This is a genomic window from Actinophytocola sp., assembly GCF_009379765.1.
Lineage (GTDB): Bacteria > Actinomycetota > Actinomycetes > Mycobacteriales > Pseudonocardiaceae > Actinophytocola.
This window is the reverse complement of the sequence record NZ_WHTD01000003.1, coordinates 1-55,464: the sequence shown is the minus strand read 5'-3', so window position 1 is coordinate 55,464 and position 55,464 is coordinate 1. Positions and strand designations below refer to the sequence as shown.

Annotated in this window: 55 protein-coding genes and 4 pseudogenes (1 of these 59 only partly in view); 21 read left to right on the top strand and 38 right to left on the bottom strand. The window is 71.3% G+C overall.

What is annotated here, in order from left to right; genetic code table 11:
- Positions 1–312 carry the 3' portion of a dTDP-4-dehydrorhamnose 3,5-epimerase family protein gene (locus GEV28_RS01460; RefSeq protein WP_291407728.1) on the top strand. Its footprint begins 291 nt before the window's first position, so the window shows 312 of its 603 coding nt (coding positions 292–603); its start codon lies off the left edge, out of view; its stop codon occupies positions 310–312.
- Here the strand turns inward: GEV28_RS01460 and GEV28_RS01455 are convergent.
- Positions 298–579, bottom strand: a complete 282-nt coding sequence (locus GEV28_RS01455) for a S24/S26 family peptidase (protein ID WP_367115010.1) — start codon at positions 577–579, stop codon at positions 298–300. The genes GEV28_RS01460 and GEV28_RS01455 overlap by 15 nt on opposite strands.
- A gap of 121 nt (positions 580–700) precedes the next feature.
- Between GEV28_RS01455 and sodN the strand changes: the two genes are divergently transcribed.
- Complete coding sequence (gene sodN / locus GEV28_RS01450; RefSeq protein WP_291407726.1) at positions 701–1,108, top strand: superoxide dismutase, Ni; 408 nt, start codon at positions 701–703, stop codon at positions 1,106–1,108.
- 160 nt (positions 1,109–1,268) lie between these two features.
- Here sodN and GEV28_RS01445 read toward each other — a convergent pair whose 3' ends face one another.
- Together GEV28_RS01445 and GEV28_RS01440 are read right to left on the bottom strand one after the other, a co-directional pair.
- Complete coding sequence (locus tag GEV28_RS01445; RefSeq protein WP_291407724.1) at positions 1,269–1,871, bottom strand: hypothetical protein; 603 nt, start codon at positions 1,869–1,871, stop codon at positions 1,269–1,271.
- A gap of 99 nt (positions 1,872–1,970) precedes the next feature.
- Positions 1,971–2,231 carry a hypothetical protein gene (locus tag GEV28_RS01440; RefSeq protein ID WP_291407722.1) on the bottom strand — a complete coding sequence of 87 codons (261 nt, stop codon included), beginning with the start codon at positions 2,229–2,231 and terminating at the stop codon, positions 1,971–1,973.
- Positions 2,232–2,306: 75 nt separating this feature from the next.
- Here GEV28_RS01440 and GEV28_RS01435 point away from each other — a divergent pair, with 75 nt between their 5' ends.
- Positions 2,307–2,639 (top strand): helix-turn-helix domain-containing protein, encoded by a 333-nt coding sequence (locus GEV28_RS01435; RefSeq protein ID WP_291407720.1) that lies wholly within the window; start codon positions 2,307–2,309, stop codon positions 2,637–2,639.
- A 64-nt stretch (positions 2,640–2,703) separates the two neighbouring features.
- Here the strand turns inward: GEV28_RS01435 and GEV28_RS01430 are convergent, their stop codons facing one another.
- Together GEV28_RS01430 and GEV28_RS42085 are read right to left on the bottom strand one after the other, a co-directional pair.
- On the bottom strand, positions 2,704–2,973 hold the full coding sequence (locus tag GEV28_RS01430; RefSeq protein ID WP_291407718.1) for a hypothetical protein: 270 nt from the start codon (positions 2,971–2,973) through the stop codon (positions 2,704–2,706).
- A gap of 280 nt (positions 2,974–3,253) precedes the next feature.
- Positions 3,254–3,721, bottom strand: a pseudogene (locus GEV28_RS42085) (molybdopterin cofactor-binding domain-containing protein); the annotation flags it as partial.
- 112 nt (positions 3,722–3,833) lie between these two features.
- Between GEV28_RS42085 and GEV28_RS01420 the strand changes: the two are divergent.
- From GEV28_RS01420 to GEV28_RS01410, 3 genes and pseudogenes are all read left to right on the top strand, one after another.
- On the top strand, positions 3,834–4,424 hold the full coding sequence (locus GEV28_RS01420) for an acid phosphatase (protein WP_291407713.1): 591 nt from the start codon (positions 3,834–3,836) through the stop codon (positions 4,422–4,424).
- A 9-nt stretch (positions 4,425–4,433) separates the two neighbouring features.
- Positions 4,434–4,535 (top strand): annotated as a pseudogene (locus tag GEV28_RS01415) (GNAT family N-acetyltransferase); the annotation flags it as partial.
- 400 nt (positions 4,536–4,935) lie between these two features.
- On the top strand, positions 4,936–5,454 hold the full coding sequence (locus tag GEV28_RS01410; RefSeq protein WP_291407711.1) for a pyridoxamine 5'-phosphate oxidase family protein: 519 nt from the start codon (positions 4,936–4,938) through the stop codon (positions 5,452–5,454).
- Between the two features lie 112 nt (positions 5,455–5,566).
- Here GEV28_RS01410 and GEV28_RS01405 read toward each other — a convergent pair whose 3' ends face one another.
- Entirely contained in the window at positions 5,567–6,466 is a 900-nt protein-coding gene (locus GEV28_RS01405; protein WP_291407709.1) for an SDR family oxidoreductase, read from the bottom strand.
- 88 nt (positions 6,467–6,554) lie between these two features.
- On the opposite strand from GEV28_RS01405, the gene GEV28_RS01400 reads away from it, so the two are divergent.
- Together GEV28_RS01400 and GEV28_RS01395 are read left to right on the top strand one after the other, a co-directional pair.
- Complete coding sequence (locus tag GEV28_RS01400) at positions 6,555–7,112, top strand: TetR/AcrR family transcriptional regulator (protein WP_291407707.1); 558 nt, start codon at positions 6,555–6,557, stop codon at positions 7,110–7,112.
- Between the two features lie 121 nt (positions 7,113–7,233).
- On the top strand, positions 7,234–7,737 hold the full coding sequence (locus GEV28_RS01395; protein WP_291407705.1) for a GNAT family N-acetyltransferase: 504 nt from the start codon (positions 7,234–7,236) through the stop codon (positions 7,735–7,737).
- 205 nt (positions 7,738–7,942) lie between these two features.
- On the opposite strand, the gene GEV28_RS01390 is transcribed toward GEV28_RS01395, so the two are convergent.
- Positions 7,943–8,374 (bottom strand): VOC family protein, encoded by a 432-nt coding sequence (locus GEV28_RS01390; protein ID WP_291407703.1) that lies wholly within the window; start codon positions 8,372–8,374, stop codon positions 7,943–7,945.
- An 89-nt stretch (positions 8,375–8,463) separates the two neighbouring features.
- Positions 8,464–9,162: a helix-turn-helix transcriptional regulator gene (locus GEV28_RS01385; RefSeq protein ID WP_291407702.1), complete on the bottom strand. Its 699-nt coding sequence runs from the start codon at positions 9,160–9,162 to the stop codon at positions 8,464–8,466.
- A gap of 464 nt (positions 9,163–9,626) precedes the next feature.
- Here GEV28_RS01385 and GEV28_RS01380 point away from each other — a divergent pair, with 464 nt between their 5' ends.
- A complete protein-coding gene (locus GEV28_RS01380) occupies positions 9,627–9,881 on the top strand; it encodes a hypothetical protein (RefSeq protein WP_291407699.1) in 255 nt (84 codons plus the stop codon).
- Positions 9,882–10,141: 260 nt separating this feature from the next.
- On the opposite strand, the gene GEV28_RS01375 is transcribed toward GEV28_RS01380, so the two are convergent.
- Positions 10,142–10,879, bottom strand: a complete 738-nt coding sequence (locus tag GEV28_RS01375; RefSeq protein WP_291407697.1) for a trypsin-like serine protease — start codon at positions 10,877–10,879, stop codon at positions 10,142–10,144.
- Between the two features lie 118 nt (positions 10,880–10,997).
- Entirely contained in the window at positions 10,998–11,429 is a 432-nt protein-coding gene (locus tag GEV28_RS01370; RefSeq protein ID WP_291407695.1) for a hypothetical protein, read from the bottom strand.
- A gap of 71 nt (positions 11,430–11,500) precedes the next feature.
- On the opposite strand from GEV28_RS01370, the gene GEV28_RS01365 reads away from it, so the two are divergent.
- Both GEV28_RS01365 and GEV28_RS01360 read left to right on the top strand, forming a co-directional pair.
- A complete protein-coding gene (locus GEV28_RS01365) occupies positions 11,501–12,436 on the top strand; it encodes a diacylglycerol kinase family protein (RefSeq protein WP_291407693.1) in 936 nt (311 codons plus the stop codon).
- A gap of 240 nt (positions 12,437–12,676) precedes the next feature.
- Positions 12,677–12,931, top strand: coding sequence for a WhiB family transcriptional regulator (locus GEV28_RS01360; RefSeq protein WP_291407691.1), 255 nt, complete (start codon positions 12,677–12,679; stop codon positions 12,929–12,931).
- 140 nt (positions 12,932–13,071) lie between these two features.
- Here the strand turns inward: GEV28_RS01360 and GEV28_RS01355 are convergent, their stop codons facing one another.
- From GEV28_RS01355 to GEV28_RS01330, 6 genes are all read right to left on the bottom strand, one after another.
- Complete coding sequence (locus tag GEV28_RS01355) at positions 13,072–14,574, bottom strand: sensor histidine kinase (RefSeq protein WP_291407689.1); 1,503 nt, start codon at positions 14,572–14,574, stop codon at positions 13,072–13,074.
- A 164-nt stretch (positions 14,575–14,738) separates the two neighbouring features.
- On the bottom strand, positions 14,739–14,954 hold the full coding sequence (locus GEV28_RS01350) for a biotin/lipoyl-binding carrier protein (protein WP_291407688.1): 216 nt from the start codon (positions 14,952–14,954) through the stop codon (positions 14,739–14,741).
- A 44-nt stretch (positions 14,955–14,998) separates the two neighbouring features.
- Positions 14,999–15,295 (bottom strand): mycothiol system anti-sigma-R factor, encoded by a 297-nt coding sequence (gene rsrA / locus GEV28_RS01345; RefSeq protein WP_291407686.1) that lies wholly within the window; start codon positions 15,293–15,295, stop codon positions 14,999–15,001.
- Positions 15,292–15,918 carry a sigma-70 family RNA polymerase sigma factor gene (locus GEV28_RS01340; protein ID WP_291407683.1) on the bottom strand — a complete coding sequence of 209 codons (627 nt, stop codon included), beginning with the start codon at positions 15,916–15,918 and terminating at the stop codon, positions 15,292–15,294. Before GEV28_RS01340 ends, rsrA begins: the two co-directional genes overlap by 4 nt.
- Positions 15,919–16,038: 120 nt before the next feature.
- Positions 16,039–16,650 carry an alpha/beta family hydrolase gene (locus GEV28_RS01335; RefSeq protein ID WP_291407681.1) on the bottom strand — a complete coding sequence of 204 codons (612 nt, stop codon included), beginning with the start codon at positions 16,648–16,650 and terminating at the stop codon, positions 16,039–16,041.
- A 10-nt stretch (positions 16,651–16,660) separates the two neighbouring features.
- On the bottom strand, positions 16,661–17,419 hold the full coding sequence (locus GEV28_RS01330; RefSeq protein WP_291407679.1) for an SOS response-associated peptidase: 759 nt from the start codon (positions 17,417–17,419) through the stop codon (positions 16,661–16,663).
- Between the two features lie 81 nt (positions 17,420–17,500).
- Here GEV28_RS01330 and aroA point away from each other — a divergent pair.
- The 3 genes and pseudogenes from aroA to GEV28_RS01315 all read left to right on the top strand — a co-directional run bounded on the left by aroA (position 17,501) and on the right by GEV28_RS01315 (position 20,819).
- Positions 17,501–18,780: pseudogene (aroA, locus tag GEV28_RS01325) on the top strand (3-phosphoshikimate 1-carboxyvinyltransferase).
- Between the two features lie 130 nt (positions 18,781–18,910).
- Positions 18,911–19,936, top strand: a complete 1,026-nt coding sequence (rsgA, locus tag GEV28_RS01320; RefSeq protein WP_291407678.1) for a ribosome small subunit-dependent GTPase A — start codon at positions 18,911–18,913, stop codon at positions 19,934–19,936.
- Positions 19,937–19,997: 61 nt separating this feature from the next.
- Positions 19,998–20,819 carry a hypothetical protein gene (locus tag GEV28_RS01315; protein WP_291407676.1) on the top strand — a complete coding sequence of 274 codons (822 nt, stop codon included), beginning with the start codon at positions 19,998–20,000 and terminating at the stop codon, positions 20,817–20,819.
- Between the two features lie 406 nt (positions 20,820–21,225).
- On the opposite strand, the gene pruA is transcribed toward GEV28_RS01315, so the two are convergent.
- The gene (gene pruA / locus GEV28_RS01310) at positions 21,226–22,854 is read right to left on the bottom strand and encodes an L-glutamate gamma-semialdehyde dehydrogenase (protein WP_291407674.1); all 1,629 of its coding nucleotides are present in this window, start codon (positions 22,852–22,854) and stop codon (positions 21,226–21,228) included.
- Positions 22,855–22,930: 76 nt separating this feature from the next.
- Positions 22,931–23,587: a TetR/AcrR family transcriptional regulator gene (locus GEV28_RS01305; RefSeq protein WP_291407672.1), complete on the bottom strand. Its 657-nt coding sequence runs from the start codon at positions 23,585–23,587 to the stop codon at positions 22,931–22,933.
- An 87-nt stretch (positions 23,588–23,674) separates the two neighbouring features.
- On the opposite strand from GEV28_RS01305, the gene GEV28_RS01300 reads away from it, so the two are divergent.
- A complete protein-coding gene (locus GEV28_RS01300; protein WP_291407670.1) occupies positions 23,675–24,676 on the top strand; it encodes a medium chain dehydrogenase/reductase family protein in 1,002 nt (333 codons plus the stop codon).
- Positions 24,677–24,864: 188 nt separating this feature from the next.
- Here GEV28_RS01300 and GEV28_RS01295 read toward each other — a convergent pair whose 3' ends face one another.
- Both GEV28_RS01295 and GEV28_RS01290 read right to left on the bottom strand, forming a co-directional pair.
- Complete coding sequence (locus GEV28_RS01295; protein WP_291407668.1) at positions 24,865–25,320, bottom strand: Rv3235 family protein; 456 nt, start codon at positions 25,318–25,320, stop codon at positions 24,865–24,867.
- A gap of 116 nt (positions 25,321–25,436) precedes the next feature.
- Positions 25,437–26,201, bottom strand: a complete 765-nt coding sequence (locus GEV28_RS01290; RefSeq protein ID WP_291407666.1) for an RNA methyltransferase — start codon at positions 26,199–26,201, stop codon at positions 25,437–25,439.
- A 58-nt stretch (positions 26,202–26,259) separates the two neighbouring features.
- On the opposite strand from GEV28_RS01290, the gene GEV28_RS01285 reads away from it, so the two are divergent.
- Complete coding sequence (locus GEV28_RS01285) at positions 26,260–26,766, top strand: hypothetical protein (protein ID WP_291407664.1); 507 nt, start codon at positions 26,260–26,262, stop codon at positions 26,764–26,766.
- Positions 26,767–27,011: 245 nt separating this feature from the next.
- On the opposite strand, the gene secA is transcribed toward GEV28_RS01285, so the two are convergent.
- The 6 genes from secA to mtrA form a co-directional block, all read right to left on the bottom strand.
- A complete protein-coding gene (secA, locus tag GEV28_RS01280) occupies positions 27,012–29,975 on the bottom strand; it encodes a preprotein translocase subunit SecA (protein WP_291407662.1) in 2,964 nt (987 codons plus the stop codon).
- Between the two features lie 268 nt (positions 29,976–30,243).
- Complete coding sequence (gene raiA / locus GEV28_RS01275) at positions 30,244–30,906, bottom strand: ribosome-associated translation inhibitor RaiA (RefSeq protein ID WP_291407661.1); 663 nt, start codon at positions 30,904–30,906, stop codon at positions 30,244–30,246.
- 670 nt (positions 30,907–31,576) lie between these two features.
- Positions 31,577–32,215: a ComF family protein gene (locus GEV28_RS01270; RefSeq protein WP_291407659.1), complete on the bottom strand. Its 639-nt coding sequence runs from the start codon at positions 32,213–32,215 to the stop codon at positions 31,577–31,579.
- A gap of 77 nt (positions 32,216–32,292) precedes the next feature.
- Positions 32,293–34,029: an LpqB family beta-propeller domain-containing protein gene (locus GEV28_RS01265; protein WP_291407657.1), complete on the bottom strand. Its 1,737-nt coding sequence runs from the start codon at positions 34,027–34,029 to the stop codon at positions 32,293–32,295.
- A complete protein-coding gene (mtrB, locus tag GEV28_RS01260) occupies positions 34,026–35,780 on the bottom strand; it encodes an MtrAB system histidine kinase MtrB (RefSeq protein WP_291407656.1) in 1,755 nt (584 codons plus the stop codon). The genes GEV28_RS01265 and mtrB overlap by 4 nt, the downstream gene beginning before the upstream one ends.
- A gap of 84 nt (positions 35,781–35,864) precedes the next feature.
- Positions 35,865–36,542, bottom strand: a complete 678-nt coding sequence (gene mtrA, locus GEV28_RS01255) for an MtrAB system response regulator MtrA (RefSeq protein ID WP_291407654.1) — start codon at positions 36,540–36,542, stop codon at positions 35,865–35,867.
- Positions 36,543–36,689: 147 nt separating this feature from the next.
- On the opposite strand from mtrA, the gene GEV28_RS01250 reads away from it, so the two are divergent.
- A complete protein-coding gene (locus GEV28_RS01250; RefSeq protein ID WP_291407652.1) occupies positions 36,690–37,172 on the top strand; it encodes a VOC family protein in 483 nt (160 codons plus the stop codon).
- Positions 37,173–37,534: 362 nt separating this feature from the next.
- On the opposite strand, the gene GEV28_RS01245 is transcribed toward GEV28_RS01250, so the two are convergent.
- Entirely contained in the window at positions 37,535–38,167 is a 633-nt protein-coding gene (locus GEV28_RS01245; RefSeq protein WP_291407650.1) for a dTMP kinase, read from the bottom strand.
- A gap of 10 nt (positions 38,168–38,177) precedes the next feature.
- Positions 38,178–38,924, bottom strand: a complete 747-nt coding sequence (locus GEV28_RS01240; RefSeq protein ID WP_291407648.1) for a DUF1266 domain-containing protein — start codon at positions 38,922–38,924, stop codon at positions 38,178–38,180.
- A 61-nt stretch (positions 38,925–38,985) separates the two neighbouring features.
- Here GEV28_RS01240 and GEV28_RS01235 point away from each other — a divergent pair, with 61 nt between their 5' ends.
- A complete protein-coding gene (locus tag GEV28_RS01235; protein WP_291407646.1) occupies positions 38,986–39,774 on the top strand; it encodes an META domain-containing protein in 789 nt (262 codons plus the stop codon).
- A complete protein-coding gene (locus GEV28_RS01230; RefSeq protein ID WP_291407644.1) occupies positions 39,764–40,351 on the top strand; it encodes a YdeI family protein in 588 nt (195 codons plus the stop codon). The genes GEV28_RS01235 and GEV28_RS01230 overlap by 11 nt, the downstream gene beginning before the upstream one ends.
- Positions 40,352–40,590: 239 nt before the next feature.
- Here the strand turns inward: GEV28_RS01230 and ahcY are convergent, their stop codons facing one another.
- Positions 40,591–42,099, bottom strand: coding sequence for an adenosylhomocysteinase (gene ahcY / locus GEV28_RS01225; RefSeq protein ID WP_291407642.1), 1,509 nt, complete (start codon positions 42,097–42,099; stop codon positions 40,591–40,593).
- Positions 42,100–42,196: 97 nt separating this feature from the next.
- Between ahcY and GEV28_RS01220 the strand changes: the two genes are divergently transcribed.
- Positions 42,197–44,557, top strand: a complete 2,361-nt coding sequence (locus tag GEV28_RS01220) for a hypothetical protein (RefSeq protein ID WP_291407640.1) — start codon at positions 42,197–42,199, stop codon at positions 44,555–44,557.
- Here GEV28_RS01220 and GEV28_RS01215 read toward each other — a convergent pair.
- The 8 genes from GEV28_RS01215 to GEV28_RS01180 all read right to left on the bottom strand — a co-directional run bounded on the left by GEV28_RS01215 (position 44,546) and on the right by GEV28_RS01180 (position 52,882).
- Complete coding sequence (locus GEV28_RS01215; RefSeq protein ID WP_291407638.1) at positions 44,546–45,847, bottom strand: glutamate mutase L; 1,302 nt, start codon at positions 45,845–45,847, stop codon at positions 44,546–44,548. The genes GEV28_RS01220 and GEV28_RS01215 overlap by 12 nt on opposite strands.
- On the bottom strand, positions 45,844–47,382 hold the full coding sequence (locus GEV28_RS01210) for an amino acid permease (RefSeq protein WP_291407636.1): 1,539 nt from the start codon (positions 47,380–47,382) through the stop codon (positions 45,844–45,846). The genes GEV28_RS01215 and GEV28_RS01210 overlap by 4 nt, the downstream gene beginning before the upstream one ends.
- A gap of 102 nt (positions 47,383–47,484) precedes the next feature.
- Complete coding sequence (locus GEV28_RS01205) at positions 47,485–48,444, bottom strand: cation diffusion facilitator family transporter (RefSeq protein WP_291407634.1); 960 nt, start codon at positions 48,442–48,444, stop codon at positions 47,485–47,487.
- Positions 48,445–48,490: 46 nt separating this feature from the next.
- The gene (gene manA / locus GEV28_RS01200) at positions 48,491–49,738 is read right to left on the bottom strand and encodes a mannose-6-phosphate isomerase, class I (RefSeq protein ID WP_291407632.1); all 1,248 of its coding nucleotides are present in this window, start codon (positions 49,736–49,738) and stop codon (positions 48,491–48,493) included.
- A 7-nt stretch (positions 49,739–49,745) separates the two neighbouring features.
- Entirely contained in the window at positions 49,746–50,846 is a 1,101-nt protein-coding gene (locus GEV28_RS01195; RefSeq protein WP_291407630.1) for an SIS domain-containing protein, read from the bottom strand.
- Positions 50,843–51,052, bottom strand: coding sequence for a Trm112 family protein (locus tag GEV28_RS01190; RefSeq protein ID WP_291407628.1), 210 nt, complete (start codon positions 51,050–51,052; stop codon positions 50,843–50,845). Before GEV28_RS01190 ends, GEV28_RS01195 begins: the two co-directional genes overlap by 4 nt.
- Before the next feature lie 19 nt (positions 51,053–51,071).
- On the bottom strand, positions 51,072–52,424 hold the full coding sequence (locus tag GEV28_RS01185; protein WP_291407626.1) for a phosphomannomutase/phosphoglucomutase: 1,353 nt from the start codon (positions 52,422–52,424) through the stop codon (positions 51,072–51,074).
- Positions 52,425–52,519: 95 nt separating this feature from the next.
- A complete protein-coding gene (locus tag GEV28_RS01180; protein WP_291407624.1) occupies positions 52,520–52,882 on the bottom strand; it encodes a DUF3499 domain-containing protein in 363 nt (120 codons plus the stop codon).
- Between the two features lie 176 nt (positions 52,883–53,058).
- On the opposite strand from GEV28_RS01180, the gene GEV28_RS01175 reads away from it, so the two are divergent.
- Complete coding sequence (locus tag GEV28_RS01175) at positions 53,059–53,475, top strand: metallopeptidase family protein (protein WP_291407622.1); 417 nt, start codon at positions 53,059–53,061, stop codon at positions 53,473–53,475.
- Between the two features lie 8 nt (positions 53,476–53,483).
- Here the strand turns inward: GEV28_RS01175 and GEV28_RS01170 are convergent.
- A pseudogene (locus tag GEV28_RS01170) lies at positions 53,484–55,464 on the bottom strand (glycosyltransferase); the annotation flags it as partial.

The following is a 55,464-nucleotide window of genomic DNA, read 5'->3' as shown; positions in this document are numbered from 1 at the left end:
TGGGACGCGGTGCGGCTGGACCCGGTCGACTTCCGGGCCGTGTACATGCCGGAGGGCGTGGCGCACGGGATCATGGCGCTCGAGGACGACACGGTCGTCTCGTATCTCTGCTCCACCGGCTACGACCCGGCCGGCGAGCACGGTCTCAACCCGCTGGACCCGGCGCTCGACCTGCCCTGGCCCGCGGACATCGAGGTGATCATGTCGGACAAGGACAGGGCCGCGCCGGGGCTCGCCGAGGCGGAGAAGGCCGGCCTGCTCCCCCGGTACGCCGACTGCCTGGACCTGTACCGACGGCTACGGTCGGCCTAGCTTCTTCGGCCGGGGCCACACGCGCCAGGTGATCACACCGTGGACGGCCGCGGCACCGAGCTCTCGGGAGTCGGTCGAGGCGAGGTCGTTGTCGCCGACGACGAACCAGCCGCCCTGTTCCGGCCGGACCGCCCGCTTGATCGACAGCTGCCCGGGTCGGGTCCCCCACGTGACCACCACCATGTCGCCCGGTCGAGCCCGGCTGCCGCGCCGCGCGAGCACGACGTCGCCGTCCCTGAGCGTCGGCGCCATCGAGGGGCCACGCACCCGAATGCGCCGGTAGGGCAGCCAGCCGAGCCGGTTCAGTCAGATCACCTCCGCCGTGTCCGCACAGCATGCCGGGAGTAGTGTCCAAACCGTCGGAGCGTCAACCTGTTCAGGAGGAAAGATGCGACTCCTGTCGCGCATTCTCGGCCCACGCCTGGAGGCCACCGCACACTGCGACCTCCCCTGCGGTGTGTACGACCCGGCGCAGGCCCGCATCGAGGCCGAGTCGGTGAAGGCCATCCAGCAGAAGTACCAGGACAACGAGGACCCGGAGTTCCGCACGCGCGCGATCCTCATCGCGGAGCAGCGCAGCGAGCTGGTGAAGCACCACCTGTGGGTCCTGTGGACGGACTACTTCAAGCCACCGCACTTCGAGAAGTACCCGCAGCTGCACGAACTGGTCAACAAGGCCACGAAGGCCGCGGGCGCGGCCGGGACCAAGGGCTCCATGGACCCGGCCAAGGGTCAGGAGCTGCTGGACCTGATCGCCGAGATCGACAAGATCTTCTGGGAGACCAAGAGCGGCTGAGGCCAAGGCCTGAGAACGGCGCTGACCAGCGGAGACACCTTCCGTGGTGGGCGCCGTTTCTCGTTGTCGCCAAGGCCGGCGGCGCCATGAAGCGGCCGGCATGTCCTGATGCTCTACACCGGCCCTGGTCGGCGACGAACGGCTGTGCGGAGGCTTCTGTTCACTTCTCGCGAACCTCGGGCAACCCGAGCCGGCGCAGGAGTTCGAAGAAGGTCTCCTCGACGAACACCGACCGGCTGTCGAGGACTCGCCTGAGATCGTCGTCGGGTGCCGGTACCAGACCGGCGTCGCGTGCCCAGGAGGCCGCTCGTCGGGCAGCCTCGATACCCATGTGCGCCGACGCCAAGAGTTCCTCCCGCACAGCCGCTACCTCACGCTCGTACCTCGCATTCTGTTCCTTGAGGGCGTCGTCATCCAACGGGTTGCCGTCCTCGTCGAACGGGGCCCACGGCACGACCACGTAGCTCAGGAGCGACTCGAGGTGTAGGTATGTCTCCCACGGACCTGAGGGTGCGCTGATCGCCCTGACCTGTGCGCCGCTGCTGGCCACGATCTTTCCGATCAGGACAGGCCCTCGCGAGGACGCCGTCAGCACATCGAAGGTGTCCGCGGGCAACGAGCGCGTACGTGTCCACACGCGCCAGACACGCCACGGCTCCGCGAAGTCACCGGCCGGATCCACCTCGAAGGCCTCGAGAGCCGGCATCAGCGCCGGGAGCTCCTCCAGTGAGCGACAGACGACGAAACTGCCCCAGAAGCCCATCGGGCCCCATCCCCTTCCATGCTCGGCTCGTGCCGACCGTCGTTTCTCACAGGTCGTAGTCTGTCGAACCAGATGCGGTGGTCCGTCTGCACCGTCGGGTCAGGGACCAGCGACGTGGGGGCCGGCTGCTCTCATGGGCGCAACGTAGCCGAGGGGTCCGACAACAAGAGCTCGATCACCGGCCGCCACTCGACGAAACGAGGAAAGCGGGCCGCTGTGGAGCAGCACGGCACCCGGCGTGGCGATCATCGACGGGATGGCCATGATGCCGCCGTCGAGGTAGGACGGCACCCGCGCGGGCAGCGCGCCGGCCAGTGCGCGGCCCGTCCTGCCCAGGCCGAGCACGGTCACAGAAGTCATGCCTCGATCTTCGGCCGAAGCTTTACGATGAATGAGTACCGACTTGAAAGTGCAATACTCACCGAAAGGTAAGTAATGCGGGAGTACAGCTGCGGCCTGGACGCCGCCATCGACGTCGTCGGCGGCAAGTGGAAGCCGCTCATCCTCTGGGCGCTGCACGCGCACGGCCCGTGCCGCTTCGGCGAGCTGCGCCGGCTGGTCTCCGGCATCACCGAGAAGATGCTCATCCAGCAGCTACGCCAGATGGAGGCCGACGGGCTCGTGCACCGCGAGGTCTACCGCCAGGTGCCGCCCCGGGTGGACTACTCGATGACCGACTACGGCGCCTCGCTCAACACGGCGCTGCTGCCGCTGGGCGAGTGGGGCGAGCGGAACATGGCCAGGATCGAGTCGCGCGAACGCGGGTGAGCCGCTCCGTACCAATGTCCACTCGCAAGCTCGCCCTGTACCAATGATTCACTCGCAAGCTCGTTCACCGGAGCAGCTTGTCGGGCGTGATCGGCAGGTCGCGGACGCGGATGCCGGTGGCGTGTTGGACGGCGTTGGCGATCGCGGCCGCCGACCCGATGGTGCCGAGCTCGCCGAGACCGCGGGCGCCGACGGCGGAGACGTTCGGGTCCGGGTGGTCGAGGAACCGCACGCCGATGCCCGGGATGTCGGCGTTGACCGGGATCAGGTAGTCGGCGAGGTTGGCGTTGGCGATCCGCCCGGTCGCCGCCGTGTCGTGGACCGCCGCGGTCACGGTCGCCGTGCCGCCGGAACCGATCGCCCCGAGGGCGGCGCTCGAGGTCGGCGCCGAAGACGCCGGTGGCCATCCCCACCCCGACGAACCAGTCGCCGTCGCGGACCGACCCCGGCGTCCGGTGGCGCGCCGCCCAGCCGAACTCGCGCGCGCCGACCCGGTAGCACTCGTCGAGATGCTTGCTGGACACCGGAAGCCCGTCCTTCAACGACGTCGTGAGGTAGTTCCGCAGCCGAAGGTCGACCGGGTCCAGGCCGAGCCGGCCGGCCAGCTCGTCCATCGCGCACGCGTAGGCGAACGAGCCGGCCTCGTCGCCGGGCGCGCGCATGATCGTCTGCTGCGGGAGGTCCAGGCTCATCGAGCGGAGTCCGACGTGGATGTTGGGCATCCGGTAGAAGTTCAGGATCGCCCGGTTGCCCGGATCCTCGCTCTCGTGCTCGGAGATCGCGTCGAAGCGCACCGCGCCGAGGGTGCCGTCCCTGGCGGCGCCGAGGGTGATCGTCTGGGTCAGCTCCGCGCCGTGGCCGGTGACGGTGTGGAGTTGCTCGCGGGTGACAGCGATCTTGACCGGCCGGCCGAGCCTGCGGGCCGCCGCGGCGGCGAACAGGACCGGCGACCAGACGAACGCCTTGCCGCCGAAGCCCCCGCCGACGTGCGGGCCGAGCACCCGCACCGACGCCGGCTCGACGTCCAGGGCCGGGGCGACCTCGGCGGCGTGTGCGGCCGGCCTATGGGCTCCACTTCTCACCGGCGCCCTGGCCGACCCGACCCGCCGCTGAGCCGGTCGCCGGTGCGGTCCTGCCACGGGCCGCCTCCTGCTTTACGGTGGCAAGCCAACCACGACCGGCAGGAGATGCCACATGACCGCGCTGTACCTGTTGCGGCACGGCGAGACCGAGTGGTCGCGCACCGGCCGGCACACCGGCAGGACCGACCTCCCGCTCACCCCCACCGGGGAGCGCCGCGCGGGCGACGCCGGCCGCATGCTCGGCGCGATGCGGGGCGCCGAGCCGCCCGCGCTGGTGGCCGCGAGCCCGCGCACCAGGGCGCTGCGCACGGCCGAGCTCGCCGGGCTCAGCGTCGGCATGGTCACCGAGGACCTCGCCGAATGGGACTACGGCGAGTACGAGGGGCTGTCGACGCCGCAGATCCGCGAGACCGTACCCGGCTGGACGGTGTGGACCCACCCCTGCCCCGGCGGCGAGACCGCGGCCCAGATCGGCTCCCGCGCGGCGCGGATGGTCGAGCGGGTACGCGCGGCGTTGTCGGACGGCGATGTCATCCTGGTGGGACACGGGCACTTCAGCCGAGTCCTGGTGGCCACCTGGCTGGGCATGCCACCGGACGGCGGGGTCCACTTCGGACTCGATGCGGCGGCGATCTCGGTGCTCGGCGACGAGCGTGGCGCGCCTCAGGTCAAACGGCTGAACGTGCCGCCGGTACTGGAATGAGGTGGCAGGATGCCGGATCCACGGGTGCGCCGGGTTCGTGAGTCCGATGTGGACGCCGTGGTCGGCCTGGTGTACGAGCTCGCCGAGTACGAGCGTGCGCCGCAGGAATGCCGCCCGCGTAGGCCGCGGCGCGAGCGGCGGCGGCAACCGGATCGCCTGCCTCACGTGCGGCTGCGTGAGCCGCCCAAGCAAGAGAGCGCAGTTGCCCTGTCCGCCTGCCCCAAGCGCGAAGACCCGGACGCTCTCGACTGCCTTGCGGGGACGGGTGTCCGAGGGAACCTTCCACGCTCTCAACGCGCACATCTGCCGCCGAGCGCGTTCCCGAATTGCGCGCATCCGCCGATGAGCACGAGGGCAGCTCGGGTCCGCCGCCGCGAAAACCAGCGAGCCGTGCCGGTTGCCACTGTTCGCACGTGCGAATCCCAGGAGGTGGTCTGCAAAGGCGAAATTTCGTCGGGTCCAGGTGTCGAACAGGGGTCGACTCGTTCGACGCACAGGTATGACTGACACCATGAACGAGCCGATCTCAACTCACAATCTCGACCGATACGGGTCCGCGGAGCTGCCCTGGAGCCGTCCGCGTGACGTCCTCGCCAGCGACACACCCGGAGCCGACCTGACGTTCTTCGTGGCGACTGTGCGGCCCGACGGACGGCCGCACTCGGCGGGCGTCGGGGCCGTCTGGGTGGACGGGGCCCTGTATTTCACGGGCGGGCCGGGCACGCGCAGGTCGCGCAACCTGGCGGCCAACCCGGCGTGCAGTGTGTCGGTACGCTTGCGCGGCATCGACCTGGTGCTGGAGGGCGAGGCCCGCCGGGTCACTGACTCCTCCACCTTGGAGCGTGTGGCGGCCATGTACCGCGCGGGCGGCTGGCCGGCTTCGGTGGAGGGCGACGCGCTCACGGCCCCGTACAGCGCGCCCAGTGCGGGCCCCGCACCCTGGCACCTGTACCGCCTCACGCTGCACACCGCCGTAGGCGTGGCCAGCGCCGAGCCACACGGCGCCACCCGCTGGGCCTTCGCCCACTGAGCCAGCGCGATGACGGCTACATGCCGCAGGTCGGTCGGCGAGCTCACCCACACAGCGTGCCTGGTCGGTGTGCTTGCCGGCGTGGTCGCCGGGCTCCTTCAGCGAGGAGCGGTCACTCTGGCAGCGGGTAGGCTCCGGCCGCGATGTCCTCGAAGAGGGTCGGGCCCGTCGGTGTCCAGCCGAGCCGCTCCCGGGTGCGGGCGCTCGACGCGGTGACGTCCATGCCGAAGAAGCCTCCGATCCAGCCGAAGTGGGCCTCGGTGTCCTCCGGTGCGACCGACACCGTGTGCAGGCCCAGGTAGTCGCCGATGGCGGCGGCGATGTCGCGGGAGGGGAGCCCGCCCTCGGCCACCGCGTGCATCCGCGAACCCGCCGGGGCCTTCTCCAGCGCGAGCCGGACGATCCGCGCGGCGTCGGAGCGGTGCACGGCCGCCCAGCGGGTGGAGCCGTCGCCGATGTAGCCAGCCGCTCCGCGCTCCCTCGCGATCTTCGTCAGCGTCGCGGTGAAGCCGTGGTCGCCCATACCGTGCACGGTCGGGGAGAAGCGCAGCGCCACGGGCCGGACCCCGCGGTCGGCGTAGGACAGGGCGAGGTTCTCGCTGCCGCCACGCATCGAGTCGGCACCGTGGTGCGGCGACGCGTCGTCCTCGGTCAACGGTCGCCCGATCACGCCCGACGCCAGCCCGGAGGCGAGCAGGAACGGCCGGGTGCTGCCCTCGAGCGTGTCGAGCATCCGCTGGACGGCGGCGTGCTCGCTGCGGCCGGCGCCGGCGTAGTCGGAGAAGTCGTGCTTGAAGGCGAGGTGGATGACCCCGTCCGCCGCCGCGGCCGCCGCGGCCAGGCTGTCGACGTCGTCGAGGCTGCCGCGGTGGGCGATGGCGCCCTTGGCCTCGAGGGCGGCGGCCGCCTCGTCGGAGCGGGCGAGGCCGACGACCTTGTGGCCGTGGGTGAGGAGTTCGTCCGTGACGGCCGAGCCGATCCAGCCGGAGGCACCGGTGACGAAGACGCGCATGGTGGGCTTCCTTTTTTGTAGGCATGTCAGTTACTGACATCAACGGTAGCACTGCATGTCAGCGACTGTCATCACTACACTCCTGGAGATGGGTCGCTGGAAACCGGACGCGCGGGGGCGGATGATCCGCGCCGCGATGGAGCTCTTCGCCGAGCACGGCTTCGAGCAGACCACCGCCGGCGACATCGCCGAGCGCGCCGACGTCACTGAGCGCACCTTCTTCCGGCACTTCACCGACAAGCGCGAGGTCCTCTTCGACGGTTCCAGGACCATGGAGCGGACGGCCTACGACGCGATCCAGGGCGCGCCGGCCGAGTTCTCGCCGCTCGACGCGGCGCTGGCCGGGATGGTCGCGGGCGGCGGCCTGCTGGAGGACCGTCGCGACCACGCCGTGCGCCGCTCCCGGATCATCGCGGCCAACCCGAGCCTGCTGGAGCGCGAGTTGCTGAAGCTCGCGGCGATGGGCGACGCGACGGCCGAAGCGTTGCGCACGCGCGGGGTCGCCGACCCCACCGCCAGCCTTGCCGCCCACAGCGCTGTCACGGTCTTCCGTGTCGCGTTCGCGCACTGGGTATCGGCAGAGGAGCCGCCTGGCTTCGCCGCCTGTGTCGCGGAGGCCGCGGCGGCGCTGCGTGCCCTGAAGTGACGCCCTACCGACGCCCACGCCTCAGCCCGAACCAGGCCACTGATGTCACAACCAGTCCCCCGCCTCACAGCGCTGGTCGACGGCTGAAGATGTCAATCGTCGACTCGGAGAGGAGATCTCCTTGCCAGACCACCGTGTTCGGCGGGCCGAAGAATCGGATGTGAATGCCATCGTGACGCTCGTCCACGAGCTGGCCGAGTATGAGCGCGCCGCGGACGAGTGCCATCTCACCGCCGATCAACTGCGCGCCGCGCTGTTCTGCGAGTCTCCCGCGCTGTTCGCCCACGTCGCCGACCTGGACGGTGAGGTGGTCGGCTGCGCGCTGTGGTTCAAGAACTTCTCCACCTGGCACGGCACACACGGCGTCTACCTGGAGGACCTCTACGTCCAGCCGGACGCACGCGGCAGCGGCCTGGGCAAAGCGCTACTGACCGCACTCGCCGAAGAGTGCGTCGCGCGGGGGTATGCACGACTCGAGTGGTGGGTCCTGAACTGGAACGAGCCGGCCATCGGCCTCTACGAGTCGCTCGACGCGGTCCCTATGGACGAATGGACCGTGTACCGACTCACCGGGGCCGCACTGAACCGACTGGCCGGAACCCAGGCCGAGGCTACGAACAACTAAGCGCCTTCGGTGGCACCCTGTGGTCATCGGTGCGGGCGGCGGGGTGTCCCAGACCGCCGCCGCGCCGCTGCGGGAATCTTCACCGGGCAGGGCCTACGGGACACCTCTATCGGCATCGGTGTTGAACTGCGGTGTTTCTGGGGCGAGGTATCCCTCGCGACATGCGAGCTCACTGGGTTGCCGCCAGATGCTTTACCGGTATCACTCAGCCTCCGGCTTGCGCGCTGCCGTCCCGTGGCAAATAAGTGCCGAAACTCCAGAGATGGCCTTCGAGGTCCCAGGTCGTGTAGTTGCGTGCACCGTAGTCAGTGTCGAAGGGTTCCTGGATGATCTTGGCGCCGGCGGCCTTCGCGTGCTCGTAGTGCGCGTCGGGATCGTCGACGGCGACGTAGAGGCACTGGTTGATGCCTCGAAGGGCTCGCGGGCTCATCATCCCGAACTCGGTCTCGGCCATGGGCGACTTCGGCATGATCGTCCCGGCGCCCAAGTGCATCTCGGCGTGGGCGATGGTCCCATCGGGGCCCTCGATGACCTCCCCCTTGACGAAACCGAACACCCGCGCGAGCCACTCGAGGGCGGCTGGCGCGTCGTCATAGACCAACTCGGGGAAGATGTTCGGCGCGCTGTGCTCGGCCATGTGGCTCTCCCATCGTTTCGAGGTTCGCCCCGCACGCTACGGTCGCGGATCGACGCCCGTCTTGGACGGATGTCATCCGCGCGCCGTGCTCAACCGCAGAGCACACCGCCGCGATCGGGCAGGCGTCGAGCGAGAAACTCACGCGGCGTGCTGCCGGCGAAGTTGCGGAAGTCCCGGTTGAAGTGCGCTTGGTCGTAGTAGCCGCACTCGCGCGCAACCCTGGTCAGGAGGGCTACGTCTGCGCGCTCCAGGAGCCGAATGGCGCGCTGGAAACGCAGGATGCGCGCCAGCGTTTTGGGCGGCAGCCCAACCTCCTCTCGGAATCTGGTGACCAGATACTGGCGGCTTGATCCCAGTTCGTCGGCAAGCGCGCCAATGCCTAGCCGCCCGCCGGTCTCATTCAATCTGCGCCAAGCCCAGCTGATAGCCGGTGACGGTTCGCGAGCAGCGGCCAACCGGTTCGCGATCGCGGCGTCGAGCACGTCAAAACGTGCCGGCCAGCTCTCCGCTTCATGAAGCTGCTCGACGAGGCGAGCGGCAAACCGGCCGAGCACGTGCTCGAGCTCGACGACGCGATTGGCAACGCTGTCCATGGGCACACCCAGGAGCATGTGCGCGCCGATTGGCGTGAGGTCGATTTCCACTCCGTGCTGCAAGCCGGTCGATTCGGCCACCGCGTAAGAGTCGTGCAGCCCGGCCACGAACGACGTGACACGCGCTGTCGGGCCTGAGCCATGACAGGGATACATGATCCCAACCGGCGGCCCGAAGCCGACGATCAGCCCCACGACCCCCGAGGACAGCTCCACCCGGCACGTGCGGCCCGCCGCGCTCTCCAAGTATCCGAAGTAACCCCGCACATGCGCCCGCAGCGCCGCGCAGGGACCACGGAACATCATCTCGCGCCGACCACAAGCAGAATCACAACTCACGACCGTCCCCGACCGTGCCACGCTGCTGGTTCCCTCGCCCGTGCCGAATCCGGCAAGCGGGCCGTTGAGTCCGCTGGCCGACCGCTGACCGGATTCCAGCGGCATAGTCCACGACGCCGTCTCACCAGGAAAGCGTGGCACAGGATGACGACATCGCGCTGAAGAGTCATCGGTGCCTCCGCCGAGTCGGTGTCCCACAAAGGGATCGGGATGGCCAGGCGGGCACCTCGCATACCCGCAGCGCGCCTGGACGCCACGACCTCGTTGTTGGCCCTTGAGTTCCATCGGTGGTTGCGAACGGCACTCTGTGGGAGGGCTGGATGCCTCGTTATGCGCCGAACAAGATGCCCGGGTTCGGTCAAGAAGCGGTACTTCGAGCTGATCCGCCAGGGCCACAGAGGTGCCGCGGCGGCGCGTGTGGTCGGCGTGTCGATCAGCTGTGGGTCAAGAAGGTCATTGCCGCCCAGATCGGCAAGAGCTTCCAGACGGTGTATCGGGAAGTGCGGCGCAACAGCAAACCGGACAGGATGTATCAGCCGTTCTGGGCGCACAACCAGGCTCCTTCGGATGGATGACCATGCAGGCTCCCCATCGGCGCTGAACGTCCGCTTCTGCCGCCAAGCGAGCGCGACCACCAGGAACCGCTGTCATCGCGATGTTGATGGCGGCCAAGGCGCCGATGCCTCTTGACTCCGTATTCCCCCGTGCATTCCGTCCTGGCGCGGCGCGCACGGCATCTACCTTGAGGACCTCTACGTCCGGCCAGACCGGCGCGGCGGCTGACAGGGCGAGCGCCGCGGCCGGGATACCGGACGCGGCGCTCGGGCACTGTGCGTCAGACGCCTGCGATGCCCGCGATCCAGTCGCGGTACTGGGTGACGTTCGTGTAGGCGGTGAAGGTCTGCCGGTCGCTCGTGGACGCCACGCCGACCTGGTAGTAGCCGCCGTCCGCCGGGCTGGTGGCGAACATCGGACCACCGGAGTCGCCGCCGGCGGTGATGCCGTCGATCCGGTTGGCGCACACCGCGGTGCCGCCGATGTAGTCCGAGCAGCTGACCGAGCTCACGCCCACGTTCGCCACCTTGAGCAGCTGGGACTGGCAGTTGATCTCGGGCTGGTCGGTGCAGGTCGCGCCCCAGCCGTAGACCTGGACGGTCTGCCCGACATCCACCGCGTCGGCTGTGCCCAGCGGCGAGTAGGTCGCGCTCACCGCGTGGTCGAGCTGGACGAGCGCGAGGTCGGCCGACGGGTGGGTCTGGATGTTGATGCCCGTGGCGGACTCGCCCTGGGTCTGGTCAAGGCTGCCGATGTGGAAGGTGTACGTGCCGCCACCGGCCACGCAGTGTTGCGCGGTCAAGATCCACTCGGGCGCGATGATCGTCGCCGAGCAGTTCTCCTGGCCGTTCACGAACAACCTGGCGGCCCACGGGGCGTTCTCCGCGAAACCACCGTCAATGATCGCCGGCCCGACGTCACCGGTCTGGTCGGCGGAGGCCGCCCCAGACACGGACATGAAGCCGAGCACTGCTGCCGCCGCACCCAGTAGGGCCGCCCCGACGCGAACGAAACGCATTGCGAATCACCTCGTAGCCGCGGCTTCGCGCCGCGGAGCAGGGACAAGGAACCCCATCAGGGTCACTCGTTCGAGGGTGATCCACTACCCGCCGTTAGTCGGGAATCCGATTACCGGGTCACTGTCCGGTTTTTCCTGCCCCCTCGCCGCCGTACTCATCGTCCAGCCCCAGCGACCATTCCCGGGAGCGGGCGGTGAACAGGAGGTACAGGACGACCACGCAGAGCACGCCGACCGGTACCCCGATCCCGGGACGCCCGGACGGGCCGGCCGCGTACCAAGCGACACCGAGCAGCAGGAGCTCCACGACCACCGACGGGCTGCGCGCCCAGTGCTTGCCGAGCACCAGCGCGACGCCGACGGCGACCACACCGCCGCCCAGGACCGTGAAGTAACCCGCCTCGCCGAAGACGTTGTTGCCCTCGGTCGACCCACCGCCGAGCGCCCGCACGAGCAGCGCGATGGCGAACCCGATGCCGGTCAACCCTTGCAGGCCAACGAGAAGTCCGGCCCCGCGGATGGTGGGCGGGGCGTCGGAGGCGATGCGCACGCGATGGGTCCTTCAGCGGATGAGGCGACTGCGTTCGGGTGAATCGTAGCCGCCTCGCATACGCTGCGGTCATGCGTGCAGTCCTGGTGGTGAACCCGAAGGCGACCGCGACCACGGCGGCCGGCCGGGACGTGCTCGCGCACGCTCTGGCCAGCGAGGTCAAGCTCGACATCCTGGAGACCGACTACCGCGGCCACGCGCAGGCCGCGGCCGGGCAGGCCGCGGTGGACGGCGCCGACCTCGTGGTCGCGCACGGCGGCGACGGGACGGTGAACGAGGTCGTCAACGGCCTGCTCGCGCGCGGTCCGCGCGACTCGTTGCCGATGCTCGGCATCGTGCCCGGCGGCTCGGCCAACGTGTTCGCGCGAGCGCTCGGCCTGCCGCGCGACCCCGTCGACGCGACCCACCAACTGCTGCACGCGTTGCAGGACCGACGCAACCGCCGGGTCAACCTCGGTCGCGTCGACTCGGACCGGCCCGGCGACCCGGCGCGCTGGTTCACCTTCAGCGCGGGCGTCGGCTGGGACGCGGACGTGGTGGCGGAGGTCGATCGCAAGCGGGGCAAGAAGGCGAGCCCCGCGCTGTACACGCGAGTCGCGATCGCCCAGTACCTGAAGCCCGCGCACGGGCGGCCGCAGCTGACCGTCGAGATCCCCGGCGAGGAGCCGGTTTCGGGGCTGCGCCTCGTTTTCGTGTCGAACACGGACCCGTGGACCTACCTCGGCGCGCGGGCGATCCACCTCAACCGCGGCTGCAGGTTCGACACTGATCTCGGAATCTTCGCGCTGCACAGCCTTCGTCTACCGACGGTGCTGAGGCACCTCCGTCAGGCGATCAGCCGAAAGGGTGAGCAGCGCGGCGGCAAGCTCCTCCGCCGCGACGACGTCCCGATGCTCACGGTCACCAGTCCCGAACCGGTCCGCGTCCAATGCGACGGCGACCTCATCGGGGATCGGACCTGCGTAAGAATCTCATCCGTGCGGCATGCGCTCGCGGTCGTCGGGTAGTCCTCCGCCGACCCGAAACGGTCTCGGGAGGTACTTGAGGGGCGAGACAGAGCTGTGACCTAATTGTTACCCTGTGCTCCGGCAGGCCTCTGACGTCGATCTTTCGGGTGAGTTCACGCACTCGCTGATGAAGAACCCTTGACATATGGCTGGTTCGTGAAAGCATTCACAAGCACCCCAAACGAACCGGTTGACGACTGAGGCGCTTCTAAACGCGCCCAATCCGAGGAGCAAGCAGAAATGGACTGGCGCCACCGCGCGGCCTGCCGTGACGAGGACCCCGAGCTGTTCTTCCCCGTGGGAACCAGTGGTCCGGCCATATTGCAGGTTGCCCAGGCGAAGGCCGTCTGCCACCGCTGCACCGTTGCTTCCAACTGCCTGACCTGGGCGCTGCAGAGCGGCCAGGACGCAGGTGTGTGGGGCGGGATGAGCGAGGACGAGCGACGCGCGCTCAAGCGGCGCAGCGCTCGTACGCGGACGAGCAGCAACGCCTGATTTCCTTTTCAGACGCCGAAAGGCCCGGTTCCCACTAGGGATACCGGGCCTTCGTGTTTCCCGGACTCGCGGGTCCGGAACGTTGGACTCGCGGGTCCGGAGTGTTGGACTCGCGGGTTCTGGGCGTTGGACTCGCGAGGTCAGCGGCGGTGGGACAGGGGGACGCGGAGCACTGCCTCGGTGCCGCCGCGGTCCCGGCGGCGCATCGACAGTGAGCCGCGGAGCTCCGACTCCACAAGGGTTCGCACGATCTGCAGGCCCAGGCCGTTCGAGCGCTCGAGCGAGAAGCCCTTCGGCAGCCCGCGCCCGTCGTCCGTCACGACCACGTCCAGCCAGCGGGCCGAACGCTCGGCCGAGACCACCACGTCGCCGGAGACGCCCGGCGGGTAGGCGTGCTCGACGGCGTTCTGCACCAGCTCGGTCAGCACCATCACCAATGGCGTGGCCACCTCGGCGGCCACCACGCCGAACTGGCCGGTCCGCCGCACCCGGACGTGGTTCTCCGCGACGGCGACATCACCGGCCACCGGGATCACCTTGTCCACCAACGAGTTCAGGTCCACCTTCTCGTCGACCGAGGTCGACAGGGCCTCGTGGACCATCGCGATCGCGGCCACCCGGCGAACCGACTCACCCAGCGCGGCCCGGGCCTCCTCGCTCGCCGTGCGGCGGGACTGCAGGCGCAGCAACGCCGCCACCGTCTGGAGGTTGTTCTTCACCCGGTGATGGATCTCCCGGATCGTCGCGTCCTTCGACATCAACGCGCGGTCGCGGCGGCGCACCTCGGTCACGTCGCGTACCAGCACGAGTGCGCCGGCGGCCTTCCCGCCCGGACGCAGCGGCAGCGCGCGGAACAGCACGGCCGCGCCGCGGTGCGACTCGGCCTCGGCACGCATGCTCGGTTGACCGTCCACCGCGGCCAGGATCCGCTGGGCGATCTCGGTCGCGTCGAAGGGATCCGCGATCAGTCCGCGGGTCAGTGGCGCGAGGCGCACGCCGACGAGCTCCGCCGGGTGACCCATCCGGTGGTACGCGGACTGCGCGTTCGGCGACGCGAACACCACCGCGCCGGTCGGGTCGAGGCGCACCAGGCCGTCGCCGACCCGGGGGCTGGTGTGCACGTCCGCGGCCGGCTCGGAGGTGGGGAAGCTGCCGTCGGCGACCATCTGGCACAGGTCGGCGGCGATACCGAGGTACGCGATCTCCAACGAGCTCGGCACCCGCGGCACCGCGAGGTCCGTCTCCCGCGACAGCACCGCGACGACCCGGTCGTCGTAGGTCACCGGGATCGCCTCGCGGCGCACCGGCACGCCCTGGTACCAGCGCGGATCCTCCTCGCGGCAGATCCGCTTCTCGATCATCGCCCGGCGCAGCTGGGGGTGGTCGGCGACGACGACCGTGCTGCCGACGACGTCCTCGGGGTGCGCGGTCGGCGCGGTCGTGGCCCTGGCCTGCGCCACGCACAGGTACTCGATGTCGGTCTGCGCCGGGTTCGGCGGCTCCCCGACCGGCACCCACATGAGGAGGTCGGCGAAGGACAGGTCCGACAGCAGCTGCCACTCGGCGACCACCATCTGCAGGTGGTCGACCTCACCACCGGACAGCTTGGTGTGCTCGGCGAGGAGGTCGGAGAGGGTGGACAACTAGTGTCCCCCGCCGGGAGTCTGTCGCTTGAGTCGGCGAGTCCAGGTTTCTGCTGGCAAGGCGCCGGTTCGTCCTCGTACTGGAGCGTACTTGGGCGGATCGGCAACGCCGCCAGCAGGAAGCTGGGCCGGCGAATCAGGTGACGAACTTCCGGCGAGGGACACTAGTCGACTACCGCGATCAGGTCATGCTCCTGCACGATGTCGCCTTCCTTGACGGCGATCGAGGTGAGCACTCCCGTGAACTCGGAAAGGACCGGGATCTCCATCTTCATGGACTCGAGGATCACCACCGTGTCACCCTCGCCGATGTGGTCACCGGCGTTGGCGACGACGGACATGACGTTGGCGACTATCTCGGCGCGGATCTGCTCGGTCATCGCCGAATCCTCCCATGCGGCGGCAGCCAGGTGACCAGGGCCGGTTACGGCAGGTCTGACCTGTCCTGCACGGTCACCCCGGCCTGCTCGACCACGGTTTTCCTGATCTTCTCCCGCAGCCGCTGCTTCAAGGCGTCCGGCGCGTGCTCGCCCCCGCACTTACGCGCCAGCAACACCTTCAGGTGCTCCTCGATGCCGAACTGCTCCAGGCACGGGCTGCACTCGTCGAGATGCTGCTCGAGCAGCTGCCGACGGCCGCTGTCGCACTCGTGGTCGAGGAACATCCACACCTCGGCCAGCACCTCGGAGCAGTCGGTCTCATGTGGTTTGCCGCAGCTCACGATCCGGTCACCTCTTGCTCGGTCGAGCGCAGGAACCCGCGGTCCCGCGCGACCCCGGCCAGTAGGTCACGAAGCTGCCGACGGCCACGGTGCAGTCGTGACATCACCGTTCCGATCGGCGTGTGCATTATCTCCGCGATCTCCTTGTAAGCGAACCCCTCGACGTCGGCGAGATACACCGCCAACCGGAAGTCTTCCGGCAGCAGCTGCAGGGCTTCCTTGACGTCGTTGTCCGGCAGCCGGTCCATCGCCTCGACCTCGGCCGAGCGCAACCCGGACGAGGTGTGGCTCTCGGCCTTCGCGAGCTGCCAGTCGGTGATCTCCTCGGTCGGCGACTGCAGCGGCTGGCGCTGCCGCTTGCGGTAGCCGTTGATGTAGGTGTTGGTGAGGATCCGGTACAGCCAGGCCTTGAGGTTGGTGCCCTTCGAGAAGGACGCGAACGCGGCATAGGCCTTGAGGTAGGTCTCCTGCACCAGGTCTTCCGCGTCGGCCGGGTTGCGGGTCATCCGCAGGGCAGCCGAATAGAGCTGGTCCAGCAGGGGCATCGCGTCGCGTTCGAACCGCTCGGCGCGCTCCTCCTCGGTCTCGACCGGCGCGTTGGTATGGGTCTCGGTGCTCGGCACCGTGCTCCCTTCCAGTTGGAACTGTCCCATCGTCGGATACGCATAGGACACCTGCGAGGATACGCGGCGCATCTCGGTCAACACGTTTGGAGGAACGCTCCGGCGCGCAGGCGCATTCCCTCAGTCCAGTGGGCGCAAGATCCGGTCGAGCCACTCCTCGACGGTGCGCGAGAGAACCGTCGCCTCGCGCTTCAGCGAGTGGTCACCGGGCAGAACCATGATCTCCCGGTGCGGAGCGGGCCCCGGCATACCGAACGGGTCGGACTCGCCCTGGACCACCAGCGTGGGCACGGTCACGCCGTCGAGCTCGGGCATCCGGGTCTTCTCCGGCCGCCCCGGCGGGTGCACCGGGAACGCCAGGCACAGGACCGCGACCGCCTGCCCGTCGGCGGAGGTGCGGCAGGCCACCCGGGCACCCGAGGACCGGCCGCCGAACACCAGCGGCTGCTCGTGGAACCACTCCTCGGACAGCCGGTCGGCCACGGCGAGCCACGCCCTGTCGAGCTGGTTCGCCGGTGCGGGCGCGCGGCGACCCGCGACCCGGTAGGGCTGCTCGACCAGCGCGACGTGCACCCCGGCGGCCTGGGCGCCGCGGGTGGCAGCGACCAGGTCGGGCGCGCCGACGCCACCGCCGGCACCGTGGCCGAGCAGGAGCCCGGCCCGGCCCTCCGGCGCGCAGTGCAGCTCGGCCCTGGCGGGACCGTGCGGCGTGTCGATCTGCATGGTCGTCATCACCGACACCTCAGACATCGAACAGTGACTGCTCGTCGAGCTCGGCGACCGGCTCCTCGCGAACGACCAGCTCGGGCCCGTTGTTGCGGACGTTGTTGACCTTGTTGGACACCGGCCGCAGCTCCAGGGACTCGACCAGGTCCAGCGGCGGCGAGGTGAGCAGCTCACCGGGGTCCTCGGCGTCCGGGTCGAGCCAGGCCGCCCAGTGCTCGGGGGTCATGAGCAGCGGCATCCGGTCGTGGATGTCGGCGAGCTGGCCCAGCGCCTCTGTGGTGAGCACCGCCGCGCTGACCACCGACGGCGCGTCGTGGTCCTTCGGGTCGCGCCACACCGTCCACAGGCCGGCCATGGCGAGGCTCTCGCCGTCCGGCCTGGTCATGAAGAACGGCTGCTTGCGGCCGCCCTCCTTCTTCCACTCGAACCAGCCGTCGGCCGGCAGCAGACAGCGGCGCTTGGCGAGCGAGGTCTTGAACGCGTTCGAGGTGGCCGCCGACTCGGACCGCGCGTTGATCATCCTGGCGCCGATCGAGCGGTCCTTGGCCCAGGCCGGGATGAGCCCCCAGCGCATGACCCGCAGGCTGCGCGCGGTGCGGCTCCTGTCGGCCACGCCGTCGTCGTCGCGCGGGTGCCGCTGCACCACCGCCACGACGTCCTTGGTGGGCGCGACGTTGTGATCGGCCGGCGGCGCGAGGTCCTCGGTGGCGTCATACGCGTCGAACTCCGCGGCCAGCGTGGCCGGGTCCTTCGCCGCTGCGTACCTCCCGCACACGTCAACCACCTCCTGGCCTGATCGTGGCACGTCGCACCGACAGTGTGCACCGCGGACCTCGAGATGCGGGATCATCGACGCATGAACCAGTGGCAAGCGCCCGTCGCGACCGAGTCCGTGCACGCCACCGTGGCCGTCCCCGGCTCGAAGTCGATCACCAACCGGGCGCTGGTGCTGGCGGCGCTGAGCACCGGGGGCGGCACCTCACCGGGGCGCTGCGCAGCCGGGACACCGACCTGATGATCACCGCGCTGCGGGCCCTCGGGGTGCCCGTGACCGCCGGCGAGGAAGGGGTCCGGATCGCGCCGCACGTAGGTCTTCTCGGCCCGGCGACCGTGGACTGCGGCCTCGCCGGCACCGTCATGCGGTTCGTGCCGCCGGCCGCCGCGCTCGCCGAGGGCGACATCCGCTTCGACGGCGATCCCCGGGCCCGCGAGCGGCCGATGGGCACCGTGCTCGACGCGCTGCGCGCCTTGGGTGCCTCGGTCGACGGCGACACGCTCCCGTTCACCCTGCACGGCAAGGGCAGCCTCGCGGGCGGCCCGGTGACCATCGACGCGTCGGCGTCCTCCCAGTTCGTCTCGGGGCTGCTGCTCGCCGGCGCCCGCTTCGACCTCGGCCTCACCGTCCACCACCATGACGACGAAGCGGGCAAGCCGGTGCCGTCGCTGCCGCACATCGACATGACCGTGCAGATGCTGCGCGAGGCGGGCGTCGTGGTCGACGACAGTGAGGCCGACACGTGGCGGGTGGAGCCGGGGCCGGTGGGCGCGCGCGACTGGCGGGTCGAGCCGGACCTGTCCAACGCGACGCCGTTCCTGGCCGCGGCCGCGGTCACCGGCGGCACGGTCACGGTCCCCGGCTGGCCGACCCGGACCACCCAGCCGGGCGACACGATCGGCGACATCCTGCTGCGGATGGGGTGCGCGGTCGACCGCACCCCGGCCGGGCTCACCGCCACCGGACCCGCCGAGCTGTCCGGAGTGGACATCGACATGCACGACGTCGGCGAGCTGACCCCCACCGTCGCCGCGCTCGCCGCGCTCGCGTCCGGCCCGTCGGTGCTGCGCGGGATCGCGCACCTTCGTGGCCACGAGACCGACCGGCTCGCCGCGCTGGTCACCGAGATCAACGGGCTGGGCGGCGACGCCCGCGAGACCGAGGACGGCCTGGAGATCCGGCCGGCAACGCTGCACGCCGGCACCTGGCGCTCCTACGCCGACCACCGGATGGCCACGGCGGGCGCGATTCTCGGGCTCGTGGTGGACGGCGTGGAGGTGGACGACATCGCCACGACGGCCAAGACACTGCCCGACTTCCCAGCCATGTGGCAGCGGATGCTGAACGGCCGCACCCCGTGAGCCACCTCCTGTCAACCTCGGCAACCGTCACCCCAGGGGAACGTGACGCAACCCAGCCACCAGTACGTGACCAGGCCGAACGCCCGCTACCCAACGCAACCAACACACTAAATTCCGGGGAGGCGGCTCCGTGAGTCGTCGCGGTCGGCGTTCGGACTGGGAGCGCCTGGACGAGTCGGATGTCCGGGTACGGCCGGGCAAGGGCACCCGGCCGCGCAGCAAACGCAGACCGGAGCACGCCGACGCCCGCGCGGCGATGGTCGTCGAGGTCGACCGCGGGCGGTGGACGTGTGCCCTCGACGGGAAGCCGGACCGCGAGATCATCGCGATGCGGGCCCGTGAGCTGGGCCGGACACCCATCGTCGTGGGCGATCTCGTGGACCTCGTCGGCGACACCTCCGGCCGCCCCGACACCCTCGCCAGGGTCGTGCGGGTGGCCGACCGGAGCAGCGTGCTGCGCCGCACCGCCGACGACAACGACCCGTTCGAGCGGGTCGTGGTGGCCAACGCGCAGCAGCTGCTGATCGTGTGCTCGCTCGCCGATCCCCCGCCCCGCACGGGTTTCATCGACCGGTGCCTCGTGGCCGCGTACGCCGGTGGCCTGAAACCGGTGCTGTGCCTGACGAAGTCGGACCTCGCCGGCCCCGACGAGATCATCGCGGCCTACGCCGAGCTGGCCGTCCAGGTCCTCGTGACCAGGAGCGATCGCGAGCCCGACGAGGTGCGAGAGCGGCTGACCGGCCAGATTTCCGCGCTGATCGGCCATTCCGGCGTCGGAAAGTCCACTTTGGTCAACAAGCTGGTGCCGGACGCCATGCGCGCCACCGGGGTCGTGAGCGCGGTCGGCAAGGGCCGGCACACCTCCACGACCGCGGTGGCGCTGCCGCTGCCCGGCGGCGGCTGGGTCGTGGACACCCCGGGGATCAGGTCCTTCGGTCTGGCCCACGTGGAACCGGACGACATCGTGGCCGCGTTCGACGAGTTCGTCGAGCCCGCGGAGGAGTGTCCGTCCGGTTGCGGACATCTCGGCCCACCGGCGGATCCGGACTGCATGCTCGACATCGTGACCGCGGAGGGCCATGCCTCTGCTGGCAGGTTGGCATCTCTCCGGCGCCTTCTGGCCTCACGCGCCCGCCTCGATGAGTACGGTGACTGACCGACCCGAACGAGTGAACGTTACGCTCGTTGGGCTAATGAATCCTCCGAGGGGAGCAGGGATGCGCAAGATCGCAGCGGTGTTGTCCGCATTGGCGCTGGCCGTGTCGCTGGGCGCGTGCGGTGACAAGGCGGCTGACAACGGCGGCGGCAACTCCGGCGGCGACGCCACCGAGGGGGCGATGAGCCTCGCCGCACTGGCCAAGTCGGTCGGCGACCAGACGGCCGAGGTCAACACGGCGCACATGGTGTTCAGCGGTGGCGCCGGCGGCATGGAGATCAAGGGCGAGGGCGACATCGAGGTCGGCGGGACGGACCCGGCGCTCCAGATGGACATGGAGACCGGCGACGGCACGATGTCGATGGTGCTGCTCGACGGCGTCCTCTACATGAAGGTCCCGCAGGAGCTGCAGTCCGGCAAGCCGTGGATCAAGATCGACTCCACGGACAAGAGCAACCCGCTCGCGCAGGCGCTCGGCAGCATCTCCGACCAGATGCGCAAGAACGCCGACCCGAGGCAGGCGCTGGACCAGTTCAAGGACTCCGGCGAGATCACCTCCACCAAGGAGGAGGACCTCGACGGCAAGCAGACCACGCACTACTCGATCACGGTCGACGTGCAGAAGCTGGCCGACAGCCAGACGGACCCGACGCTGCAGAAGGCCATGCGGGAGGCCATCAAGTCGGGCCTGAAGGACTTCCCGGTGGACCTGTGGGTCGACAGTGCGGACCTGCCGGCGCGGATGACCGTGGAGATGCCGACCGCGGACCCGACCTCGGGCAAGGCGGTGCCGGTGAAGGTCCAGGTCGACTACTCCGACTGGGGAAAGGCCGTGGACATCCAGGCCCCGCCGGCGGACCAGGTCGGGCAGCTCCCCGGCTGAGTCCCGCTGGGGCACAAGAGAAGACGCCTTCGCCCGCGCGCAGCGGCGAAGGCGTCTTCTCTTGTGCTTGCCTACCTCACCGCGTAGGCCCGCAGGATGGTCTGCGAGACCGAGCTCCCGGGACCGGTCACGGACAGCGGCCCGCAACGAGACGAGCTCCGCCCCACGCGGATGATCGACCGAGGCGACCCACCGCGCGTGATCCCGAGAGACCCGCACCGCCTTCCACGACTTGCCGTCGTCGAAGGACACCTCGACCGACGGGGTCGAGACCCGGCCGACCTCGGCACCGTTGCGTTGCACGTACACCGGAACCGCCCGACCGGCGCGGCGACATGCCCTGCGTCAACTGACCGTCCACATGCGACAGGGCCGGGCCACGTGGCCGGGCCCTGTCGCCGTGCGGTCAGCCCATGTGCGGGTAGGTGTGGCTGGTCGGCGGGACGAATGTCTCCTTGACCGACCGCGGGCTCACCCAGCGCTGCAGGTTGTAGATCGAGCCCGCCTTGTCGTTGGTGCCCGAGCCGCGGCTGCCGCCGAACGGCTGCTGGCTCACCACGGCGCCGGTGGGCTTGTCGTTGACGTAGAAGTTGCCGGCGGCGAAGCGCAGGCTGCGGTGCGCCTCCTCGATGGCCGCACGGTCGGTGGCGAAGACGGCGCCGGTGAGCGCGTAGGGCGTGGAGCTGTCGACCAGCTCGAGCACCTTGGCGTAGTCGCCGTCGTCGAACACGTGGACCGCGAGGATCGGGCCGAACCACTCGGTGGTGAACACCTCGTTGGTGGGGTCGGTGCCCAGCACGACGGTCGGCTCGACGAAGTAGCCGGTCGAGTCGTCGCAGCTCCCGCCGGCGAGGATCTCCAGCGACGCGGTGGCGGCGGCCATCAGCAGGACGCCCTTGTGCTTGGCGAACGCGCGGCTGTCGATGACCGCGCCGCCGAAGTTCGAGAAGTCGGTGACGTCGCCGAAGGTGAGCGACGCGGTGGTGTCGGCCAGCTGCTCACGCATGCCGGACTCCCACAGCGACCGGGAGATGTACGCGCGGGACGCCGCGGAGCACTTCTGGCCCTGATACTCGAACGCGCCGCGGACGAGCCCCGTGACGACCGCGCCGGGGTCGGCCGACCGGTGCGCGACGACGAAGTCCTTGCCGCCGGTCTCGCCGACGATCCGCGGGTAGGAGCGGTAGGTGTCGAGTCGTTCCCCCATCGTGCGCCACAGGTGCTTGAAGGTCTTGGTGGAGCCGGTGAAGTGCAGGCCGGCGAAGTCCGGGTCGGCCATCGCGACCTCGCTGACCGCGGCGCCGTCGCCGGTGACCATGTTGATCACACCGGGCGGCAGGCCCGCGGCCTCGAGCAGGCGCATCGTGTGGTGCGCGGCGAGCTGCTGGGTGGGCGAGGGCTTCCAGATGACCGTGTTGCCCATCAGCGCGGGCGCGGTGGGCAGGTTGCCGGCGATGGCGGTGAAGTTGAACGGGGTGATCGCGGTGACGAACCCGTCCAGCGGCCGGTGGTCGAACCGGTTCCAGATGCCGGCGCTCGAGTTGGGCTGCTCGGCGAGGATCCGCCGGGCGTAGCCCACGTTGAACCGCCAGAAGTCGATGAGCTCGCAGGCGGCGTCGATCTCGGCCTGATGCACGGACTTCGACTGGCCGAGGACGGTGGCCGCGTTGAGCGTGTCGCGCCACGGCCCGGACGCCAGGTCGGCCGCGCGCAGGAGCACGGCGGCGCGCTCGTCGAACGGCAGCTCCCGCCATGCCGGCGCGGCGAGCTTGGCGGCGCCGACCGCGTCGGCCACGTCCTTGGCGCTCGCCTGCGCGGACACCCCGAGCACGTGCTTGTGGTCGTGCGGCTGAACGACGTCGATCGGCTCGCCGCCGGCCATGCGCTGCTCGCCGCCGATGGTCATGGTCAGCTCGTGCTCATCGCCCTCCAGCTCGGCGATCCGGCGCCGCAGCGACTCACGCTCGGTGCTGCCCGGTGCGTAGGTCCGCACGGGCTCGTTGACCGGCTCGGGCACGGACGAAACGGCGTCCATGATGTGGCTCGCCTCCCTGGTTCTGGTCGGCCGGTCGCGGCTTGTGACCGGTCGCGGCGGGTGCACCGCCATCCTGTCACGACTCAGGCGCCCACCAGGCGATCAGCGCCTCCACCTCGGCCTTGTAGAGGAGCTCGGGGTCGATGCCGGAGAGCGCGAACTGGTTGGCGACCTCGAGGCTGAGGACGCCGTGCAGCCGGGTCCAGACGGTGAGGCCCCAGTGCTGCTGGCGCGGGGTCAGCGAACCGTGGCCCATCCGCTCGCCCCAGGCGGCGAGCTGCTTGTAGAAGGTCGAGCGACGTGGCTGGGCGGTGTCCTCGCCGACGGCGGCGAGCAGGGTGGTCATGGCGCGGTTGGCGGCGGCGAGGGTGTACTCGGGGGCCTTGTAGCCGGGGACCGGGGTGCCGAAGAGCAGCAGGTAGCGGTGCGGCGCCGCGACCGCCCACGCGCGCATGGCGTGTGCCACCGCGCGCAGCCGCGCCGCCGGGGACTTGGCGGTCCCGACGGCGGCGTCGAGTGCGTCGGCCAGGTCGTGGTAGCCGTCGGAGATCAGCTCGGTGAGCAACGCGTCGCGGTTGGCGAAGTAGCGGTACAGCGCGGGGCCGGTGATGCCCATGCGCTTGCCGATCGCGTTGACCGAGATGCCGGCGATGCCGTCCTCGGCCAGCTGCTCCAGTGCGATGCGCTTGGCCTCCTGGCGGGTCTGCTCGCGGTACTGCTGCCTGCGGTCCATGTGCCTCCTCTTGACAACACGACTCTAACACCCTCTAATTGAGGTTAGAAGTTATAACAATAGTTAAGGACTCTAAGGAGACGCGACATGGAGATCGTGCTGACCGGCGAGGGTGGCCCGGAGATGCTGCGGGTCGGGACCGGCGACGCGCCGCGGCCGGGCAAGGGGCAGGTCCGGGTGCGGGTCGAGGCGAGCGGGGTGAGCTTCGCCGAGGTGCAGATGCTGCGGCGGCGGTACCCGATGCAGCCCAGCTTCCCGTTCGTGCCCGGGTACGACCTGGTCGGGACCGTCACCGAGGTGGGCCCCGGCGTCTCCGGGCCGCGGGTCGGCGAGCGGGTGGCCGCGCTGACCCGGACCGGCGCGTGGCGCACCCATGTCGTGGTGCCCGCGGCCACGGCGGTGCCCGTGCCCGCATCGCTGGACCCGGGGGTGGCCGCCGCGGTGGTGATGAACGGCGTGACGGCGTGGCAGATGGTCCACCAGGTGGCGAAGGTTCGCGCCGGCCAGACCGTGCTGGTTCACGGCGCGACCGGCGGCGTCGGCACGCTGCTGGTCCAGATCGCCGTTCGCGCCGGTGCCCGGGTGCTCGGGACGGCGTCCCCCGCGAAGCACGACCTGCTTCGCTCGCTGGGCGCCGAGCCGATCGACTACCGCACCGGCGACGTCCCCGCGGCCGTCCGCGCCCTGTCCCCCGGTGGCGTGGCCGCGGTGTTCGACCACCTGGGCGGGAGGAGCCTGGACGACTCCTATGCCCTCCTGGCCGACGGCGGCGTCCTGATCAGCTACGGCTCGGCCGCCACCCTGCGCGACGAGGGCCACTGGCTGACGCCGTACCTGGGGACGATCCGCCGGTACGCGGGCTGGCAGCTGGCTCGTCTGGTGGGCCGGTCCCGAGGCCGGCGGGCGGCGTTCTACTACGTGAAGCCGGGCCCCCGCTTCACCGAGGCACTGACGGAGGTCTTCACCCTGGTCGAGTCGGGCACCCTGAACCCGCCGATCGCGCAGCGCCTCCCCCTGGAGAACGCCGCGGAGGCGCTGCGACTCCTGGTGGAAGGCAAGACGACCGGCAAGATCGTCCTGGAAGCCTGACCCGCCCCCGAGCTGTCCACAGCCCCGACCCGCGCGCCCCCGAAACCGTCGGTGCTCGCCGATAGGCTGGATTCCGGGGGGGCCGGCCCGCGGGTGGTTGTCCACAGGCCGGCGCGGCGACGGTCCGGAACTGTCGGTGCCCGCCCGTGGAGTTGAACCCGGGGCCGGAGGCAACCACCCGTACCCCGTCAGAGCAGGCGAAACACCGCGCAGTGCCACGTTTCGCCCTCCCGCTCCAGCCGCGCGGCCGAGGCACACACCCGGCGCGGCTCCGTGGGCCCGCCGGCCACGTCGATCACCGCGGCGATCTCCACCGCGGTCGCCGACGGGTAGCAGGCGCGGAGGCGGCGCAGCCGGTGGGTGCGACCGGGCGGGGCGGTGCGCAGCCGGGTCAGCAACGCCTCGTATGCGGCATCGGACAGCAACGCGCGCAGTTGACCCACCGCGCGGCGGCCCTCCAACACCTCCAACACCCGGACCAGCAGCCGCCACAGCGACTCGGGCGTGACGGCCGCCTCGGGCAACCTCGGCGGCCCGACCAGCGTGAGCTGCGGCCCCGCGGCCGGCCGCAGGCTCGACCACCGGCGCGGCTCCTCCTCGCCGGGGCCGTGCGACGGCTCGTACTCCGGCAACGCGTACAACACGGGGCCGGGCTCGGACGGGTGCGGATATCGAACAGGTGCGGACATGCCCTACTGAGCGAGCACCGCGTCCATTTGGGACAACGATCACCCTACCGTGTCCATTCGAACACGGAGCGTCAGCGGCGGCGGACCAGCTCGAAGCAGAGGACGGCCGCCGCGCTCGCGACGTTCAGCGACTCGACCCCGCCGCTCATCGGGATCGACAGGTACGCGGTGACCGAGGCGCGGACCTCTGGGCTGATCCCGTCGGTCTCGCCGCCGAGGACATACGCCGCCCGGCGCGGCAGGTCGGCGGTGAACAGACCCGTCCGCGCCGACCCGTCCAGCGCGAACAGCGGATACCCGGCGGCCCGCAGCTCGGTGGCGGCCTCGGTGGCGGTGTAGCACCGCAGGATCGGCGCGTGGAACGCGACACCGGCCGACGCCTTCACCACCAGCGGGTCGATGGAGGCCACGCCGCGCCGAGGCACGACGATCCCTTCGATGCCGGCGGCGGTGGCGGTGCGGATGATCATGCCGACGTTGGCCGGCGTGGTGATCCCGTCCAGCAGGAGGACGGACGCCGGGTTCTCGGCGAGCGCGTCGGCGAGCCGGCGCATCCGCGGCGCGACGACGTCGGCGAGCACGCCCTGGTCCTGCTTTCCGTTGCCGGCCAGCACCTTCACCCGGTGCGCGCTGGCCCGCTCGACCCGCACGGACCGGGCCGACGCGGCGTCGATGATCTCGCGGGCCGCGGCGCCGCGGGCGTTGTCGGCGAGCACGACCTTGTCCACCCGCAGGTCCCGGTCGGCCAGTGCTTCGAGCACGGGCTTGCGACCGAACACGGTCACGAACCTGTCCTTGGGAGATGGGCCGTCCACGGGTGGAGCATTCCACGTCATCCGGCGCGCGGTGTGTCAGGATCTAACCCTGCCCGGAGCACAGGGGAATGGGAGTGCGGTGAGGGTCTACATTCCGGCCACGGTGACCATGTTGCGAGCGTTGAACGCGAAGGGCGAGGTGGCCGCGGTCGGCGACACCGCGTTCGCGCTGACCCCCGCACTGCGCGAGTCGTATGCGACGGGGACCGCCGAGGAGCTCGAGTACGCCGCGATGATCGAGGCGGCGCGGGCGTCGTTGCGCCTGCTGGCGGGTGAGCTGGCCGACGACCCGTCCGGTGTGCTCCCGCGCCGCGCGGTGATCTCCGCCGACGTCGAGGACGCGACCCTGCGCCCGGACCTGGACTTCGGGGTGGTGCGGTTGGCCGGGTCAGTGCCGGTCAGCCTGGTGGCGGCCGTGCATCTGGACACGGAGAACGCCGAGCCCGCGGTCCGGGCGGCCGCCGACGTGATCGATGCGGCGGACCTGGGTGACCCCGACGCGGAGTTCACGTTGGGGGATGCCGAGGACCATGAGCTGGCTTGGTACGCGACCGAGGAGCTGCCGTTCCTGCTGGAACTGCTCTGACTCGTCCGCCCCGGTTGGCCTCCGACCCCGGTTTCAACGCTACAGGCGAGCACCGACAGTTCCGGGGCGCGGCTGAGGCAGCCTGTGGACGACTCCTGCCGGCGGCCTCCGGCCCCCCGGAATCCAGCCCAACTGCGAGCACCGACGGTCTCGGGGCGCGCGGGTCGGGATTGTGGACAGGTGTCACGGAGCGGAGCACGGCACCCGGGCGGGTGCCGTGCTCGGTCGCGGTCACGGTGCGCCGGTCAGCGGCGGGGGCCCTTCTTGCCCTTCTTCTGGGCGTCGCGGGCCGCGGCTCGGCGTTCCCTGCGCGAGCCGCCGCTGCCTTGGCCGCCCGGCTTCTGACCGTTGCCGTTCTGGCCGCCTCGGGACTCGACGCCGCCGCCCTCGGACGGGCCCGAGTAGGTGAACTGCTGCTCGGACTGCTGTGACCCTCGGCCACCCCGCAGCGCCGGCGGGATCTGGTCCTGCTGCTGCGCGGGCGGCGGCGGGGCCTGGCGCTGGGTCTGCGCCTCCTGCGCGGCCCTGGCCGCGGCCTGCGCCACGCGGGCGGCCGGGGCACCCTGGGGCGCCGGCTGCTCGGCGTCGGGCTCCGCGACCTGGGCGCGGAACAGCAGCATGATGCAGTCTTCCTTCAGGCCGTCGAGCATCGTGTTGAACATGTCGTAGCCCTCGCGCTGATACTCGATCAGCGGGTCGCGCTGCGCCATGGCCCGCAGGCCGATGCCGTCCTTCAGGTAGTCCATCTCGTACAGGTGCTCGCGCCACCTGCGGTCCAGCACATCGAGCATCACGAGCCGCTCGAGGCGGCGCACGCCGTCGCCGGTGGGGCGGCCGTCGGAACCGAGTACGCGGCTGTTGACGAACGTCTCGCGCTCCTCGTAGGCGCGGCGAATGTCCGCGAGCACGGCCTCCAGCAGGTTCTCCGACGTGAGGTCGTCGCCGCGGTCCTCCATCTCCTCGACGAGGTCGTCCCACTTCAGCGTGATCGGGTACAGCTCCTTGAGCGCCGTCCACAGCTTGTGGTGGTCCCAGTCCTCGGCGTACCCGCCCGCGGTCGCCTTCTGGACGTAGTCGCCGATGACCTCCTCCATCATGCGGCCGACGTGCTCGCGCAGATCCTCGCCCTGCAGCACGCGCATGCGGTTGGCGTAGATCTCCTTGCGCTGCTGGTTCATCACCTCGTCGTACTTGAGGAGGTTCTTGCGGGCCTCGAAGTTCTGCTGCTCCACCTGGGTCTGCGCGCTCTTGATCGCCCGGGTGACCATCTTCGCCTCGATGGGCTGGTCGTCGGGCACCCGCATGGTGACCATGACCCGCTCGACGAACTGCGCGTTGAACCGCCGCATGAGCTCGTCGCCGAGCGACAGGTAGAAGCGTGACTCGCCCGGGTCGCCCTGGCGGCCGGAGCGACCACGCAGCTGGTTGTCGATGCGCCGCGACTCGTGCCGCTCGGTGCCGAGCACGTACAGGCCACCGGCCTCCTTGACGTCCTCGGCCTCCGCGCGCACGTCATCCTTGGCCCGCTCGAGCGCCGCGGGCAGCGCGGCGGTCCACTCCTCGGGCGTCTCGACCGGGTCGAGGCCCTTGGCCCGCAACGCCTCCTCGGTCAGGTGGTCCGGGTTGCCGCCGAGCATGATGTCGGTGCCTCGACCGGCCATGTTCGTGGCGACAGTGACCGCGCCGCGGTGCCCGGCCTCGGCGACGATCGCCGACTCCTTCTCGTGGTGCTTGGCGTTGAGCACGTTGTGCGGCACCTGCATCTTGACCAGCAGCTTCGACAAGTACTCCGACCGCTCGACGCTGGTGGTGCCGACCAGCACCGGCTGGCCCTTCTCGTGCCGCTCGGCGATGTCCTCGGCGACCGCCTCGAACTTGGCCTCCTCGGTCTTGTATATGAGGTCGGTGCGGTCGGCCCGGACCATCGGCTGGTTCGTCGGGATGGGCACGACGTGCAGCTTGTAGGTGTTGTAGAACTCGGCCGCCTCGGTCTCGGCGGTACCGGTCATGCCCGACAGCCGAATGTAGAGCCGGAAGTAGTTCTGCAGGGTGATCGTGGCCAGCGTCTGGTTCTCGGCCTTGATCTCCACCTTCTCCTTGGCCTCGATGGCCTGGTGCATGCCCTCGCTGTAGCGCCGGCCGGCCAGCACGCGGCCGGTGAACTCGTCGACGATGAGGACCTCGCCGTTGCGGATCAGGTAGTCCTTGTCGTTCTGGTACAGCTCCTTGGCCTTGATGGCGCTGTTGAGGTAGCCGACCAGCGGGGTGTTCGATGCGTCGTAGAGGTTCTCGACGCCGAGCTGGTCCTCGACGAACGCGACGCCCTTCTCGCTGACCCCGATGGTGCGCCGCTTGCGGTCGACCTCGTAGTGCTTGCTGGCGATCTCGGCGGTGCGGGCGTCCTTCTCGCGCGGGGCCATCGCGGTGATGTCGATGCCGGTCATCCGGGTGACGATGCGGGCGAACTCGGTGTACCAGCGCGAGGACTGGTCGGCCGGGCCGGAGATGATGAGCGGCGTGCGGGCCTCGTCGATGAGGATCGAGTCGACCTCGTCGACGATGGCGAAGTTGTGGCCGCGCTGCACCATCTGCTCGAGGCTGCCGGCCATGTTGTCGCGCAGGTAGTCGAAGCCGAACTCGTTGTTGGTGCCATAGGTGATGTCGGCCCGGTACGCGCGCCTGCGCTGGTCGGTGCTCATCTCGGACAGGATCGCGCCGACCTCGAGACCGAGGAAGCGGTGCACCCGGCCCATCCACTCCGCGTCGCGCTTGGCCAGGTAGTCGTTGACCGTGACCACGTGGACACCGTTGCCGGAGAGCGCGTTGAGGTAGGCAGGGAGCACCGCCGTGAGGGTCTTGCCCTCACCGGTCTTCATCTCGGCGACGTTGCCCATGTGCAGCGCGCCGCCGCCCATGATCTGCACGTCGAAGTGCCGCTGGCCGAGCACGCGCTTGGCCGCCTCGCGGACGACCGCGAACGCCTCCGGCAGCAGCATGTCGAGCGCGTCGAAGTCGGTGGCTTCCTCGTCCTCGTCGTCGACCTCACGCAGTTCGTCGTAGCGCTTGCGGAACTCGTCGGTCTTCGCACGCAGCTGGGCATCGGTCAGGTCGACGACGGAGCCCTCGAGGTCCCTGACCTCACCCACGGTCTTACGCAGCGTCTTGAGCGTTTTGCCCTCGCCGGCGCGGAGTATCCGGGACAGCACCATCAGGTCAACCTCGCTAGCTGGATTGTCGCGCACCCGCCGTGGGCGCCTCGTCACCTGCCATCGTAGGCGGTAACGGATCGACGCCGGCCACGGTTGCCCCGTCCGGCCCTACCCGGGTGTCCGCCTTGACCTCGCGGTCGGTTGGTCGCGCCGGTGTACCGAGGGGCCCACCGATCTCCGACAGGACGGGCCGCCACACACGGGTGCCCCCGGGCGCATGGCCCAGGGGCACCCCGTCGGTCGTTGGTCGGTCGGTCCGCGGGTTGGCTCAGACCAGGCGGATCACGCCGTAGTCGAACCCTCGGCGGCGGTACACCACGCTGGGGACGCCCGAGCTCGCGTCGTGGAACAGATAGAAGTCGTGCCCGACCAGCTCCATCTGGTAGAGGGCCTGGTCGACGGTCATGGGCTCGCCGGAGTGCTCCTTCTCGCGCACCACACGGCCAGGCAGGTTGTCGTCTTCGGAGCCGTCCCAACGCTGGGCGGGTACGGCCGGGGCACCCTCGAACTCCTCGGTACGGGCGGGCAGAACGGCGGTGCGGGCGCGACCGTTGGACTCGGTCGCGGGGGGCGTCTCGGGCGCGGTGGCGGTGGCCTCCGCGACGGAGGACGGGCTTCGGCGCCCGTAGTGCACGCGCCTGCGGTCGTGCAGCCTGCGAAGTCGGTTCTCGAGCTTGGTGACCGCGGCGTCGAGTGCGGCGTAGAAGTCGCCGGCGCATGCCTCCGCGCGGACGGCCGGGCCCCTGCCCATGCCGGTGATCTCGACGCGCTGGCAGTTCTTGGCCTGCCGGCGGTTGGGTTCGTGGAACAGTTCAACGTCGAAACGGATGACCTTGCGGTCGTACCGTTCGAGGCGGATCAGCTTCTCCTCGACGTGCACTCGGTAGTGCTCGGGCACCTCGACGTTGCGGCCCTTAACGACGATGTCCATACACGACCTCCCTCGCCTGAGCGAGCTAGTGAGCGAACTTCGGCGCCGTAAATCTGGGATCCAGGATTGGTGGACGGCCAGAACCGTTGAAGGGCTTGAGGACTCCCTGCCTCAATGCTCCTCCGGCGCCAGGGTCATGGGCTCCTCGCCTCCTCCCTGCGAACCGGGAAAGCTGATAGCGGGCACGTTAGCTTGGCTTGTGCCTTCGCAAAAGCCCCCTCGGCGGGGGAACTTCCCTGCCCCGGTTCGCCTACGGAGAGCAACCGCGGCGAGAGCGGCCGCGGCCGACTGCGCATGTTCGTCTGGTCGAGCGGCAGAAGCGTCACTCGTCCAGCCGTACCAGGCATACCCAGAGACTTTGCCGCTCCTGGCGGCGGCTCGACACCGCCGTTGTGCCTGTCTCCCATACCTGGGCAACGATCAACTCCGGGTCAGAGTTCCCTCCCACAATTCACTCGTACGGGGGTATCCGCATGCTGAAACCGAGGCTTCCGGCCAGTACCCGTGGCGGGTGGCGCGGGCGGCGATAACTCAATCGGGACGCGAAGAAACGTGAGTATGTGTGCGTACCGGCGGGTAGTCATTGGTGGCATTTCGGTATCACGTCCCGATAACAGACCATCGGTACCGATAACGTCGGCGGTCGCCGTGGCCGGCTCGGATCGTGGGGTCAGCCCGCGGCGGTGAGGGCCACGACCGCCGCCACCGGGACGCCCACCGAGCGCAGCGCCGACACGCAGGCCGTCGCCGTGGCGCCCGTGGTGATCACGTCGTCGACGAGGACCACCGGGACGCCCGCCGGCGGCGGGTGGCGCGGGTCCGGACGTAGCCGGCCCAGGAGGTTGGCCGCCCGCTCCTCCGCATCCAGGCCGACCGAGTCAGCCGCCCGGTGGTCCAGGCGCAGCGCCGGGACCACCGCCGCCCAGCGGCCGCCGGCACGCAGGACGGCGGCGCAGTGTCGAGCGACGACGGTCATGTGCTGACCGCCGCGGGCACGGGCCGCCGCCGGCCGGGACGGGGCCGGGACCAGCACCATCGGGCCGGCTCGGATCGACGGGAGGGCCGCGGCCAACGCGCCGCCCAGGTGGCCGGCCAGCTCGCGGCGGCCGCGCTCCTTGTAGGCCAGGACGGCGCGGCGGGCGGGGCCCCGGTAGTCGCCCAGGGCGTAGGCCACGGGCAGGCCGGGGCGTGCGACGGACACGGGGGCGCCCAGCGAGCGGGCGCACGTCGGGCACCACGCCGCGAGTGGGGCCGCACAGCCGGCACAGCGCTGCGGAAGGATCAGGTCGACGAGCCGAAACGAACGCATGGACGAATCCTGGCACCGCCCACCGACAGTTTCCGGCGGCGCGGGTCAGATAGCAGATCAGCGCAGGTCAGCGCGGGTCAGCCGGGGTAGAACGGGATCGCGTCGCGGCTCTGCCCGTACGGGTGCTGGCGCCACAGCTGCCCGACGCCGGGCACGCTGGACACCGCCGCGCTGTCGGTCACGATCACGTCCCGGTCGGGAGCCGCGGCGATCGACTTGATCGGCAGCTGCAGGTTGTTCCGGTCGAACACCTCGAGCTTGAGACCGTCGACCGGCAGGCTCGCCACCGGCAGGGACCCCTGCCTGGTGGCGACCACCAGCGTGTCCTGGCTCAACCAGTCCACCCCGACGGCCTGCACGATGTTGATCGGCTGCAGCCGGCGCGGCGCGCGCAGGGACACCGAGTCGTTGTCCCGCACCACCGACGCGACCACCAGCCGGCCCCTGGCGACGGCGGCCGCACGGGTGCCGTCGCGGGAGAGCCGCAGCTCGGTGATCGGCCCGAAGTCGGTCAGCTCGGAGGCGTTGACCTGCAACGCCTTCCACCCGCCATCGCCGGTGCGGACCGCGCGCACAACGTTGCCGTCGGCGACCGTCCACACCTCCTTGGGCGGTACCTCGTTCGACGTGCTGACCAGCCAGGTCGGGCGGGTCATCGCCCGCGCCTCGAGGTTGACCTCCTGCATCTCCCCGCCGAACTCGCCGATGCGCAGCCGAGGCCCCGCCTCGGTCTGCACGACGGCGGCCAGGTGGGCGCCGTCGATCGACTGGGCCGCGGTCAGCACCTGGTAGGTGCCGTCGCCGGTGGGGCCGTCGACCTCCTTGCCGTCGCGCAGCGAGTACAGCCGGCCGTCCGACACGACCAGGCCAGGCTGGTCGGAGTCCGGCTTGGTCGGTGCGTCGTAGGCCTTGAGGTCGCCCAGCCGCCAGTCGCGGTGGCCGGGGATGAGGTCCTGGCCGTCGCCGCGCAGCCGCAGCCGCGCGGACGTCACCGTCTGGAGGGACAGCACGATCTGCGCGGCGATCTGCTCGCGTTGCTCCCGTGACTTGTCGCCGACCTCCTTGAGGTCGACCACGAGCGTGCCGTCCGGATCCGCCACCACGTTCGTGTTCGTGCCGATGCCCTCCAGCGGCGAGCGCACGGACCGGCGCATCGTGTCCGACGGCCCGGACAGCAGCACGTTGACCACCCGCGACGGCAGCCCGTTGACCGGCTCGGCCGTCACGTACCGCAGGTCGGGCACGGTGACCCGCAGGTCGGGGTCGAAGTAGTAGACGGTGACCGCGCGATAGCTCGACTCGAAGTCGGAGATCGGCACGAACCGGGTGGTCGGCGGCGAGTCGATCCGCCATTGCCCGTCGGGCTGCTTGCGGACCGCGACGTCGAACTCCTGGTCGTCGATGGCCGGGATGAACGCGTAGTCCGCGCCGAGCCGGCCGACCGGGCTCACCTGCAGGACGACGGTCTCGAGGTCGTGGGAGGTGGCGTCCGGGTCCCGGACGGGCTCGGGGTCGCGCACCGGCACGGTGTCGAAGGTGTCGAGGACGATCGTCGGCGCGGCCTCGCCGTTCCAGCCCTGCCGGGCCTTCTCGGTGAGGTACATGGCCGCGGCCTCGGCGTTGCCCGACTTGTGGATGAACTCGCGCACCAGGTCGAACGGGTCCAGGTCACGGGTCGGCTCGTCGACCGCGGCCTGCGGCTGCTCGGACTCGTCCTGGCGGACCGCGTGCGGGGTCGACCGCTCCGGGATGTTCGCGCAGCCCGACGCGAGCAGTACCGACAACAGCACCAGGACGAACGCGCCGCGGGTCATCGGACCTCCTCCCAGGCCGGGGCGGGGGGTGGGATCGGCGCGCGGGGCACGTCGTCCGGCTCGTGGGTCTCGGTGGGCACGGTGACCCGGATGGCGTCGTCGGCGACCGGCGCCTCGTAGGTCGCCGCGTACGCGAGGTCGGCGTCCGGCGGGGGCAGCTCCAGCGGGCTCGTGTCGTAGCCGACGCCCTGCCTGCGCGGCAGGGTCAGCCGGAAGCAGGCGCCCTTGCGCGGCTCGCCCCACGCATCCAGCCTGCCACCGTGCAGCCGGGCGTCCTCGACACTGATCGCGAGGCCGAGCCCGGTGCCGCCGGTGTGCCGGTTGCGGGACGGGTCGGCCCGCCAGAACCGGTTGAACACGAGGCCCGCCTCGCCCTGCCGCAGGCCGATGCCGTAGTCCCGGACGGTCACCGCGATGGCGTCGTCCTCGAACGCCATCCGGAGCCGGACCGGCCGGCCCTCGCCGTGGTCGACCGCGTTGGCCAGGAGGTTGCGCAGCACCCGCTCGATGCGCCGGGCGTCGACCTCGGCGGTCACCTCCTCGTCGGGCAGGTCCAGGACGATCTCGCTGCCGGCGTTGCGGGCGATCGTGCCGACGGCCCTGGCCGCGCGCACAGCGATCGGCCGCAGGTCGACGGACTCGGCGATGAGCTCCTCCACGCCCGCGTCCAGCCGGCTGATCTCCAGCAGGTCGGCGAGCAGCGCCTCGAACCGGTCGAGCTCGTCGACCAGCAGCTCGGTGGAGCGGGCGAGCCCGGGCGGGAACTGCTCACGCGACGCGTGCAGCACGTCGGCGGCCATGCGGACGGTGGTCAGCGGAGTGCGCAGCTCGTGCGAGACGTCGGAGGTGAACCGGCGCTGCAGGGTGCCGAACTCCTCGAGCTGGCGGATCTGCCGCTGGATGCTCTCGGCCATCCCGTTGTAGGACTCGGCGAGCTTGGCGACGTCGTCCTCGCCGACCACGAGCATGCGTTGGTCCAGCTCACCACCGGCGAAGCGGGCCGCGGCCTGGGCCGCACTGCGGACCGGACGGACCACCTGGCGGGTGACCAGGTTGGCGATGCCGGCGAGCAGCAGCAGGAGCACCAGACCGCCGACGATCAGCGTGCTCTGCACGACGCTGATCGTGTGCTGCTCGGCGGTCAGCGGGAACAGCATGTAGAGCTGCATGGGCCGGTTGGCGGTGCCGAACGGGGCGCCGACGATGAGGAACGTGGTGCGGCCCGACGCGCGGTCCACGGTGTAGATCTGCACCGCGAGCTCGTGGGCCTGCACGAAGTGGCGCAGGCTGTCCGGGACGTCGTGGTAGGCGCCGACGCTGATGCTGTCGCCCTGGTCGGCGAGGCCCGGCGAGTCGCTGGCCAGTACCGGCTCGAACGCGCCGGCCGCGGAGCTGGCCGTGCTGCCGTTCGGCGAGGAGCTGGTCAGCCGGTTGAGCGCGCTGGTGAGCCGGTTGCGCACGGCGTCGGTGGTGGGGTTGACGCCGGACAGCTCGGTCTCGGCGACCTGGACCGCGTCGCGGGTGGCCGCGATCGCGGCCTCCTCCTTGGTCTCCAGGAGCCGGTCGGTGATCTGGTTCTGGAGCACCATGCCCAGCACGAACACCACCGCGGAGGACAGCGCCAGCGTGCTGACGACGACGCGCACCTGCAGCGAACGCCGCCACAGCTCCCCGAAGTAGGCGGCCCGCTGCTGGCAGAAGTCCACGGCCCGGGCGACGGCCGCGGCCGTCGCCCGGAAGTAACGTCTCACGTCGCCCCCTCGCGGGCTCGGCGACGTCGTTCACGATCGCCCTGAACCGGCGACTCGCTCGCGAGCTCGCTCATCAGATCTCGATCACGGTGGACCGGCCTTGTAGCCGACGCCGCGGACCGTGAGGACCACCTCGGGGTGCTCCGGGTCGGTCTCGACCTTGGAGCGCAGCCGCTGCACGTGGACGTTCACCAACCGGGTGTCCGCCGCGTGCCGGTAGCCCCAGACCTGCTCCAGGAGCACCTCGCGGGTGAACACCTGACGCGGCTTGCGGGCGAGCGCGACCAGGAGGTCGAACTCGAGCGGGGTCAGCTGGATCGCCACGCCGTCCCGCGTCACCTCGTGCCCCGGCACGTCGATGGTGAGGTCGCCGATGGACAGCATCTCGGCGGGCTCGGAGTCGGTGCGGCGCAGCCGCGCCCGCACCCGGGCCACCAGCTCCTTGGGCTTGAACGGCTTGACGACGTAGTCGTCGGCGCCGGACTCGAGGCCCAACACGATGTCGACGGTGTCGGTCTTGGCCGTCAGCATCACGATCGGCACACCCGACTCGGCGCGGATGGCCTTGCACACGTCGATCCCGTTTATCCCGGGCAACATCAGGTCGAGCAGCACCAGGTCGGGCCGAAGCTCGCGCAACGCGGGCAACGCCCGGTTGCCTTCGGCGACCACCGCGGTGTCGAATCCCTCGCCCCGCAGCACGATGGTCAGCATCTCGGCCAGGGCCGGGTCGTCGTCCACTACCAGCACACGTGCCTTCATAAGTACATCGTCGCACTTCGTGAGTGTCGTTCGTGTGGGACCCGCTGATCGTCCGTTACCCACCCGGGTGACAGACCTGTAACGACAGCCTACGGTCGAGCGGTCTACACGTTGAAGTTTGAACCACGGGCGACATGGAGGTGGTTGGTGGGCATCCGAAGGCTCAACCATGCCGTGCTCTACGTACGGGACGTCGGACGCAGCGTCACGTTCTACCGGGACGTGCTCGGGTTCACCGTCGTGCACGAGCGGGCGACCGCCGCATTCCTGCGCGCCGCCGAGTCGGACAACGACCACGACCTGGGTCTGTTCGCCGTGCGCGGCAACGCGCCCCGTACGTCCGGGACGACGGTCGGGCTCTATCACCTCGCGTGGTCGGTGAGCACGCTGCCGGAGCTGTCCACGTTCGCGGACGCGCTGTCCAAGGCCGGTGCCCTGGTGGGATCGTCGGACCACGCGGTGTCGAAGTCGTTGTACGGCAAGGATCCCGACGGCCTGGAGTTCGAGATCTCGTGGTTCGTGCCGCGTGACCGGGTGACCCCGGAGATGACCGAGTCCCCGATGATCGGGCGGCTGGACATCGGCGCCGAGATCGAGCATTGGGGCGCGGATCTGGTCGGCGCGCCATAGATCAACGGCCCCTCGCCGGGAGCTCGCGGGGCCCGCATACCGGATCTCACGGGCACTGTCCGAAATTGTCGGTGGCTTTCGGTAGCGTGGAAATCGGGGGCCCCCTTGGCCGTGCGAATGGTCCTTTCGCCCGGGGTTCGCCTAATCGTGTGGTCGAATCTCGGGCTCGGGCGGCCGGAAAATGTCGGTGCCGGCCCGTAGCGTTGAAACCGGGGGGTCCTCGAGCCCGTGCGAATGGGCCATTCGCACGGGTTGGGTATTGCGCGGGGATGGTGAGCGTGCTAGTCGGGCCGGCTCGACGCGGATGGGCCGGGCCCGGTGCCGCGGGGGAATACCACGATCCAAGATCCGCGAGACATGGCCTAGTGGGTCAGGGCCTCGGCCAAGGCGGACACGTCCGGGGTGGAGGTTCCGTCCACCACGTGCCACGGGGCCAGCCAGTCGTCCGCCGCCAGGCCGTCGTAGACCGTCGCCACCCTCGCCTGCAGGGCCTCGTCGGACTCCCAGGTGTCGCGGCCCCTGCCCGACTCCGTCGCCTCGCGGTGGGCCGAGCGAGACGCGGCCACCGTCACCGGGACGCGGAGCAGCAGGTGCGCGTCCGGCACCGGCAGGCCGAACCGGTCGATCTCGACCGCCCGCACCCAGTCGACGAACTCGCCGCGCGCGGACTGGCGCAGCCGGGCCGCGCCGAACGCCGCGTTGGAGGCCACGTACCGGTCCAGCAGCACGACGTCGTTGGCCGCCAGCGCCGCGCGGATGTCGGGCGCCGCGCCCCGGCGGTCCAGCGCATAGAGCATCGCCATCCCGTAGACCTCGTCGCCGAAGCCGCCCAGCCGGCCGTGCAGACCCTCGCGCACCAGGTCGGCGTGGATGTCCTCGCCGTAACGCGGGAACGCCAGCCGCACGACCCGGCCGCCCAGCTCGGCGGTGAGCTTGTCGGCCATCGTGCGCTTGCCCGCGCCGTCGAGGCCCTCGATCACGATCAGTCGTCCCACACCGCGCAGACTACGAGAACGGGATGTGCCACCACGGGCTGGTCCGGTCGGTCATCAGCAGATGGTGCGGCCCGCGCACGGACACGTACATGTGGCCGTACTCCTCGTTGTCGAACCGGATCACCCGGCCGAGCGCGTAGCCGGCGCTGAAGTCGGCCCACGACGTGTAGTGCTGGCGGCACAGCTCGCCCGCCCGCAGCACGATCGCCTCGGCCGCCCGGTAGTCGCAGAACCGGCCGCCGTAGCCCCAGCGCGCCATGTTCACCGCGCGCCCGAAGTCGTAGCCGAACACCGAGTTGACGATCCCGTTCGGCGCCAGGATGCCGTCGGCGCGGAACCTGGCCTCGTAGCGGGTGATCACGTCGACCGACGCGACCATCTCCTCGCTGTCGCCGCCGTTGTGCCGCCGCGCCCAGGCTCCGACGGCCGCTGGCCACGCCGCCAGGTCGTAGCCGCCGTGCTGGCGCACGAGCTGGCGGCGCACGTTGAGCGCGGCATCGACCTCGGTGCCGATGTTGAGCCCGGCCAGCAGGTAGTCGACCTGCCGCTGCCAGTCCTCGGCGGTGCTGACGCCCCAGCTGTCCGCCAGCGACTCGCGGTTCTCCTGGTAGTCGCGCACCGGATCCTCCAGCGCGTTCCACGGGCCGGAGACATGCACCGGAATGTGCGCCCCGCAGGCGAAGCCGTGCGCGAGCGGGCCGTAGTACGGGCCGGCCGGGGTGCTGACCACCCCCTCGACGTGATCGCAGACCACCACGTCGCCGCAGTGTACGGACGGCCGTTGCAACGTCCGGCGGGAGCTGGTACGTCCTGCGGGCATGAGAATCGCGCGCGTGGTCGGTCCGTTGCTGTTGCTGGCGATCGCCGGATGCGGGGAGCGGCCGGTCGAGCCGGGAGCGCCCCAGGAGCAGGATCCGCTGCGCGGCCGCACCTTCCTGTCCACCGAGGTCACCGAGGCCGGCAAGCCGCGCCCGCTGGTCGCGGAGACCCGGGTGTCGCTGAACTTCACCGACGACGGCCGGCTGCTCGCCACCGCGGGCTGCAACACGATGACCGGGCCGGTCAGCACCGCCGACGGGCGGATCGATGTCGGCGGCGGCCTCGCCATGACCGAGATGGGCTGCGACCCGCCGCGGCACGAGCAGGACTCGTGGCTCGCCGGGCTGCTGAGCGCCGAGCCGACATGGCGGCTGGACGGCTCGCGCCTGGTGGTCAGCTCGACCGACGCCGAACTCGTGCTGGAGGACCGCGAGGTGGCCGACCCGGACCGGCCGCTCACCGACATCACCTGGGCGGTGGACACGATCCTCGACGGGCAGACCGCCAGCAGCACGCCGGCCGCCGCGACCGCGACCCTGACGTTCCGCAAGGACAAGGTGGAGATCTTCGGCGGCTGCAACGGCGGTTCGGCGACCTACACCGCAAGCGGTGACAGCATCCGGTTCGAGAACGCGGTCATGACGCTCAAGGCATGCTCACCTGACATCATGCGGCTGGAGGCGGCGGTGCTCGACGTGGTCCGGGACGAGGTCGAGGTCGAGATCGAGGCCGACCGCCTGACCCTGACCCATCCATCCGGCAAGGGACTCCAGCTACGTGCCAAGTGACCACGGTGAGAAGACCGGGCTGCCGATCATCGGCTTCACCGACCAGGCGGAGTTCGCGGCGTGGCTCGCCGACAACGCGGACACCCGCGGACTGTGGATCAGGATCGCGAAGAAGGGCACGGACGTCCCGTCGGTGAACCACGACGAGGCGCTCGAGATCGCCCTGCGCCACGGGTGGATCGACGGCACCGCCCAGCGCGTCGACGACGCCTACTTCGTGCAGAGGTTCACCCCGCGGTCCAAGCGGAGCCGGTGGTCGAAGATCAACCGGGCATCGGCGGAGCGGATGATCGCGGCCGGCGAGCTGACCCCGGCCGGCATGCGCGAGGTCGAGGCGGCGCGGGCGGACGGCCGCTGGGAGGCCGCCTACGCCGGTCCGGCCGGCTCGGCCGTGCCCGACGACCTGCGGGCCGCGCTCGACGCCAACCCGCCGGCTGCCGCCTTCTTCACGACGCTGACCAGCCAGAACCGGTACGCGATCCTCTACCGGGTCGAGGAGGCCAAACGCGCGGAGACCCGCGCGCGGCGCATCGAGAAGTTCGTGGGGATGCTCGAGCGCGGCGAGACCCTCCACTAGAGCATCCCCCCGGGTCCGCCACACGATCGGGCGAACTCGGTGCGAACGGCCCATTCGTACGCCCCGGGGGTCCCCCATTTTCAACGCTACCGGAGGGCACCGACAGTTTCGGGGCCGCCGACGCCGGCAGGGCGGGTCGCCGGCGGACTCTGGCTGCGACCCGCGCCCGGGCACCGAGGGCCACCCGAAACGACGAAGGGCCGGCCGCACCAGGCGACCGGCCCGTCGAGCAGCGTCCGTCAGTAGCGGTAGTGCTCCGACTTGTACGGGCCCTCGACGTCCACGTCGATGTACTCGGCCTGCTCCTTGCTGAGCTTGGTGAGCTGGCCGCCCAGCGCCTCCAGGTGGATGCGCGCGACCTTCTCGTCCAGCTTCTTGGGCAGCCGGTACACCTCCTTGTCGTACTCCTCGTTCTTGGTGAACAGCTCGATCTGCGCGATCACCTGGTTGGAGAAGGAGTTCGACATCACGAACGACGGGTGGCCGGTGGCGTTGCCCAGGTTCATCAGCCGGCCCTCGGACAGCACGATGATCGAGTGCCCGTCCGAACGGCCCTTGCCGGGAGGAAACACCCACTCGTCGACCTGCGGCTTGATGTTGATCTTCCGGATGCCCGGGTACCGCGCGAGGCCTGCCATGTCGAGCTCGTTGTCGAAGTGGCCGACGTTGCCCAGGATGGCCTGGTGCTTCATCTGCGCCATGTGCTCGGCCATCACGACGTTCTTGTTGCCCGTGGTGGTGATGACGATGTCGGCCTTGTGCAGCACGTCCTCGAGGCGCTGCACGTCGTAGCCGTCCATGGCGGCCTGCAGCGCGCAGATCGGGTCGATCTCGGTGACGATCACCCGAGCGCCCTGGCCACGCAGTGACTCGGCCGAGCCCTTGCCCACGTCGCCGTAGCCGCAGACGACCGCGACCTTGCCGCCGATCAGGACGTCGGTGCCGCGGTTGATGCCGTCGACCAGCGAGTGCCGGATGCCGTAGCGGTTGTCGAACTTCGACTTGGTGACCGAGTCGTTGACGTTGATGGCCGGGAACAGCAGCTCACCCGCGGCGGCCAGCTGGTACAGCCGAAGCACGCCGGTGGTGGTCTCCTCGGTGACGCCCTTGATCTCGGCGCCGGTCCGGGTCCACTTCTTGTCGTCGGCCGCGAGCGAGTTGCGCAGGGTCTCGAGGATGATCTTCCACTCGTCGGGGTCGTCCGACTCCGCCTGCGGAACGACACCGGCCGCCTCGTACTGGGTTCCCTTGTGCACGAGCAGGGTGGCGTCGCCACCGTCGTCGAGCAGCATGTTCGGCGCGCCACCACCCGGCCAGGTGAGCATCTGCTCGGTGCACCACCAGTACTCCTCCAGCGTCTCGCCCTTCCAGGCGAACACCGGGACACCCTTGGGCTCCTCGGGAGTGCCGTGCCGACCGACCACGGCGGCGGCCGCGGCGTGGTCCTGGGTGGAGAAGATGTTGCAGGAGGCCCAGCGCACCTCGGCACCGAGCGAGATCAGCGTCTCGATCAGCACCGCGGTCTGCACGGTCATGTGCAGCGAGCCGGAGACCCGCGCCCCGCGCAGCGGGTACACCTCCGCGTACTCGCGCCGGAACGCCATCAGACCGGGCATCTCGTGCTCGGCGAGACGAATTTCCTTGCGGCCGAACTCGGCCAGCGAAAGGTCGGCCACCGCGAAGTCCAGGTCGCCGACCTTCCTGGCGAACCGAGGCGCGATCGCTTCCTGGCTGTTTACTGCGGTCATCCAGTGCATCCTCCAGACTCAATGCCGTCGCCGGAACACTACCGTTACCCGAAATTGATCGACTCGAGTGGCCATACAGCGTTGGAGGACCAGGGCCGTGCTAACCGCTGGACCAGACACCCGCGTGGTGGAGCTGCGCGTCCACGGGCTCATGGGCACGACGCCTGAGTCGCTCGTCTCCGCGGTCGCCGCGGTGGACGTCGCGGGCGACGGCGTCGGCCGGATCGTGCAGCCCGCGGACCGGCTGCTGCGCCCCGCGCCGGGGCCGATGCTGCGCGCCGAGGGGCAGTCCGTCCCCAGGGTCGTGGAGGGCTACATCTGGGGTGGGATGACCTCCGGCGGCGCGGTGAAGGCCGCGTGGGCCTTGCTGTTCCCGTTCTCGCTGGCGAACGTGGCGCACTGGATGCTGCCGCCGATCCCGTCCGGACACCGGCTCGCGCGGCGGCTCGGGCTGGTGAACCGGTCGCTGCTGCGGCTCGCGGCGGTGTTGTTGACCATGTTGCTGGTCACCCAGGCCGCGGTGGTGAGCCTGGACCTGGTCGCCGCGCAGTGCCTCGCCCCCGGCTCACCGTGCCTGGCGCGCACGGTGCCGGGATGGCTGCGTGACGTCTACCTCGTGCGCCCGATGGTCGGGCTCGTCCCGGTCCTCCTGTTGATCTACATCCTGTTCCGGATCTCGTGCGTGGCCTGGGAGACGACCGCGCCACGCAACCCACCGCCGACGCCGCCCAACGCCCGCGTGCAGCTGCCCGGCACCAACCTGGTGGCCGATCCGGACACGCCGACGCTGCGGGCGCTGCACCTGCTGGCCGCGCTCGCGACGGTGGCGCTGCTGCCGCTCGGCGGTCCGTTCGCGGCGCCGAGGGGCGCCTTCCTGATGGTCCTGTGGGCGCTGGCGCTGGCGCTGCTGGTGGTCTCGTTGCTGGGGGTGCTGCTGCTCGACGACCCGACCGGCGCGCATCCGGGGCGGGCCGGCCGGTGGCTGCGGACCACGTTGGGGCCGGTGACCCGCCGGGTGCTGCTCGTGGTGGGCTGCGTGCTGGTCGCCGCGTCGGCCGCGGCGCAGGACCCGCTGCCGCCGTCGCTGCCGGGGACGGACTCGACGGTCGAGGCGCTGGCGGCCGCGCTGATCGTGCTGGTGGTGCTGTTCGGCGTGCTCCTGGTGCCGGCGGCGCGGATCGCCGGGCAGGAGTGGCGCGGGCAGCCGCCGGCGCTGCGGCCGTGGGCCGGCGGGTGGATGTCGGCGCCGGTGCTGGCGGTGGCGGCGCTGCTCGGTGGCGGGTTCGGGGTCGGGCTCGCGGTGGCGGTGCGGCAGCTGGTCGGCGCGACCGGCAGTCTCCCCGAGGGCTACCGGCCGGTGACGTTGCTGTGGGGTGCTTCGGCCGCGTTGGGCGTGGTGGCCGCGGCCGGCGCGGGGGTGGTGGCGCTGTTCACCCTGATGCGGCTGCGGGCCGGCCGGTTCACCGACGGCGAGGCGACGGTGCGGCTGCTGCACGAGGACAGCGTGCGGGACCTGCCGGCGGCGGTCCGCGCGTGGCGGGCGGCCGGGTGGCGGCGGTCCCACCTGCATCACATGGTGCTGGCCGGCGCGCTGGTGCTGTCGGTGGGCGCGGCGGTGGCGTTGTTCGTCCGCGTCTCCGGGGCGTCGCTGCCCGGGTGGACCGATCCGCTGTCCGCGGTGGGGGTGCTGACGCTGGGCGTGCTGGCCGGCGCGTTGCTGCGGGCGGTGTACAACGCGGCGCGGGCGCCGTCCGCGGGCCGGCAGCTCGGCGTGATCACGGACCTGGCGAGCTTCTGGCCGCGGGAGGCGCACCCGATCGTGCCGCCCTGCTACGCGATGAAGGTGGCGCCGGAGCTCGCCGCGCGGACCGTGGAGCACCTGCGCGCGCCCGGCACGCGGGTCGTCCTGACCGGCGACTCGCACGGGAGCCTGCTGGTCGCCGTCGCGGCCGCCAGGTTGCTGAACTCGCTCAACGAGCCGGAGCGGCGGCGGATCGGGCTGGTCACGGTGGGCTCGCCGTTGCAGTGGGCGTACTGCCGGGCGTTCCCGGCCGTGCTGCCGTTCTCGGCGCTGGGCACCCTGGCGGGCGAGCTCGGCACGCGGTGGCGGTCGCTGTGCCGCGGGACGGATCCACTCGGCGGCGCGGTGACGACGTGGGGGCAGCAGGTGTACGAGTCGACCCTGCTCGGCGTCGGCTTCCGCGCGGACGGGACGTCGGGGCCGCTGCCGGCGGCGACCCGCGCGCCGTCCGGTGCTTTGGTGCTGGGGCTGGACCACTGGCTGCCGGACCCCGCGGCCGGCCCGTTCCCCGGCCGGCGGTGGACCCCCGGCGTGCAGCGGCACGCGAACTACCCGGCGGACCCGGAATGGGACCGCGCCATCGCGATGGCGGCGGGCCTCGACCCGGCCGAACCGACGGTCGGCGCCTTCGAGGCCCTCCTGCCCTCACCCCGCTGAGTGGTCCACCGGCGCGTGCAGGGTGCTCAGCAGGGCGTTGGCCACGTCCGGGTGGTCCGCCTGGGTCAGCAGGCCTGCCGGGCCCAGCAGGCCTTGGCGGTCCACCGTCACGAGCGCGTTGCGCAGGACCGGGCCGAGGTGTTCACGTAACGTCGCCTCAAAGGTCGTCAGGTCCGTCGCGTGGCGGAAGACGCCACCGGACAGGATCAGGACGCCCGCGCCGTGCGGGCCCAGTTGGCCGTCGACCATCCGCAAGTGGCGGCGTACGGCCAGGATCACCGCCAATTGGGCGATCTCCAGGTCCACCTCCTGATCGTCCACTGTGGACGGAACGAGGCCCACGTGCTCGTGCCGGTGGGTGGCATGCGCGGCCAGCCCGGGCGACCCGGCCAGGCGCTCCACCGCCGCCTCGGCCACCACGCCCGGGGCGCTCGCCCGCATACCCAGGTCGCCCTCCACCGTCCGGCGGTCGGCCGGCAACGCCACCGCGTGCACCGACACATCCACTGTGGACACCGCGGAGTAGACGTCCGTCGTGGCGCCGCCGACGTCGACCACCAGGACCGCGCCCGGCTGATCATGCTGTGCGGCAAGGACTCCGGCCAGCCGGGACACTCCGGACAGGACCGCGTCCGGGGTCACCGTCCGCACCATGCGGCGGAACCGGGGCCCGCGGGACAGGCCCTTGCCGCCGATCACGTGCCGCAGGAACACCTCGCGGATCGCGGCCCGCGCCGGACCGGGAGCCAGCTCGCCGACATCCGGCAGGACGTTCGCCGCGGGGACCACCCGGCGGCCGGTCGCGGACAGCGTGGCGAGGGCGGCGGGCTGGGCCTCGATGTTGCCGGCCAGGACGATCGGCACCGCGAGCCGGGCCGACGCGAGGCGGGAGGCGTTGTGCAGCAACACCTTCTCGTCACCGCCGTCGGTGCCGCCCACCAGCAGGACGACGTCGGGCGCCGCCGCACGCAACGAGCGCACGTCGGCCGGGGCGAGCGAGCCGGTCGTCACGTGCACGACCTTCGCGCCGGCCGACAGCGCCACCCGGTAGCCGGCCTCGGCGCTGACCAGGCGTTCCTGGCCGACGACCGCCAACCGCAGCCCGCCGCCGGCCGAGGAGCACGCCAGCACCTCGGTAGCGGCACCCAACGACGCGGTCACCGCGGCCACCCCGTCGAGGACCTCGGGCGGCGTCGTCCGGTGCTGGGCGACCCCGAGCACCGCACCGGACGGCGCGACCAGCACACCCTTCGTCCACGTCGAGCCGACGTCCAGGCAGAGGACCGTCACCGAGGGGTGGCCTCGGGGTCCGCGCCGTCCACCGGCAGCGGCGATGCCGACGCGCCGCGAAGGCCCAGCAGTGAATGCCGCCGGCCGTAGGCGAAGTACACGACCACGCCGATCGCCATCCAGCCGAAGAACCGCAGCCACGTGAGGATCGTCAGGTTCAGCATCAGCCACAGGCACGCCAGGATCGCCGCCACCCCGATCACCGGCAGCGCCGGCACCCGGAACGCGCGCGGCAGGTCCGGATGCGTCCGCCTCAGCACCAGCACGCCGGCCGACACGAGGATGAACGCGAACAGGGTGCCGACGTTCACCATCTCCTCGAGCTTCGAGGCCGGGAAGAACGTGGCGGCCGCCGCGACGAGGCCGCCGACCAGGATCGTCGCGCGGACCGGGGTGCCGTGCTCGCCCGTGCGGGACAGGCCGCGCGGCAGCAGGCCGTCGCGGGACATGGCGAAGAGAACCCGGACCTGGCCCAGCATCAGGACCATCACGACCGTGGTGAGACCGGCGAGCGCGCCGATCGAGATGACGTTCGCCGCCCAGTCCTCGCCGTTCAGCGCGAACGCGGTCGCGAGCGTCTTGTGCTCTCCGTCGCCCGTCGCCAGGTCGGTGTACTCGACCATGCCGGTCACCACGAGCGAGACCGCCACGTACAGCACGGTCACGATCGCGAGCGAGCCGAGGATGCCGCGCGGCACCGCGTGCTTCGGGTCACGGGTCTCCTCGGCGGTCGTCGCCACGACGTCGAAGCCGATGAACGCGAAGAACACCAGCGACGCGCCGGCGAGCAGCCCGAACACGCCGAACGCGCTGCTCGACCCGCCGGCCAGCCAGGAGAACACCGTCTGGTCGACCCCGGTCGACGACGCCGACGAGCCGGTCTCGCCCGGTGGGATGTACGGGCTGTAGTTCGAGGCATTGACGAAGGAGAGCCCGAAGAAGATCACGAACAGGACGATGGCGACCTTGATCCCGGTGATCACCATGCTCACCCGCGAGGACAGCTTCGTGCCGACCGCGAGCAGCACGGTGAGCGCGGCGATCAGCACCAGCGCGCCCCAGTTGACCGTGACCGCCCCGACGTCGAACGACGTCGTCACGCCGTCGCCGAACAGGTAGCCCAGCACCGTCCGCAGGTACTCCGACCAGCCGGTGGCGACCGCGGCCGAACCGACCGCGAACTCGAGCACCAGGTCCCAGCCGATGACCCAGGCGAGGAGCTCGCCGAACGTGGCGTAGGAGAACGTGTACGCGCTGCCCGCCACGGGGACCGTCGAGGCGAACTCCGCATAGCACAGCGCCGCAAGCGCGCAGGCGATCGCGGCGAGCACGAACGCGAGCGACACCGACGGCCCGGCCAGGTCACCGGCGGTGCGGGCGGTGAGCGTGAAGATGCCCGCCCCGATCACCACCGCGACGCCGAACACCGTGAGGTCCCAGGCGCTCAGGTTCTTTCGCAGCCTGGATCCCGGCTCATCGGTGTCCGCGATGGACTGCTCGACCGACTTCGTGCGCCACAGACCGTTGCCCGGCACGGCCGCCTCCTCACGCCACCGCCCGATCTGGTTCAGACCATAGTGGGATCGCCGAGCCGGCCCCGCACGACGAACGGCTGCGGCAAGTGGGGGCGGCGATCGTCAGGCCGGGTCGGGAGTGATCGGGTCCGGAGCCTTCTCCTCCGCGCCGGCCGGCGTGCGGTCCAGGTCCGGCTCCAGGTAGATCAGCCGGGCGGCCGGGACCGCCGTGCGGATGCGTTGCTCGGAAGCGTCGATCTCGGCCGCCGCCTCGGCCAGCGGCAGGCCGGGTTCCATCGCGATCTTCGCGGCCACCAGGAGCTCGTCCGGGCCCAGGTACTGGGTCCGGATGTGGATCAGGCGCAGCACGCGGCCGCCGACCGCCGCGGCGGCGATGTCGTCGAACTCCTTCGGCGTCGCGCCCTCGCCGATCAGCAGGCTCTTCATCTCGATGATCAGGATGATCGCGATGACACCGAGCAGGATGCCGATCATCAGGGTGCCGACGCCGTCCCACATCGGGTCGTCCGTGACGACCGACATGCCCACCCCGAACAGGGCGAACATCAGGCCGAACAACGCGCCCGCGTCCTCGAGCAGCACCACCGGCAGCTCCGGCGTGCGCGACTGGCGGATGAAGCCCCACCAGGAGACCTCGCCCTTGATCTTGCGGGACTCGACGATCGCGGTCCGGAAGCTGTAGGACTCCAGGACGATCGCGACGACGAGGATGGCCACCGCGACGAGCGGCGAGGTCAGCGGCTCCGGGTGCTGCAGCTTGTGGATCGCCTCGTAGATGGCGAACGCCGACCCGAGGCTGAACAGCATCAGCGCGACGATGAACGAGTAGAAGTACCGGTCCCGGCCGAACCCGAACGGGTGCTCGCGCGTGGCCTTGCGCCGCGAGGTCTTCTGACCGAGCAGCAGCAGCCCCTGGTTGGTCGTGTCCGCCACCGAGTGCACCGACTCGGCCAGCATCGACGACGACCCGGTGATGGCGAAGCCGATGAACTTGGCCACCGCGATCCCGGCGTTCGCCCCGAGCGCGGCGAGGATCGCCTTCGTCCCGCCCCCTGTAGCCACGGCTACTCCTTACCAAAGTCGGATTTGTCGCAAAAGCACCCAGAGCCTAGAGACTGGACACTCCGGCTGTCGCACCGCCCACCGTCGCGGCGAACAGCCGTACGGGCGAGTCCCCCACCGGGGCCAGCACGACGTCCGGGTCCAGCGCCGGCAACCACATCGACTGCCCGCGCCCGAGGGACAGCTCGCGACCGTCGACCGCAGCGACCCGCACCCCGCCCTCGACGCACACCATGACCCGCGGCACACCGCCCTCGAGCTTGACCTCCGCCCGCGGCTCGTCCGGGGCCCACTCGATCCGGGACAGCTCGAACTCCGGCGCGGGCGTCCGGTACACCCGCCGCGGCCCGGCCGGCTCGCCCGTGCACACCGTCATGTCGCCGAACCCGAAGTCCAGCACCCGCAACAGTTCCGGCACGTCGACGTGCTTGGGCGTGAGCCCGCCGCGGAGCACGTTGTCGGAGTTGGCGAGCACCTCGATCGCGGTGCCGTGCAGGTAGGTGTGCAGGTTGCCGGCCGGCAGGAAGATCGCCTCGCCCGCCTGGAGCACCAGCCGGTTGAGCAGCAGCGCGGCCAGCACGCCGGTGTCACCCGGGTACCGCTCGCCGAGCTCGAGCGCGGTGCGGCACTCCAGCTCGAACTCGCCGTGCTCCTTGACGTGCGTGACGCACGCGTCGAGCAGGTCCGGCAGCAGCGCGTCGATCGCCGGCTGCGGCAGCGTGATCCACGTGGTGAACAGCGCCCGCAGGCCCTCCCGGTCGGGCTCGCCCGCGAGCAGGTCGACGTACCCGGCCAGCGCGGGCGTCTCGATCGCGCGCAGCAGCTCCACCGTCCGCGCGGGCGAGCGGAACCCGGCCAGCGCGTGGAACTCGGTGAGCGCACACAGCAGCTCGGGCTTGGCCGTCGGGTCCGGGTAGTTGCGGTTGCCGGCCTCGCGCGCGATGCCGGCCTTCTCCTCCCGCGCGTAGCCCTCCGCTGCCTGGACGGCCGACGGGTGCGCCTGCAGCGACAGCGGCTCCTCGGCGGCGAGCACCTTCAGCAGGAACGGCAGCCGGTCGCCCCAGCGCCCGACGACCGCCTGGCCGAGCTGGCCGATCGGGTCCTCGGCGAGGACCTCGACGAGCGACCGCGCGGTGCCGTCCGCCGCCACGATCGCGGACGGGTCCCCGGGGTGCGCGCCGAGCCACAGCTCAGCCTCCGGGTGCGGCGCGGGCACCTCGCGGCCGAGCAGCGCGGCGATGGTGGTGCGGGACCCCCACGCGTAGGGACGCACCCGGTTGTCGAGCAGCTGCATCAGACGCTCACTCCCGTGGCCTGGCCGGCGCGTAGCGGGTGGTGCCGCCGGTGGTGCCGGCCGCGAGCCCCAGGTAGAGCGCGGCCAGCTGGAACCGCAGCGCGAGCACGGCGGCACCCGTGGTCTCGTCGGCGGTGATCTCGTCGGCCGGCGCGAGCACGTCGGCGGCGGGGAACGTGTCGACGGCGAGCCTGCGCACCGGGTCGGCCGCGGTGGCACTCACCGCGAGCAGGAACACCCGCAGCGGGGAGACCTGCGCCGGCTCGAGGTCGTCGGGGTCGGCGAAGATGTCGTGCTCCGCCGAGGCCCGGGTGGCCGCGCGGTGCAGCGCGGTGCGGCTGGTCGCCTGCGGGTAGGCGGCGATGTCGCAGACCAGGTCGGTGTGCGTGGCGAGCACCTGGGTGGCGAAGATCGCGACACCGGTGGCCACGTCGTCCAGGCCCCACAGCAGCGGCGTGCGCTCGGCGAGTCGCAGCGCCAGCGACTTGGCCGGGTTGACGAACGACTCGTGCTGCGCGTGCCCGCGCTCGGCCTCCCGGTCCAGCTCGTCGGCGACCATGCCGAGGTCGGTGCGCAGCAGCTCGAGCGTGGTGGCGGTGACCAGCCCGCCGGCCAGCGCGCGGGTGAAGCCGAACCCGGGCGGCACCGGCACCCGCGGCGTGACCAGCACGCACTGGCCGGCCGCGGCGGCGGCCACCGGGCCGTCCTCGGGCGCGGTGAGCACGACGCCCGCGCCGTAGCGCCGGGCCCGGTCGATCGACTCGGCGAGCGATTCGTCGCCGGGGTCGTCGGTGTGCGCGACCACCACGTCCAGCGGCCCGAGCCAGGTCGGTGTGGTGTCGGTGAGCACCACCGGCACCGGGCAGGTCTTGCCGAGCAACGCCAGCAGCAGCTTCGCGACCGCCGGGCTCAGGCCGGGGCGGGTGATGAGGACCAGCGCGCGGGGCTGCGAGCCGGCGAGCCGCGCGATGCCGGCCTCCTGCGCGGCCTCGACGGTGGCCCGCACCTGCGCACCAGACAGCGCCGCGGCGTGCAGCAAGCCGTCGGTGTCGACCTCGGCGAGCCGGCCGAGGTCGTCGAGGAGCGTGTCGTCGACGGCGGAGCTCACTTGTCGGCTGTCCCGTCGGGCGGCTCGATCGCCTCGTCCAGCAGCAGCACCGGGATGCCGTCCTCGACCCGGAACTGCCGGCCGCACGACGTGCAGGTGAGCACGTCGGCCTCGGGGTCGGTGGGGCTGCCCACGGTCAGCGGCGCGTGGTCGTCCGACGGGCACGCCAGGATCTCCAACAGCTGCGGGTCCAGCTGGACTGCCATGGCTTCTCCTCCAGTGTGCTCAAGCGCGGACGATCGCCAGCACCTCGTCGCGCAGCGCGGCCACCGCCGCGTCGTCGGCCGCCTCGATGTTGAGGCGCAGCAAGGGCTCGGTGTTGGACGGACGCAGGTTGAACCAGCCGCCGTCGCCGAGCTCGACGGTGAGCCCGTCCAGCTCGTCGGTGCGCACGCCTTCGCGGCCGGCGAACGCGTTCTTGACCGCGGCCATCCGGCCGGCCTGGTCCCCGACCGTGGAGTTGATCTCGCCGGACGCGGCGTAACGGCTGTAGGCCGAGGTCAGCTCGGACAGCGGGCGGTCCTGCTCGCCCAGCGCGGCCAGCACGTGCAGTGCGGCCAGCATGCCGGTGTCGGCCTTCCAGAAGTCGCGGAAGTAGTAGTGCGCGGAGTGCTCGCCGCCGAAGATGGCGCCGGTGGCGGCCATCTCTCCCTTGATGAACGAGTGCCCGACGCGGGTGCGGACCGGCTTGCCGCCGTGCTCAGCGACGATCTCCGGCACCGCGTGCGAGGTGATGAGGTTGTGGATGACCGTGCCGCCCGGGTCCTTGGCGAGCTCGCGCACGGCGACCAGCGCGGTGACGGCGCTCGGCGGCACGGGCTCGCCGCGCTCGTCGACGACGAAGCAGCGGTCGGCGTCGCCGTCGAACGCGAGCCCCGCGTCCGCGCCGACCTCGCGGACCTTGGCCCGCAGGTCGACGATGTTCTTCGGGTCGAGCGGGTTGGCCTCGTGGTTGGGGAAGGTGCCGTCGAGCTCGAAGTACATCGGCACGATGTCCATGGGCAGGCCGTCGAACATGGCCGGCACGGTGTGCCCGCCCATGCCGTTGCCGGCGTCGACGACGACCTTGAGCGGGCGGCTCGACGAGAGGTCGACCAGCTCGCGCAGGTAGGCGACGTAGTCGGTGAGCAGGTCGCGGGTCTCGAGCTTGCCCGGGGTCGTGCCGGGGGTCGGCGGCGTCCGCGCCTCGACCTCGCGCTGGATGTCGGTGAGGCCGGTGTCCTGGCCGACGGGCGCGGCGCCCGCGCGGCACAGCTTGATGCCGTTGTACCTGGCCGGGTTGTGGCTCGCGGTGAACATGGCGCCGGGCAGGTCGAGCCGGCCGGCGGCGAAGTACAGCATGTCGGTGCTGGCCAGACCGATCGACAGCACGCCGGCGCCGCGCCCGGTGACGCCGTCGGCGAACGCGGCCGCCAGCCCGGGTGAGGAGTCGCGCATGTCGTGGCCGACCACCACCTGCGCCGAGCCCACGAGGTCGGCGAACGCGGCACCGATGTCGCGGACCGTGTCGGCGTCCAGCTGCGTGCCGACCAGGCCGCGAATGTCGTATGCCTTGACGATGGCGGACAGGTCGCGCACGGGTCTCCCCAGATCAGTGAATCGAAAGCGGCGCCATCGAGCCTATCTGCCGGTGCTGGCTCGGTGTCCCGCGCTGGGGATCAATCGGCGGCGGCCTACTCGTCCGTTACACCGGGCACGACGCGCAGGTGGCCGCGGCGTCCGGTGCCCGTCGCGGGGGCGGCCGGTGCGGCCTCGACCGGGGGGTCGACCCGCCCGGCCTCCCGGACCGCCTCGGCGAGCGCGGTGAGGTCGTCGACGGACGGCTCCGGCTCGGCGAACTCGCCCTCGTGGCGCACCACGTCCCAGCCCCTCGGGGCGGTCAACCGGATCGCGTGCCGTTCGCACAGGTCATAGGAGTGCGGCTCGGCGTAGGTGGCCAGCGGGCCCACCACGGCCGTGGAGTCGGCGTAGACGTACGTGAGCGTGGCGACCGCCGGGCTGGTGCAGCCCGTCCGCGAGCATCGCCTTCTGCGCACGGTGGGCAGGGTAGCGCCGGTATCCGACGGGATGTGGCAGGCGCGCGGGCAGCGCGTCACCCCGTCTCGCTGACAGTCGGCGGCCGGGGAGTTCGGCGTACCCTGTCCGAATCATGATGGCGATCCGGTCGGCTCGAGCGCGCCTGCGACGGCGGAGGGATCGGCGCGGCCGCGGCATGCGCGGCATGCTGTACCCGGCCACCCTGCCGGCGGCGCTGAGCAAGTCGGAACGCTTCGACTCGATCGTGCTCGAGGCCCTCGAGCCGATCGACGAGCGGTGGCACACGCAGCTGGGCAAGCTCGACGTCGCGGTAGACGACGTGCCGGAGATCCCGGATGCGGATCCGGCGACCGTGCAGTGGGGCAGCGACGTCGTGGAGGACGGCAACGTTCCGCTGGCCCGGTTGGTGCCGGCCGGGGTGGACGCGGCCGGGCTGCCGACGAGGGCGCGGATCGTGCTGTACCGCCGGCCGCTCGAGTCCCGCGCGCACGACCGGGCGGACCTCACCGACCTGGTGCGGGAGGTGCTCATCGAGCACGTCGCCAGCTACCTGGGGGTTGATCCGGACACCGTCGACGGCACCCAGGACTGACCGCCGGGCTAACCGGCCGCCCTTCGCCCCGCCGCCGAGGGGACGGCGGTGGCCAGCACGAACAGCGTCACCGCGAGCTGGCCGAGCAGCAGCGCGGAGCGCACCCCGTCGGCGAAGGTGATCCGCACCTCGACCGCCTCGGCCGGCACCGGCACGGCGACCAGGTGCCCCCAGGCGCGAACGGTGGGCACCGCTGCCCCGTTCACGGTGGCCTGCCAGCCCGGCTCCGCGTTCGCGGACAGCACCATCAGCCGGCCGTCGGCGCCGCGGGCGACGTCCGCGGCGATCGACGGCGGGGCGCCGGGCACGGGCACGCCGTGCACGTCCGGGTCGATGGGCGGCGCTGAGCCGGCCCGCGCCTCGGTGGCCAGCCTCGGCCCGATCAGTTCGGCGCCGGTGTTCGGCTGCAGCACCCGAAGTACCGGCCTGTCGTCGGCGGTGTCGGCCTCCTGCCTGGTCAGCGCCCCCGCGACGGCGCGCACCCTGCGGGCGTCCGCGCGGTCGGGCAGCACCACGAAGGCCACCCCGCTGGTGGCCAGCTGGGCAATGGCGGCGGGCGTCTCACCCGGCTCTGCGGCTCGCAGCGCGGTGACGATCCGGTCGAGCCGGGCGGCGCCGGCCCGCAGCGGCGCGATGTCGTCGTCGCCGAAGCCGGCCGGCCGGCCCCTGGTCAACCGAGCCGGTTCGGTCTCGTCGCCGACCACCAGCACCGATGTCGAGGTGTTGGCCAGCTCGGCGGTCAGCGCCGGCACCAGTCGCACCGACCCGGACCCCGGCCGGTCGGAGCCGAGCTGTCCCGCGGAGCCGGACAGCGCGGCGCCCGCGGCAAGCACCGCCACCGCGATGCAGCCGACCACGGGCAGCACCCAGCCGGGTGCCCGAGGGCCGGTTGCGGCCTGGCCCTGCGGGGCCGTCCGGAACGCGAGCAGCACCGTCACCAGCAGCCCGCAGGCGGCCAGCAGCAGCGCGGGGCCGGTGAAGCCGGGGCGGGCGGCGCCGCCGGCGATCGGGGTAGCGGTGATCGCGCCGAGCGCGACGGCGGCCCCGCCCCCGATGAGCGCGACCAGCAGCCCGAGCAGCATCGCGGCCCGCGGCCGCACCAGCACGGCGATCGCCGCCGCGAGCAGCAGCCCACCGCCCAGCCATGGCACGCCACCGGGGCCGCCCGGATCGAGGGTGAGCAGCCGCCACCACTGCGGGGTCTGCTCCGCCACGGCCGCGCCCACCCCGTGCAGCACGACCGACGGGCGCTGCACCAGCACCGCGGGCCACGGCATCAGCAGGCCGAGCGGCAGCAACACGACCGCGAACAGGCTGGCCGCTCTGCGCAGCGTGGCCGCCCCGCGAGACGGCACGACGACGAACCCGACCAGCGCGGCGCCGAGCACGATCAGGTGCACCGCGGGCGCGAAGGCGCCGATGACGGCCAGGCCGAGCGCGGTGGCCGCGGCCCGGTTCAGCCAGCCCCCGCCGGGGCTGCCGGCGCTCGCCCGCAGCATTCCCGCGGTGCCGGCGAGGACCAGCGGCAGCAGCACGTGCACGACGGCCACGTCCAGCCGCCCCTGGGCCACCCCCGCGGTGCCGGCCGGTACCGCGGCGTAGGCCGCCGCTACCGCCGCGCGCGGCCAGCGGCCGACCGGCAGGTTCCGGGTGGCCAGGTAGCCGGACAGCGCGGCGAGCGGCATCGCGCCGAGCATCAGCAGCGAGACGCCGACCGCCGGCGAGCCGAACGGGGCGCCGAGCAGCCCGACGACCGCGAGCGCGGCCGGCGCGGGCGCGGCGCTGCCGCCCCCGGTCGGGTGCCAGCCGGCCAGGTAGGACGACCAGGTGGCGGCCAGCCCGTCGGGCGGGAACAGCCGCCCACCGCTCAGGTCGAGACCGAGCCGGTCCCGGTGCACCACAAGGGCCAGCGCCACCGTGCCGACGGCGAGCCACAGCGCGGGGCTGCGCAGGACCGCGCGCACCAGCGCCCGGACCGGCCGCTCGTCG

What these genes read in the sequence shown, in the direction of transcription:
- sodN (WP_291407726.1), top strand. Translation starts at nt 701, where the DNA reads ATGCGACTCCTGTCGCGCATTCTCGGCCCACGCCTGGAGGCCACCGCA.
- GEV28_RS01445 (WP_291407724.1), bottom strand. Translation starts at nt 1,871, where the DNA reads ATGGGCTTCTGGGGCAGTTTCGTCGTCTGTCGCTCACTGGAGGAGCTC.
- GEV28_RS01440 (WP_291407722.1), bottom strand. Translation starts at nt 2,231, where the DNA reads ATGACTTCTGTGACCGTGCTCGGCCTGGGCAGGACGGGCCGCGCACTG.
- GEV28_RS01435 (WP_291407720.1), top strand. Translation starts at nt 2,307, where the DNA reads ATGCGGGAGTACAGCTGCGGCCTGGACGCCGCCATCGACGTCGTCGGC.
- GEV28_RS01420 (WP_291407713.1), top strand. Translation starts at nt 3,834, where the DNA reads ATGACCGCGCTGTACCTGTTGCGGCACGGCGAGACCGAGTGGTCGCGC.
- GEV28_RS01410 (WP_291407711.1), top strand. Translation starts at nt 4,936, where the DNA reads ATGAACGAGCCGATCTCAACTCACAATCTCGACCGATACGGGTCCGCG.
- GEV28_RS01405 (WP_291407709.1), bottom strand. Translation starts at nt 6,466, where the DNA reads ATGCGCGTCTTCGTCACCGGTGCCTCCGGCTGGATCGGCTCGGCCGTC.
- GEV28_RS01400 (WP_291407707.1), top strand. Translation starts at nt 6,555, where the DNA reads ATGGGTCGCTGGAAACCGGACGCGCGGGGGCGGATGATCCGCGCCGCG.
- GEV28_RS01390 (WP_291407703.1), bottom strand. Translation starts at nt 8,374, where the DNA reads ATGGCCGAGCACAGCGCGCCGAACATCTTCCCCGAGTTGGTCTATGAC.
- GEV28_RS01380 (WP_291407699.1), top strand. Translation starts at nt 9,627, where the DNA reads ATGCCTCGTTATGCGCCGAACAAGATGCCCGGGTTCGGTCAAGAAGCG.
- GEV28_RS01375 (WP_291407697.1), bottom strand. Translation starts at nt 10,879, where the DNA reads ATGCGTTTCGTTCGCGTCGGGGCGGCCCTACTGGGTGCGGCGGCAGCA.
- GEV28_RS01365 (WP_291407693.1), top strand. Translation starts at nt 11,501, where the DNA reads ATGCGTGCAGTCCTGGTGGTGAACCCGAAGGCGACCGCGACCACGGCG.
- GEV28_RS01360 (WP_291407691.1), top strand. Translation starts at nt 12,677, where the DNA reads ATGGACTGGCGCCACCGCGCGGCCTGCCGTGACGAGGACCCCGAGCTG.
- GEV28_RS01350 (WP_291407688.1), bottom strand. Translation starts at nt 14,954, where the DNA reads ATGACCGAGCAGATCCGCGCCGAGATAGTCGCCAACGTCATGTCCGTC.
- GEV28_RS01335 (WP_291407681.1), bottom strand. Translation starts at nt 16,650, where the DNA reads ATGACGACCATGCAGATCGACACGCCGCACGGTCCCGCCAGGGCCGAG.
- GEV28_RS01315 (WP_291407676.1), top strand. Translation starts at nt 19,998, where the DNA reads ATGCGCAAGATCGCAGCGGTGTTGTCCGCATTGGCGCTGGCCGTGTCG.
- pruA (WP_291407674.1), bottom strand. Translation starts at nt 22,854, where the DNA reads ATGGACGCCGTTTCGTCCGTGCCCGAGCCGGTCAACGAGCCCGTGCGG.
- GEV28_RS01305 (WP_291407672.1), bottom strand. Translation starts at nt 23,587, where the DNA reads ATGGACCGCAGGCAGCAGTACCGCGAGCAGACCCGCCAGGAGGCCAAG.
- GEV28_RS01300 (WP_291407670.1), top strand. Translation starts at nt 23,675, where the DNA reads ATGGAGATCGTGCTGACCGGCGAGGGTGGCCCGGAGATGCTGCGGGTC.
- GEV28_RS01290 (WP_291407666.1), bottom strand. Translation starts at nt 26,201, where the DNA reads ATGACGTGGAATGCTCCACCCGTGGACGGCCCATCTCCCAAGGACAGG.
- secA (WP_291407662.1), bottom strand. Translation starts at nt 29,975, where the DNA reads ATGGTGCTGTCCCGGATACTCCGCGCCGGCGAGGGCAAAACGCTCAAG.
- raiA (WP_291407661.1), bottom strand. Translation starts at nt 30,906, where the DNA reads ATGGACATCGTCGTTAAGGGCCGCAACGTCGAGGTGCCCGAGCACTAC.
- GEV28_RS01270 (WP_291407659.1), bottom strand. Translation starts at nt 32,215, where the DNA reads ATGCGTTCGTTTCGGCTCGTCGACCTGATCCTTCCGCAGCGCTGTGCC.
- GEV28_RS01265 (WP_291407657.1), bottom strand. Translation starts at nt 34,029, where the DNA reads ATGACCCGCGGCGCGTTCGTCCTGGTGCTGTTGTCGGTACTGCTCGCG.
- mtrA (WP_291407654.1), bottom strand. Translation starts at nt 36,542, where the DNA reads ATGAAGGCACGTGTGCTGGTAGTGGACGACGACCCGGCCCTGGCCGAG.
- GEV28_RS01235 (WP_291407646.1), top strand. Translation starts at nt 38,986, where the DNA reads ATGAGAATCGCGCGCGTGGTCGGTCCGTTGCTGTTGCTGGCGATCGCC.
- ahcY (WP_291407642.1), bottom strand. Translation starts at nt 42,099, where the DNA reads ATGACCGCAGTAAACAGCCAGGAAGCGATCGCGCCTCGGTTCGCCAGG.
- manA (WP_291407632.1), bottom strand. Translation starts at nt 49,738, where the DNA reads ATGCAGCTGCTCGACAACCGGGTGCGTCCCTACGCGTGGGGGTCCCGC.
- GEV28_RS01190 (WP_291407628.1), bottom strand. Translation starts at nt 51,052, where the DNA reads ATGGCAGTCCAGCTGGACCCGCAGCTGTTGGAGATCCTGGCGTGCCCG.
- GEV28_RS01175 (WP_291407622.1), top strand. Translation starts at nt 53,059, where the DNA reads ATGCGCGGCATGCTGTACCCGGCCACCCTGCCGGCGGCGCTGAGCAAG.